This is a genomic window from Cycloclasticus pugetii PS-1 (genome assembly GCF_000384415.1).
In the GTDB taxonomy this organism is placed as follows: Bacteria; Pseudomonadota; Gammaproteobacteria; order Methylococcales; family Cycloclasticaceae; genus Cycloclasticus; species Cycloclasticus pugetii.
In genome coordinates, this window is the sequence record NZ_ARVU01000001.1 from 2,074,090 (window position 1) to 2,131,760 (window position 57,671).

A 57,671-nucleotide genomic window follows, 5' to 3' on the forward strand; every position below is an offset into this window, starting at 1 on the left:
ACGCTAATGGAAATGCTCCGCGTTGGCTTACCAACTCAAGCTTACCAAGCTGCTGCTCAGACGCCTCTACTAACGCTCTACAAAAATCCGAGTCCGACAAGGCTAAGTAACCTTCTGTTGTTTCCACCGACGATGTCCAAACAATAGAGATCAAACCATCGCGTAAAGGCAATAAAGCTAAAGGACCTTCTGGCAAGAACCGCTGCCAAGCAGTATTTTGGTGTGGTTTTTCCGGTTTAATTGTCGCCACCAGCGCTTTTTGCTGATAACTCCAACCATAGTGCTCTATTCCACTTAGTTGCCGTATTTTAGAATTTGATCCATCAGCGCCCACCAATAGCTGGGCGTTGATCTGGGTATTATTTGACAACTGAATCGACACACCATCTTCATTAGTCTCAAAACTCATCAACTGCGTTAATTTAAAAACATCGCAGCTTTTTAACTGCTGTAGTTTTTTCCATAACGCTAAGACAGTAATGCGATTTTCCACCACCGCACCCATTTGCATTTCACCAGCCTCGGCCGAATCGATGGCTAACTCACCACTACCGAAATGATCCCACACATACATTTTTTCAATTGGTTGCTCACCCAATTGAACAATCTCGTCCCAAACCCCTAATGATTTAAACACGTTAATCGAGGCAAGGGTGAGTGCAGAAACACGTAAATCATAACTCTCCTGAGGCCATTCAGCAGATGGATCACCAGCATCCACCAGGGCAACCGAGATGCCTTTTTCAGCCAACAAACAAGCCATTGTTGCTCCCGTTATGCCGCCACCAATAATCGCTACTTGGTATTTTTTTTCGCTCATTAACTGACCTTTAACCTTGCGATTGGAGCGCCTAAGCCCATAGCCTGTCGCGCAAACTCGTTCTTCAACAAGGGGATGTTGTCCAACATTAACAAACCACTATTTCGCATCACACTCAGCGCCGCGTTATCTGTTGAAAATAATTTAATCACACTGTCGGTAAACCCTGTTATTAATGCTTGGTCTGTTTTGCGATGTCGCGCATAGACTTCAAGCACATCATCAAGCTCCTCATCTTGCTGCGCTGAGATGATCACCCCTGCTAACATGGCTGCATCACGCAGGCCAAGATTAAACCCTTGCCCCGCCACTGGATGAAGTTGGTGTGCAGCATTACCAATCAACACTACTCGATTTGAAATATTCTGCGGGACATGCGACAGACTCAATGGAAACATTTGGCAGCTTCCCGCTAGCGACAACTCCCCTAACCACTGCCCAAAGCGTAATTGCAACCTCTGCAGAAAAGCGTCCTCTGATAGGTTTTTCACCTGTTCGGCTATACTAGACGGCATTGTCCAAACTAACGAATAAAGCCCATCAAAATGCGGCAACATCGCAATTGGACCTTCGCTAGTAAACCGCTCATAAGCAACGTCATTTTCATCTGACTCAACATGTATTAAGCCCGTGATCGCTTGCTGATCATAAGGATATTCTTTTAATTCAAAAGGGCCTAGTTGACGAACTTTTGACAGCCCGCCATCCGCACCAACTAATAGTTTGCAAGACAGTGTTTGCTCTTTCCCATTAACACTAACAATCACCTCTACACCGTTGTCATTAACCGTATAATCACTTAGCGTTGCCGGCGATAAAACATCAACCGTGGTAGCTGCCAACCTGGTCGAAACAACCGACTCAATGCACCTAGCCTCTACCACATACCCCAGCGCCTCAACCTGCTGGTTTTGTGCTGACAGTCTCGTTTTACCAAAACGTCCTTTATCGGAAACATGTATATGCCGTATTGGCATCGCTTCATCACTCAGCTCTTGCCAACTATTTAACCGTTCAAGAATTTCCCTACTACCCCAAGACAAGGCTATTGCTCTTTTCCCTACACTATCGGCTTGTTTTTCATCGATGGTCTTTGCCTCTACAATAGCAACACGGCGCGATGTCTGGCTCAGCGCCAAACCTAGACACGCACCGACCATCCCACTGCCAATAATAATAAGATCGTAATCAGTCGTCATTAACCTTGCTCATCAGCGACTCGATGTCTTTAATTTCTTTAGGCACACTATCAGTCAACACTTCATGCCCTTTTTTAGTGACAAGCACATCATCTTCAATGCGTATCCCAATCCCACGCCACTTTTTATCGACGTCGTTAGCATTTGGGTGAATATACAAACCAGGCTCAACGGTCAACACCATGCCGGGCTCCAGCAAGCGCCATTGATCATCTAATTTATAATCCCCAACATCGTGCACATCCATCCCTAACCAATGCCCTGTACGATGCATATAATACGGCTTATAGGCCTCATTTTTAATCAATGTTGACAAGCTACCTTGCAATAAACCAAGCCTAACCAAACCTTTTGTTAACACCTCAACCGCAGCATCATGCGGGTCGTTCCAATGATTACCGGGTTTAACTTGCTCTATAGCTGCGTACTGGGCATCTAACACTAATTGATAGAGCGCTTTTTGCTCTTCATTAAACACACCATTTACGGGGAAAGTTCGGGTAATGTCAGATGCATATTTTTTCCACTCACAACCCGCATCAATCAACAATAAATCACCATCATTTAATACGGCATTATTATCTATGTAATGCAGAACACATCCATTATGCCCACCACCGACAATCGCTGGGTAGGCTTCTTGCTGTGCGCCATGACTCATAAAACAGTGCTTAAGGTTTGCCTCAACTTGATATTCATACATCCCCGGACGACAAGATTGCATAGCCTTAATATGTGCTTTAACTGATATTTTTGCCGCCTTTTTCATCCATTTAATTTCTTGTGCTGACTTTATAAGCCGCATTTCATGCAAAATATGATCTGACGAAATAAATTCTGCGGGTGCTGATACCCCTGCCCTAGAGCGGCCTCTTACTTGCTGAGACCAATCCATCAATTGTTGGTCAAAATCAGGCTGTGCCCCCATTGGGAAATACAACCGATTTTTATTTTCCAATAAGCCAGGCAAAATATCATCGATATCATCAATCGGAAATGCATCATCTACAGCATAATCACGAACCGCGCCTTCTAAGCCCGCACTCGCCCCTACCCATAAAGCGGTTTTCTCATCATATTCTCGGCAAAATAAAACATACTCGCCTTGTTCCCTACCTGGTACAAACACAATCACCGATTCAGGCTCATCAAAACCGCTTAAATAAAAGAAATCACTGTTTTGACGAAAATGAAATTCCACATCGCTATTACGTTGCATAATAGATGCGCTGGCGATCACCGCAATATTCCCTTCACCCACCATGCGTAAAAATTGCTGCCTTCTACGGGCAAATTCTTTTTGCTCTTCTATCACAAAGCCTCCTTTATATCTCGCTAGTGAAGCGTTGGTTGTTCCGTTGATGAATCGCTATCTGGTTGCAGTTCTTGCATTAAAATTTGCACGCCCATCCGCACGTATTCTTGTAACTCCATAAACGCTTGCTCATCTGACTCATCTGAGTTGTCGGCATCTAAACGTGAAATCTCCATTAAATCTCTTAATATGCCTCTACAGTCCTCACTCCAATCTTTATCATCACCGACCCCCATATAAGCCACGCCATATAAAAAACCCTGGCACCATTCACTCATGGCAACTGCCCGCACACCAATCCGTTCTTCCTCATCGGGTAGCAACAAGTCAAAAATAAACTCATCGGTTTTGAGCAATTCCAATGTACCTTGAAACAAACCAATTAAGCCTTGCTTATCCTCATTCGTTAAGGCTTTTAGCTGATCTTCCGTATCAAATATTGCACTTATCCAACGATTAAAGTCTGCATCAAATTGCACACATAGCATGCCTGACGCCAAGCCATGTGCTTCAGACACATTCATACCAGCATCATGCTCATCAAAAATTAACTGCAAATCCTCATAATTACCTAAACGTTTCACTGCCCACTCCAAACAATTTATCAATGTGGCTATGCTATCATTACGTGACCGAGGCACCAAAACTTACCGACTATATTACTAACGGTATTGACCTTCTCAGCAATCACACCTACTATTTATCTTGTGAATAAAGAACAAAACCCAGAAATTGACTTGCAACACCTTGAGCAGAAAATTGACGCACTTGTTCAAGTGTGCCAAAACCTGCATGAAGAAAACCAACAACTCAAGAGCCAGCAAGCCGATCTCATTCAACAACGCAGTGCTTTAATGGATAAAACTGAAAAAGCTAAAACGCGTATTGAGTCAATGATTTCTAGGCTTAAATTAATGGAAATATAAGCATGTCAACTTCCACGACTGTCACCTTACACCTACTAGATAAAGAATACCGAGTCAGCTGCTCTGAAAATGAGCGAGCAGGGCTTGAGTCTTCTGCTCGGTTTTTAGATGAAAAAATGCAAAGCATTAAAAAATCCGGACGAGTAGTAGGCTTAGACCGCATAGCCGTAATGGCTGGCCTCAATATCACACATGATTTTTTAGTTGAAAACCAAAAAAAAAGCGGCGCCTCTTTAAATATTAGTGACAAAATAATCGCCCTTCAAAATAAACTAGACTTTGCCATAGACGCCTTCGGTAAATAGTTTTCCTACTTTAACTTTAATTTGCCCTACTCATTAAATTAGATAGGCTTCATACGATATCAACCGCAATCTGTTTAACCTTAGCTGCAAAACGAAGCGGCTTTACACTCTTTAGAAAACATCTTGATCAGCTGTAAAATAATAAAAATATTTTTTATCTCTCTTTAAATGTAAAAAATATACTGTTAATTTTTTTTCATAGGGTTACACTGTCAGTGCGTTTCCTGCGGTGTTCGAGTTAAGGTGAAATGCCCTTGGACCTAATTACCTACCCGGGAAGACAGATCATTTTGTTGGTGTGCACGCTCTACATAGAGAAGCCTAATGCAAATGTCCGACTCCCACTTGAACCTATCGGTTCAAGGTAGAAACCTGAATACGGCACTGGCGGGAAGCGCCCTATTTTATGACCCAATTAATACCTTCCTTAAGACAATCATTACGACGCAGACGTAACACTATTTCGACCTCTGATAGAGCCCGATTTGATTACAGTATCAACCAACATTTGTTAAAAACAGGGCTTCTTCTTCGCTCCTCAAGTGTTGCGAGTTACCTCGCTAATGATGGTGAACCAACACTCGATTTATTCATACAAGCTTGCTCAAAGACCCGCTGCAAACACTATCTCCCGGCTTTAAATAAGCAAAGACTTAGATTCTCTTCTTATCTATGGGGCGATCCATTGGAAAACAATCGATTCAATATCCCCGAGCCTGCCAAACAGCTCTATTTACCTGCTAAATTATTAACCAGCATACTCATTCCTTTAGTGGGTTTTGACCAGCTAGGCCATCGCATAGGTATGGGTGGCGGCTACTATGACCGTACACTCAATTTTATGTTGAGTCCGGCATGCAAAAAAAAACCGCTCTTAGTGGGTATCGCTTATAGCCTGCAAATGGTTGATACTATTAAGCCTGAAGCCTGGGATGTTCCATTAGATGCCATCGTCACAGAGCTTGGAGTGGTCTGCTTTTCAGCCAAGGCAAAACAACGCCTACTAGGCGACTCATCCGATGCATTATAAAAAATGATGATTAAATAGCTTCTAACTACGCTTAGATGCGATATATCATACGAATACTTCTTAACAACTAACGCCAATCTTTTACTCATGCAAGACGACTTAAAAAAACTAGCCGCACAAGCCGCTATCCCGTACGTAAAGAACTGCCGTATTTTAGGCGTTGGTACCGGCTCAACGGTCAACCACTTTATTGATTTATTGGTTCCTCTTAAGCATCAATTTGAAGGTGCCGTTTCAAGTTCAGAGGCCAGCACAGAAAGATTATTGGCTTTAGGCATCCCGGTTCTTGATTTAAATGCCGTGGGCACTTTAGATATTTATGTTGATGGAGCCGATGAAATTAATACGAATTTAGAACTCATAAAAGGAGGCGGTGGTGCCTTGACCCGTGAAAAGATTATTGCCGCCGCCAGCAAACACTTTATTTGTATTGCCGACCACAGCAAGTTAGTCTCTCGATTGGGCAAATTTCCGCTACCTGTAGAAGTCATTCCGATGGCTAGAAGTTATGTGGCTCGAACCATATCAGCACTTGGTGGTCAGCCCGTCTGGCGAGAAAATTTTATTACTGATAACGGCAACGTCATTTTAGATATTCACCGTTTAGATATTTTAGAGCCAATGAAACTGGAAAACACACTCAATAACATTACCGGTGTTGTAACAACTGGCCTATTCGCTAACCGGTCGGCTGATACTGTTTTGCTTGCCAGTGAACAGGGGACCCAAACCTTAACGCTTTAAACCAAAGCCTCCAGGACATTTATTTCAGGCAAAAAAAAGGGGCTAAAAGCCCCCTAGTTTTTATTTTTATTATTATTTTTTATGCAGCTCTTCTAACTACAAAAGAAACTGTCTTTCCCCTCTCCTTGCTCTTAAAATGAATAATACAGTGTTTTTGCAAAAAAGCAACAATATATATTTTTTAACTGATTGATTTTATTATAATTTTATTGCATTGCAGCAAAAAAAATGATTGAAGTCAATTTTAAACAACAGCTTAATAAAGTTATTATATATTTATGCTAATTTAATATACCTATAAATCCTGTCAAAGAACGTTACCCCTGCATTTAGCTCAGGTGCGTTACGAATGATAAAAATACGGCGCAATAAGGTTTTACATCATGCTTCTACCAAGCTGGATCAAGACGTACCAAACCGCTCAATTAAAGGGGGATTTAATTGCTGGCGTCATTGTTGCTATTGTCCTTATTCCTCAATCTATGGCCTATGGTCTGTTGGCAGGGCTCCCCGCCGAAGTAGCCCTGTATTCATCCGTTCTTCCAATCATTTTATACGCCGCTTTCGGCAGTAGTCGAACATTGGCCATTGGGCCGGTCGGTATTATGTCGTTAATGACAGGCGCCACTATCGCCGAATTAGGCATCAGCAATATTGACGAAGTAATAAACGCAGCAAACACTCTGGCTTTATTAACTGGCATCATATTGCTATTAATGCGAGCAGCTAGGTTAGGTAGTATTATAAATTTTCTAAGTCACCCCGTTGTTTCCGGGTTTATTAGCGCCTCAGCTATCATTATCGCCTTAAGCCAAGTAAAACATATTGTTGGTTTAAACATCACCGAAGGGCTCGCCCCTTACCAGGCTATAACCCATATCGTTACCCAACTTCCCCAAGGACACCTAGTAACAAGCATCCTCGGAGTTTGCAGCTTAATGCTTCTATGGTGGTTTAAAGGCCCTTTAGCAAACCTCTTAAAGAAAAGAGCATTTAACCCTAACAGCATAAAGTTTATATCGAATTCGGGCCCTCTTATTGTTGCCGTTACTGGCACTCTTGTTGTTTATTATTTCCATTTAAATACACGATTTGAGGTATCCGTGGTTGGTTATATTCCACCAGGGCTTCCTCATATTATTCTGCCTAATTACGATGAGCAACTATTTAAACAACTCCTTCCCTCTGCTCTGCTTATCGCTTTAATTGGTTATCTAGAAAGTGTTTCTATTGCAAAATCCATGGCTGGGCAGAAACGACAAAAAATCGATGCGAATAAGGAACTCTTAGGACTCAGTGCTGCCAATGTCTCATCAGCTCTTAGTGGTGGCTATCCAGTAGCTGGAGGTTTTGGTCGTTCGATGGTTAATTTCACCGCCGGCGCTAACTCCCCCTTGGCGTCTATTATTACGGCTTGTTTAGTTGGTTTGACTCTGTCTGTTTTAACACCCTTATTCTTTTTTTTACCAAAGGCTGCACTCAGTGCAGTTATTATATTTGCCGTACTACCTCTCATTGACACACACACCCTTAAACACACATGGCGCTACGACCGTACAGAGGCCACTTTGATGTTAATAACTTTTCTTACTGTGTTATTTATTAATGTAGAAAGCGGCATTCTGGCTGGCATTATTATCTCTATTGGCTTATACCTACATAGAAGCAGCCAACCTCATATTGCTGTAGTTGGGCAAGTGGGAAACTCTGAGCATTATAGAAACATCAAGCGCTATAAAGTAAAAACGGATAAAGAAATTCTTGCCATACGCGTTGACGAAAACCTTTATTTTGCTAACACAAACTACCTTGAAGACAATATTATGGGGTTGGTTGCGGACAACCAGTCGATTAACCATATTGTACTTATTTGTCAGTCGATAAGCTTTATTGACACCAGCGCGCTACAATCCTTAAGTGACATTCTTTACCGACTTGAAAAAGCCAACATTCAGCTACACTTAGCTGAAATAAAAGGTCCGGTTATGGATAAGCTGAAAGATACTGAGTTTCTAAAAAAGATAGGCACGGAAAATATTTTTTTAAGCACTCATCAAGCCATAACGACATTACAAGCGCGCCGCTAACTACGCCAAACATTTAAGGATTATATTGCCCGCTCACTCAAGCATTGGTTCCTTCCTAAACTTTTAGCTTTATACAAGGCCTGATCAGCCCTTCCATAGACATCACTTACCGTATCTCCAGGAGCAAACTCGGCACAACCAACAGACATTGTTATTGTAAGTCGTTTACCTTGATAACCAAACTTACAATCTTCTACACTTTTTCGAAATTGCTCTAACCTTTTTAACCCACTATCAAGGTCACTACCTGTAAAAATAACAGCAAATTCTTCGCCGCCAATTCGACCAAAGAAATCACTTTCTCGTACCTGCTTATTAATTAACTGGCTAATCGTGCATAACACCTTGTCACCTACAGAGTGCCCATACGTATCATTAATTTTTTTAAAACGGTCAATATCTAACACGGCCAACACCAAAGGCTCTGCATTTCGTTTCCAGCGCTCGTACTCGAGCCTAATACGCTCATCAAACGCTCGCCTATTTGCAACCCCCGTCAACACATCAACCAGTGCTTCTTCATGTGCTTGTATTAGCGATAATTTCAGCTCTTGTACTTGTAACTCCATTTTTTTTAATTTATTCGCTACGGAAAATGCATACCCTTCGACTTCATCTACTCGACGCCTTTCTACCTCGGTAAATTCAGAGACTGTTTGACTAAACTCAGCAAGGCGTTTGATCAGCAAGGCCTTTAATAACGCTAAATTATCTGCTTGCAACACCGACTCTTGCAATGTTTTAACCTGACCACCCATCAACTCAGTCAACCGCCATCGATCTTTTAATTCATCTGCTTCTTCAGCTCCTGCTTGCCTAAGATCTGAAGAAAGTTCAGCCAACTTATGAATAACTGTTTCAACAAGCCCAGAGAACTCAACAATGAGCTCATTCTTGTTTACAATGCCGTTTCCTAGCACATCAAAAGTTTCTTTATGAAAAGTACTAAGGTCAGATAAGTTAGCCATCCTCTCAATATCTTTATGCAACCCAGCCACCTTAATCGACTCTGCAAGCCCGGCGTCTAATGCTTCAAGACTTCCTAATTGACGTGCTAGATCACCCTTTAATCCGTTTAAAGAAGCTTTAATTGAAGGACCACTATTATCAAAAAGCGCCCCAACTATTAAATTAACGACTTTTCGGGTAAAAGCTTTTAACTCATTTGGAGTACGAATCTTAGCGGCATCTTTTTGCAAGATTTCAACATCATCACCCAATACATCTGACATTTTTAAATTTTCTAACAGAATATCTAACGTGGTAATTGCTGAACGTAAATCGTCTTTATCAAAATAGCTTATCACTAAGTCTCTTACACGACTTAATGCTTCAACAGGTGCTCCTTCACCATTGGGCGTATTCCTAGGTAACGAGTTAATCGCTTTATCTATTGCCTTATGGTGCCCTTTAACTCCTTTTAATATCGACATTAGTACTTGATACAACGCCTGAATACTATCCGTCGCCTTTTGCTCGGACTCATCCAGCTCTTTTAATGCACGCCTATACTTCTCTTTATAGTCTGCCATCAATCAGTATCTAAATAATCATGTTTGAAGTATAGACCAACCTTTAAAAAGATACCAACACACCGATTTCTTTTCCTTTTGCACAAAAAAAGCCCATTTTAATAATGGGCTTTTTTTAAAACGGTAAGAACTTTCGCTCTTATTTGAATCAATACGATTAACGTTTTGAGTACTGAGGACGTTTTCTCGCTTTGTGAAGACCAACTTTTTTACGCTCAACTTCACGTGAGTCACGTGTTACAAAACCTGCTTTGCGAAGGGCAGGACGTAACTCGCCATCAAACTCCATTAATGCGCGGGTAATCCCCAATCTAATAGCACCGGCTTGACCTGATGTTCCACCACCTTTTACAGTGATAAGAAGGTCAAATTTCTCCATTGCTTCTGCTGTTTCTAGTGGCTGACGAACAATCATACGATCAGTTTCGCGGCCAAAATAAGTATCTAGCGTTGCATTGTTAATTTTAATCTCGCCTTTGCCAGGACGTGCAAAAACACGTGCAACTGAACTTTTACGACGACCAGTTCCATAATATTGGGTTTGTGCCATGATAATAAACTCTTGTTATAGTTCTAATGTTTTAGGTTGTTGGGCTTGATGCGTATGCTCAGCGCCAACAAATACTTTCATTTTCTTGAACATATTTCGACCCAATGTGTTTTTCGGCAACATGCCTCTAACAGCTGATTGGATGATACGCTCTGGGTGTGTTTCACGAAGCTTACCTAAAGAAACAGACTTTAAGTTACCAATGTAACCTGTGTGATGATAATACATCTTGTCTTTTTCTTTATTGCCTGTCACACCAATTTTTTCAGCGTTAATGACAACAATGTAATCGCCCGTATCAACGTGAGGTGTATATTCAGGCTTATGCTTACCGCGTAAACGGCGTGCTATTTCTGTGGCTAAGCGCCCCAGCGCTTTACCTTCGGCATCAACAACATACCAATCGTGTTCTACTTCTTCTGTTTTTGCGCTAAATGTTTTCATTTCTTAATTCCACTCACTCGAGATGCGGGTCTATCAAAGAGCCGCGTATTCTATCTATTTTTTATCTAAATCACAATGTTAAGTTACAAAACTTTATAAAATCGAACTAAAACCGTCTAATGAAGCACATTCGCAATAGCACATTGTGGTTTATAACCAACCACTGCTTCTGATAATACCGCTCTAATTTCAACATCATCATTGTCATTAATCGCTTGCTGCAAACGTCTAATAAGAATATTCAGCTCTTCCCAAGGAATCATACTTTCATTAGCCCGCATGATTTTTTCATGGTCTGTATTTTTCACATCATTACCGATCAATAACTCTTCATACAGCTTTTCACCCGGGCGTAACCCGGTGAACTTTATTTCGATGTCTCCGTGCGGCGTATCATCTTCTTTAACTTCTAGTCCACTTAAATGAATCATTCGCTTTGCCAATTCTAATATTTTAACAGGCTCGCCCATGTCTAAAACGAACACATCGCCACCTTTTGCCATGGCACCCGCTTGTATAACCAATTGGGCTGCCTCAGGGATTGTCATAAAGTAACGAATAATTTTAGGGTCCGTCACAGTCACTGGACCACCTTCTTTTATTTGCTTCTTAAACAGAGGAATGACGGAGCCTGACGAGCCGAGCACATTGCCAAAACGCACCATCGCAAATTGTGTTGCAGATACGCCTCTATGCTTATTACTTAATGCCTGCAAAACCAATTCAGCCATTCTTTTTGAAGCCCCCATCGTATTAGTAGGCCGCACAGCCTTATCTGTTGAGATCAGTATAAAGTCCTTAACCTTCGACTTTAATGCTGCCTCAGCTGTATATAAGGTCCCCAGAATATTGTTTTTAATTGCTTCTCTTGGGTTTTTCTCAACTAATGGCACATGCTTATAGGCTGCAGCATGATATACCGTTTCAACGTGCGCCGCCTGACAAGCTAATAAAACTCGATCTGAATCCGTTACCGACCCCAAGACAGGCTTAATGACCACTTCTTCGCTGATCGGCTGATTTTTTAAATCATGCTCTATCATATAAAGAGCAAACTCGCTATGTTCAAATAAAACAATCTCTTTTGGCTTTTGCTGCAAGATTTGACGACACAGTTCAGCTCCGATTGAGCCACCTGCCCCCGTTACCATCACAACTTTATTATGTATGTTTTTCGCCATCAAAGATTTATTAGGCAATACCTGATCACGGCCTAATAAATCTTCAATTTCAACGTCTCTTATATCATCAACCGTTACTTCACCCTCGGCAATTTCAGCTAATGTTGGTAACGTTTTCACAGTTACTGGGTAAGGCTCCAACAAAGCAATAACTTGGTTACGGCGAGACCGTGACACTGAGGGCATCGCCAATAACACATCCTTCACTCCATGTCGCTCAATAAGTCGGCTCAAATGTGAGAACGGGTGCACACGAACATCACCCATTTGCCGCCGATGAAGTGATGGCTCGTCATCAATAAAGGCCACTACTTTCATACCACTTTTTACATTTAGTTGCCCAAGCACTTGCATACCTGACGAGCCCGCACCATAAATGACCACATTACGAGCTGCATTTACATTCGCAGGAGCCAACCCTGCCAGCCACCAACGCACCACCATTCGACTTCCACCAACCATAAGGAGAGCCACCAACCAATTAATAATGTGAACTGAACGCGGCACAACTTCAATATTCGCCAACACAACAAAAAAAGCAATAAGCAAGCTATAAAGAGAGACCGCCTTAACCACAACCCATAAAGAGTGAAAGCCAATATATCTAATAATCGCTCGATACAAGCCCAATCTAATAAAAATAGGTGTTGCTATAAAAGGCGCAACAGCAAACAACCAAATTACGCTGCCTTCGGGCCAATAAAACTCACCTAGCCGTAGTGAGAAGGATACCCATAAAGCCAACGTAATAACAATAAAATCAAATAGCAGCGTAACCGCACGCTTTATCCGCCTGCTTCGACTAATGAACCAACCTGGAAGTGAAAAAATATCCATATTTAACTCACACCTCTACCGACCTACTCCTAAATAATAAAACCCGTGCTGTTTAACGACCTCTTTATCAAAAACATTCCTCCCATCAATGATCAAACGATCATTCATGCATTTAGCAAGTTGCTCATAATCAGGTGACCAATAAAGCGGCCACTCAGTAACGAGTAATAACGCATCGGCACCAGCTGCTGCATCCATCGGTTCTTTACAATAACGGATCAATGCCTCACCTGCATAATAACTTTTTATATTTGGCATTGCTTCTGGGTCATGAATATTAACTTGAACCCCTTGCGCAACCAGTGCATTAATTATTTTTAAGCTGGGCGCATTATCAATGCTGGCTGTTCCTGACTTAAATGAACACCCCCAAATTGCAACCACTTTATCTTCCAAAGCACCATTATAGTGTTGCCACAATTTTCTGAACAGCAACTCTTTTTGCACTTCATTTTCGTCAACAACTGCTTTTAATAATGATTGCTGTTGCTTCTGCTGTTGAAAAATGCCAGAGAACTTAGAGACATAAGCATGGAAGTTCTGCCCTCCAAAACCACAGCCCGGCGACAAGTAATGCTCACCGATCCTTGTATCAGCCCTCATTCCTTCTTGAACAACGCTAATATCCACACCTAACTGATCTGCCAGATTAGCCAATTCATTAACATAACCTAAACGAATAGCGAGCATGCCTGTAATAGCAAATTTGGTAAATTCAGCTTCACGAGTTGTCATTAACTGCAGTGTATTCAAGCCCTCACTAAACGGCCTTAATAAAGCTCGAGCCTTAACTAATGCCTTATGATGATCTAGCCCCAAAACGATCCCGTTAGGTTGACTAAAACCCTGGATCGCCGAACCTTCTTGTAAATTATCGGGGATATACACCACATAGCCTTTCCCTTTTAATCGAGTTTGCAGGTCACGTGTCGCTCCCACCGCAAAGTTACATTGATTAACGACCAGCATATCATTTTGAGCTGATTGAGAAAGCCGCTCCATCACTTGCTCAGCCTTGTATTGCTGGTCTGGCTGAAAGGCAAGCCAATGAATATTAGCCTCTGGCTGCACTCCTTCGTTACGCCGACTAAGTCGGCCACTACTAATCTGTGCTTCTAACTGTTGCAATAAATTCGGCTCATCACGAACCGTCGGAATCTTTCCTAATTCACCTTGCGACACACCGCAAATAACTACATCGTTTCCTACTTTAGCTAGGCATGTCGCCGCAACCCAGGCAGAAAGCCCCGCACCATACACATTAACTTTCATACTGAGCCTGTTGACGTTGAACACGCTGAATCAATCCCCTAGTAGATGAATCCAGGTCCCCACTCACCTGTGACTGAAACTCTGGTAATAATGATGAAGCTAGCTTTTTGCCTTTTTCCACGCCCCACTGATCAAACGGGTTTATTTCCCAAATCACCGACTGCACAAACACTTTATGCTCATATAAAGCAATCAGTCCGCCAAACGTTTCTGGGGTTAACTCATCCAACATAATCGTGCTACTAGGCTGATTGCCATCGTAATGCTGATAACCTAAATCATTTTCCGATTCGGCGCCCAAGGCCAGAAGCCTAGATTGCGCCAAGCAATTAGCAAGCGATAACTGATGCTGCAGCTGAAGCTCTTCACCTTCGCCTTCATAGCGTACCGCTGTGGTAATAAAGTCGCACATCACCAATTCAGTACCTTGATGTAAAAGCTGATAAAACGCGTGTTGTGCATTCGAGCCGACTTCACCCCATAACACTGGGCAGGTTCGGTAATTAAGCCGCTCTCCCTTGGTATTGACACTTTTCCCGTTACTTTCCATTTCCAACTGTTGTAAATAGGATGGTAAATGTGAAAGACGTCCATCATAAGGCAAAATTGTGTGTGCATGAATATTCAAAAAGTTAATATTCCAAACGCCAACCAAGCCTAATAAAACGGGCAAATTTTTATCAAAGCTCGTCTCTCTAAAATGCCTGTCCATTGCATGAGCACCTTTAAGAATCGCACGAAAATTTTCCATACCAACTTTAAGCGCAATAGGCAACCCTATTACTGACCACAAAGAATATCGCCCACCAACCCAATCCCAAAATAATAATTGGTTTTTCTCGGGAACCCCCCATGATTGTGCCGCACGGATATTCCCAGTTGCTGCAATAAAGTGATGTTGATTAATTAAGTCTACAGACTTCCCACCTGCTTTTAACAACCATTCCCTAGCCGTATTAGCATTTGCCAAGGTGTCAATTGTGCTAAATGTTTTAGAGGCCACAATAAATAATGTTGTCGCGGGCTCTAATAAAGGAAGTAGCTTTTCTAGTTCACTCCCATCCATTGATGATACAAAATGGATATCAAGTTGCTTGCTTTCAGCAGGCGTATATTGCTCTAATGCATCACAAGCCATTAACGGCCCAAGGTTTGAACCTCCAACCCCAATATTTACAATTGACCGAATAGGTCGACCATCAAAACCTCGCCACTGAGCCTGCTGGATCTGCCTAACCAATAACGCCATTTTTTCTAAGGAAGCATGGATATCTTCCGTAATAACCCTGTCGTTAACCTTAAGGGTTTCTTCTTTGGGGAGCCGTAACGCAGTATGCAACGCAGAACGCCCCTCCGATACATTGACTTGCTCTCCAGTAAATAATTTTTCAATCCATTCGCCCAGCGCTTGCTGCTCAGCTAAGGCCGTTAATTTACCCAATGTGTCTTTGGTAATCCGCTGCTTTGAAAGATCTAATAAAAAACTCTCGGTAGAAAAACTAAACTCATCAAACCTATCAGCCTCTAGACGAAATAACTCAGATAGGTGCAATCCCTTCATTTCTTCAGCGTGCGACTGAAGATCAACCCATGCTTTTACCTCACCACTATTCATGCTCATTAGCTAACACGTTGATAAACTGTCTCAAACCGTTGGCCGTGTCACTATGCTGTAAACCATAGGCAAGATTAGCCTTTAAATAACCCAGTTTTTCTCCACAATCATATGTATCACCCATCATTTTATAGGCCTCCACTGGCTCCAATTTTAATAGAGCATCAATAGCATCCGTGAGTTGTATTTCGCCACCCGCACCGGGCTTACCGTCAGCCAGCAAACTCATAATCTTCCCAGGTAGCACATAACGACCAATAACGGCTAAATTTGAAGGCGATTCGTCTTGCTTTGGCTTCTCGACCAGCCCTTTAATAGCTGTTGATTCGCCAAACGCTGGGGCCACACCTCCACAGTCGGCAATACCATATAATTGAACTTTATCGTCTGGCACTTCGCCGACCATAATTTGAGCCGCACCTGTGTTTTCAAACTCAACAACCATTCTCATTAAGTCATTCGTTTTATCACCCCCGTTATTCACCAACACATCAGGTAAAATAACTACAAATGGTTCGCCGCCAACCATGCTCGCAGCACAATGTACTGCATGCCCAAGGCCTTTTGCTTCGGGTTGCCGAATTGAAATAATCGATACTTCTGGGGGGACAATATTTTGAATAGCCGCCAACAACGCCATTTTATTTTTACGTGCTAACTCAGCCTCAAGCTCATAATGCGCATCAAAGTGATCCTCTATTGTTGATTTACCCGCACGCGTCACCAAAATAATTTCCTTTATCCCCGCGGCAACAGCTTCTTCAACCACATATTGAATAACCGGCTTATCCACTACTGGCATCATTTCTTTTGGGATCGCTTTACTAGCGGGTAAAACGCGCGTCCCTAAGCCCGCAACGGGGATTACTGCTTTTCGAACTTTCAACGTCCTTGCTCCTTAAAACTATCGATAATCGCTAAGTCTAGCAAAGAAAAAAGACTACCAGCTTTTTTCCTGACTAAATTCGTAAAAATAGCAACCCAGAATCACGTGCCCATTAAATTAATGGGAAACACCATCTCTTTTAAGCACCTTGAGAAACGTTAACCAAAGGATATAAATATCGAAGAAAAATGAGCGCCGATGCTTGTATTCAACATCTAGCTCTACTTTTTTGGATATAGGCAGCTCATCTCGACCATTAACCTGAGCCCAACCTGTTAAACCAGGCAACATTTCATGAACACCATTTTTAGTCCGTAGGGCAATCAAGTCACCCTGATTAAACAACGCTGGACGAGGCCCCACGAAGCTCATGTCTCCTTTTAAAATACACCATAGTTGCGGCAGCTCATCTAGGCTTGATTTGCGCAAAAAACCACCAATTGGCGTTAACAAACTTTTAGGATCCTTTAGCAAATGAGTGGCAACTGCGGGCGTATCTGTTTTCATGCTACGGAATTTAGGCATTTTAAAAACATCATTATTAATGCCTACTCTATCGGACCAATATAAAGCCCCCCCTTTTGACGTTAGTCTAACCAAAATAGTCACAACACAAATGGGAATAAAAAAAATAATAACAGCATTGATAGCCAAAATTAAATCAGCGAGCCTTTTCATTCAAGTACGCCTTCACTGTTTTCTTCAACTGTTCATCCATCGTAATAACTGGCTCCCAGCCAAGTAGTTTCCGAGATTTAGAACTATTCACCTGCAAAGAACCAAATAACCGATTTACCACATCTGTCTTACCCATCACCCTTGCCACAAACCTCATCCAAGTCACAGGAATAGGCAGTAAGAACGCCTTTTTGCCAAAGGCATTTGAGACCTTCTGTATTAGCTCAGTTGTTGACACATCTTCGCCATCTGAAATCAAAAAGATTTCATTTGCAGCTCTTGGGTGATCAATACAATGAATAATAAAATCAACCAAGTTTTCTAAAGCCACTAACGAGCGCTTATTATCAATAGCACCAAAAGGCAAAGGAACTGTGCTTTCAATCCATTTTAGCAGACTAGCAAAATTACCTTTGACGCCAGAACCATACACTAGTGTTGGCCTAATAATAACAACCTCCATATCTGTACTCTTTACTAAAGCCAACAAACCTTGTTCAGCTTCATATTTAGATAATCCGTATGGGTCAGTTGGAACAAATATATCATCAGGGCAGAAAGCCTCTTTTACCGTCAGCTCACCATTAACTTTTATAGAACTTATAAAAACAAATCGTCGAACTCCCACCTCAGCCGCTTGTTTCGCTAAATTTAATGTTGACGCCGTGTTTATCTGTCGAAATTCAGCTAAAGGGTCGGTAACCATCTCATTAATAATATGAGCACGCCCAGCACAATGAATAAGCACATCAACCTTATTTAATTCCTGACGCCAATCAGTTTGTGCCGAAGTATTACCAACCTCTACCACCTTGACACCTAACCCCAGAATACCGGAACTTTGACGAACCGCCGCCACGACAGAGTGTCCGCTTGAGAGCAACCTCTCCGTCACAGCCCGCCCAATAAACCCTGTAGCGCCAGTAACTAAAACCCTACTCATCAGCTAACCCCAAGGGTTAAATAACTGAAAAAACTTTATCGGCAAGCGAAGGAATACAAACCAGAAGTTTGAATACACACCATTTTCATTTAATGAACGGGCTATCTCTTTGGTTGAGACCCAATAGCTTTTAAAGCCTGACGTACTGGCACCTCCTAACCTCATTCTAACTAACGTCTTATCTAATTTTGTGTACTTAAACTTATGCTTCACTAGTACTCGAATAAACATATCAAAGTCAGCAGCAATTTTATACCCTACTTTATACAAACCAACTTCATTGTATACTGCCTTCTTAATAAATGTCGCGGGGTGGGCAGGCATAAACCCAAACCGCATCTTCCAAGGCGAAAAGTTAAAAGAAGAGTACTTTCGAACAGGCTTAATTAAATTACGTTCCGAAACAAAATCGACATTACCAGACAATAAAGCAATACCCTCATTTTGCTTAAATACATTCACTACTTTAGAAATAACATCTGGACTAGAGTAAAAGTCATCGGAATTCAGGACACCAATTATATCACCTGTTGCTAGCTCTATCCCTTTATTCATCGCATCGTAAATCCCCTTATCTGGCTCACTAATTACGTGATGAATTTGATCAGCAAATTGATTTACAATTTTGAGTGTCCCATCGTTGGACCCTCCATCAACAATAATATATTCAATGTCAGTGTAGGACTGAGATAGTACTGAATCAATAGATGACCGTATGACTAAGGAGGAATTATAGCAAACTGTAACAATCGAAACTTTCATCACTATAAAGCCGAACATGTTCTCTTGCCCAAGGGCTTATCGCTTACATTAAAGCAAATCAAGGTCGATTAACTTCGTAAAGATTCCGCTGCATTCACAAACCATTCATATGTCCTTTCTAGGCCGGCCTCTAAACTTGTGCCCGCGCTCCAGCCTAGCCGTTTTAATCGCGTCACCTCCATCAATTTACGAGGCGTACCGTCTGGCTTGCTACCATCAAATATCAACTTCCCTTCAAACCCTACAACCTTAGCCATTGTTTCTGCCAATTCACGAATGGTGCAATCAACCCCTGTACCAACATTAATGTGCGACAACATCGGCTCTGTATGAGCTTGATACATTGCATTATCTAGGTTCATCACAAAAACACTAGCTGCCGCCATATCATCAACATGTAAAAACTCACGCATTGGCTTGCCTGTACCCCAAACGGTTACTTCTTGGTCACCTGCTAATTTTGCTTCATGAAAACGGCGCATCATCGCAGGTATCACATGTGAATTTTCAGGGTGGAAGTTATCATTTTTACCATACAAATTAGTTGGCATCACCGAACGATAATCAACACCATATTGGCGATTATAAGATTCACACAACTTAATGCCTGCAATCTTAGCAATAGCATATGGCTCATTAGTAGACTCTAAGATCCCCGTCAATAACTCGGACTCTTGCATGGGCTGTTTTGCCAACTTAGGGTAAATACAAGATGAACCAAGAAATAGTAGCTTTTTTACACCCCCTACATAGGCCTGGTGAATAATGTTTGTCTCAATCATCAGGTTTTGATAAATAAATTCAGCCGGGTATTCATTATTCGCATATATCCCTCCCACTTTAGCAGCCGCCAAATACACTTGGTCAATCTTTTCTTGTTGAAAAAATGTAGTCACGTCTGCCTGCGACACCAAGTCCAACTCACGACGTGTCCGCGTAACCAGCTCAACGCCTTTTTCCTGCTGTAGTTGACGGACAATTGCTGAACCGACCATACCCTCATGACCTGCTATAAAAATTCGTTTTGCAGCCATCTTAATTCTCTACGGCTATCGCTACATCATGCCCGTGCGATCTCAATAAAGCATGACGTTTTGCAATATCAAGATCATGAGCCACCATTTCAGCGCACATTTGTTCAACCGTAATGTCTGGTACCCAGCCGAGTTTTTCTTTGGCTTTTGCTGGATTGCCCAACAAAGTTTCCACCTCAGTTGGACGGAAATAACGCGGGTCAACTTTGACAATCACATCTCCCACCTTAACACCAGGCAATGACTCATCTGATAGAAATCTAACTATCCCTACTTCATTTAAACCTTCCCCACTAAATTCTAATTCAATGCCCAGCTCAGTAGCTGAGAGTCGCACAAACTCACGCACAGAAATTTGCTTTCCCGTAGCAATTACAAAGTCTTCTGCAGTTTCCTGCTGCAACATCATCCATTGCATACGCACATAATCTTTTGCATGCCCCCAATCACGTAGCGCATCCATATTACCTAGGAACAAGCACTCCTCTAAGCCTTGAGAAATATTACTCAAGGCCCGAGTAATCTTACGAGTAACAAAAGTTTCACCACGACGAGGCGACTCATGATTAAACAAAATACCATTGCACGCATACAGACCATAAGCTTCACGGTAGTTAACTACAATCCAATAGGCGTACATCTTGGCCACAGCATAAGGTGATCGCGGGTAGAAAGGAGTCTTCTCCGTTTGAGGAACCTCTTGAACTTCCCCAAACAATTCTGATGTAGAGGCTTGATAAAAACGCGTTTTCTTTTCTAAACCTAATATACGAATCGCTTCCAATATCCGTAACGTGCCCATCGCATCAACATCTGCCGTATATTCTGGTGACTCAAAAGACACAGCCACATGACTCTGAGCCCCGAGATTATATACCTCATCAGGCTGAACTTGTTGCAAAATACGCGTAAGGTTGGACGTATCAGTTAAATCACCATAGTGCAAAAAAAACTTTGGATTATCAATGTGTTGATCTTGATAAATATGGTCAACTCGTTCAGTATTAAATGAAGATGAGCGGCGCTTAATACCATGAACTTCATACCCTTTATCTAATAACAACTCAGCCAGATAAGACCCATCTTGGCCCGTTACGCCTGTAATTAAAGCTCTCTTATTCATCTTTTTCCCATATTTTTATTTACACGCAATTATTAATAAATTTCTTTTCATACGCTATTTCTGCTCCTATATAATTTATAAAGAGACATCGAAACATTAAGTCTTAACCATTCAAATACTAGGCAGCCTATAAACACTTATATAGGCCACTGTGTTTACGATAAAGTAAATCGCTTTTGATAGCTCAAGTCCACCAAGTTTTCGTTTACCATGACGCTGTAGAATTCTGGCTATTTTAAACAAATATTGAGCTCGAAAAGACTTTTCTCCAAACTTAATTCTTTCGAAAGCCGCTAACTCAAAGACCCTACTCGACCTCACTGTTAGTGACTTATTATTATCATGCAACCTGTACCCAGCAACTATATTTGAGACCTCTAACCAAGAATGCTTCAAAAAAGCATTGTAAAAAAACACCACATCAAACACATAGTTAAACTCTTTGGGCCACACATTTTCATCGTAAACATGTCTTTTCCAAAAGGTTGCCGGTTGTATTACCGCGGTTCGGTAAGGCATCAAATCAAAACTATCTAAAGGGTGGTAACGATAATTTATACGTTTCATCCAATTCCCATCTATATCGATATAAGCCCCACCAAAGCTAATTATTTCGGTCGATCGATTTAGCTTAAAAGCATTAACCACCAAACCAAACACATCATCATCCAGATAGCAGTCATCTGCATTTAAAAAGCACAAGATGTCACCAGATGCAAACTGAAATGCTTTAGAAATAGCATCTGCTTGCCCAGCATCTTTTTTACTTATTAATCGAAATCTTTCGTCTTCACCGCAAAACCTCTCAATAATTTCCAACGATCCATCGACAGAACCGCCATCAGCAATTAATACCTCATAATTAGCGTAATATTGCCTTTTAATACTAGCAAGAGCCTCCTCTAAGAAACAAGCATAGTTATATGACGGCACTGCGATACTAATTTTTAACTCGTCATCCACTCTACATCCACTTTTTAATAAAAAGGCATTCACTCATTCATAAAAACACTTTTGCAATTCAATACAAACAAACCTTCCGGCAAAAGTATTGCGAATAACCAATCAAGTAATTCGCTTCCATTACTGACAGATAAAGCAGTAATACGTTATTATACGATAATTGAAAAAGACCAACAAAAAAGCTACTAAACCTTTGGCCCCACTAAAACCACGTCTTCATAAAAAACGTATCAAAAAAACTAGGCTCGACGTAAACAACATTAAAATTTGCAAAAAAGAAGACCTAAGCTTATTTAATTACTATCGCTTTTTAAATTATAAATCACGGATGTTAACCCATTGCTAACAACAGCCTATAACCATAAAAGCCTTATTTTTGAGTTATTAAAAAGGGACTTCAAATCACGTTACCTTGACTCAATTTTTGGGCTCGCTTGGGCGTTTATAACGCCCTTAATTATGCTTGCAATGTATAGTTTAGTTTTCGGCTTTGGGTTAAGAGGAGCCCGAAATGGCATGCCTATAGATAACGGAGAGTATGTTTTAATGCTCTTTTCCGGCCTAATCATTTATTTTGCAACATCTGAATGTATTACGAAATCTGTCCGAGTTATCTTAAAAAATCAAACACTCGTAAAAAAAGTCATCTTCCCTGTTGAAATTTTACCTGTCATTATTTGCATTTCATCATTACTTCATCTTTTTATTTCGCTGAACATTCTATTAATTGCTTACGCTGTACTAGTCGCCCCCCCTCCTATTCAGACTTTCTACATTCCCTTATTGATAGCTATTTGCTTTCCGATGCTCTTAAGCCTCTCCTGGTTAATTGCGGCCTTAGGGACGCTCTCAAGAGACATCGAACAAATAACAGGACTACTTGCCCGTGGAATATTATTTATCTCCCCTGTTCTATATCGATTCGAGAACCCTCCTTATATATTAGATGCATTAATAACCATCAACCCAATATCACTGATAGTAGAGCAAATGAGAACTATTGTTTTCAATCATTCAGCACCAGACTTTTCGGCTTTAGCTATTTATTTTGTTCTTTCATTAATATCCTCTTGTTTGGCATACTTGTTTTTTATGTCCATGAGGAAACACTTTGCTGATTTAATATGAACGACTTAACCTGCATCACCGTTTCCAACTTAAGCAAGTGTTACAACATATCCCACTCCCATTTATCTAAAATACTCTGTATGTTTTTTAGCTCCTATAAAAAAGGGATCAAAGAACTCTGGGCTGTCAAAGACGTGTCTTTCAGTGTTAGCAAAGGAGAGTCCATTGCTATTATTGGAAGAAATGGGGATGGGAAAAGCACTCTATTAGAATTACTAACTGGCACTAGAAAGCCAACTAGTGGCACCATTAAAATTGAAGGAAAAATTGCTGCCCTGCTTCAGCTAGGCAGTGGGTTTAATTTGGATTACACCGGCATCGAAAACATCTATTTCAATGGTCTCCTCTTTGGCTTAACCAGATCACAAATCAAAAATAAACTTGAAGAAATCATAGCCTTCTCTGGCATTGGTAATGCAGTTAACCAACCTATTAAGGAATACTCTAGCGGAATGAAAGCTCGCCTTGCTTTTTCAGTTCAAATCGCTCTAGAGCCAGATATTTTAATTATCGATGAAGCCTTAAGCGTTGGCGACTCCTTCTTTCAAGATAAATGCAAAGAGCATTTAAAGAAATTACAAAAAAATGGAACCACTATTCTCCTAGTTACGCACAACATGAGCTCCATTGACGGTTTTTGTGATCGCGCCATAGTCCTTAACAAAGGCACTTTAGTTTTTGATGGCTCGCCTAAACAAGCCATTGAATTTTATCGATCAAAAACCACAAAACCACAAAAAAACTCAAACCCATGGGAATGATAAAATGAGAGATATTGAAGAATTTTTAAACCAATTAACATTACCACCCTCTACATCTGAAGCCCCCAGCGTTTATGCCTTTTCCCTTCATAAATCTGGCAGCACCCTATTGTTTAATATGTTAAGTGATTTAGCGCCCCATGCTGGCCTTACATACTTTAGCATGCAAGACCAAATGTTTATTAATGGGATAATGCCAAACTCAGAAATCCCCAACTCAAAACTATTTTTTAAACCCAAAGGCTACCTGTATGGTGGGTTCCGTTTTTTTCCACAGGCATACAAATTAGAGAACTTAAATAACCATAAAAAAATATTACTAATAAGAAACCCAATGGACGCTTTAGTTTCCATGTATTTTTCAAGAAAAAAATCACACGCCATACCAAAAAAAGGCCTGCTTCGTGAGGTTTGGTTAAAAAGAAGAGAGAGCGCAGACGCCCAAGACATCGAAGCATTTGTGAAAGAAAAATATAAATCACATATTAAGCGAATCAAAAGCTACAAAGAAATCCTTTCCCAAGACAATTGCGTTATCTATAGGTACGAAGACATCATTTACGACAAACTATCATTCCTTAAAAACATCTGCCAACAGTATGGATGGGTTATTGAAGAAAAAATTCTCACAAAAATTGTTAATAAATATGATGTTTTCCCTGAAACTGAAAAAGAAGAAAGTCATGTAAGACAAGTTCACCCGGGGAATTATAAAAAAAAGCTGTCAGCTGAAACGCAACAATTTCTAGAGCTCGAGTTCCAAGATATATTGGAAGCCTTCGGGTATTCTGTTAGCCCAACATCTGCATTCAGTCGGCTTTCAGCTTAGCATCCTCTTAAATATGCCTCCAGACTTAAAGATCATTATTTGTGGCATGCCACGCTCCATGACGACGTGGATATTCAATGTCGCTGCAGAACTCTTAAGTGATAATGACGTGCAAACACTGTGGATAGCGCCAGATGACCAAGATGCTGAAGGTGCCTTCACAACCTCTAAAGGTATTTGTCTAGCAAAGTGCCATCATTACAGCAAAACACTTGCAGAACATGCTGATTTAACCATCTATTCTTTCAGGGACATTAGAGCAGTGGCAGTTAGTTGCTACAGAAAATTTGACTTACATTACTCTTCTGATGAAATTACTTCTTGGCTAGATGCACACAAGCAATGGACGAGCAGTGCCGACATATCAATACGCTATGAAATTGCGAACAGCAACAAAGAATCAACGTTAGTCGAGATAAAGGAGTTAATTAACAATATAAGTCCGCACCTACAACTGCATGAAGATGAACTTATGTTGCATAAAATTGATAAAAAATTTACATGCAAACAGACCTCAGAATCAAACTCTTATTCTCCCAAAGATATGGTACTCGGGCAACATAGAACGTTTCAGCCCGACCCCGCACACCTCAGCGGTATCGAAAAACAAATATATCAACAAACCCAAGAAGATTTTTCAACTTGGCTACAACAAAATGGATACATCACGATGGATGAATACGGTCAGGAAATAGAATACAATATAGCTAGGGAGTTTTTTTCTCAATTTAAGCAACCCTATGTCGTCGATATCGGTGTCGAACGCGGTAGTTTTATAGACTTAGCCATCAAATCGGGCGCTGGTAAAGTTGACGGTTTTGAACCTTTACCTCGACACCTTGATAACCTCCGCAAAAAATATGAAGCGTCTAATGTCGTTTCAATCAACCCCTACGCTGTTTCAAATGAAACAGGCTCCGCACAATTTCATGTGGCTACTGATAACGATGGAAATGAGCTGGACTACCATCACACATTGAGTGACCTGGGGGACTCTTCCACGGTAAATAGAAGCAACACAATAGTAGAAGTTAAAACATGTACGCTGAAAGATTTTTTTAGTGGCAAGCCCGAGCAAATTGACTTTCTAAAAATAGATACCGACGGTCATGATTTGAATGTTCTACACGGACTAGGTAGTTTACGACCAACCATTATCATGGCTGAGTATTGGAACGACTTACCCGAAACAAGTGGCGCGAATTCTTATACTTTAGAAGACTTAGTGATATGGGCAGAAAGCAATGGTTATCCAGAATCAGTTATTGTGCGTAGAAACGGCTCAATCGAAGTCATTGAAAGAAACATGCCCTGGTCCATAAGCGGTGACTGGGGAAATGTATTCTTTGTTCACCAACGTTTTGATTTCAACAACATAAAAACGTTTATTAATGAACAATCCAAAAAATCATATCAATCAATATGCTCCCATGTTAACCAGCTTATAGCAGGGTTAGAAGAAAAAGAAGCCGTAATACAAGAGCAGTTAAAAGAATTGCAAACAAAAGAAAGTGTTATTCAAGAACAAAAAACTGCATTGCTTGGAAAACAAGCCGTAATACAAGAGCAGTTAAAAGAATTGCAAACAAAAGAAAGTGTTATTCAAGAACAAAAAACTGTATTGCTTGAAAAACAAGCCGTCGCATATGAGCTATCCAAATCAATTTGTAGACAGCTAATACACCGCTGCAAGATTATACCAATCTACTTTAAGTTAAAATTTAACCGCCTCGCCCGTCCGCGTTTAGGTTGGTTGAGGCAATACTCTCCTAGGCCATTAAAAACTCCGCCTAACGATAAAGTAGTACTGACACATTCACCTAAACTCTCTATCGTTACACCATCATATGGACAAGCCAACTTTATAGAAAGAACCATAAACAGTGTATTAAACCAAGAGTACCCTAACCTTGAGTACTTCATACAAGACGGTGGCTCGACCGATGGTACTGTAGAGGTCCTTAAGAAAAATGGACACCTGTTAACAGGCTGGAAATCAGAACCTGATAACGGACAATCTCAAGCTATCAACCGTGGGTTCTTGAACACATCGGGGGAGATTATGGCTTGGCTGAATTCCGATGACTTATTATTACCAGGTGCAATAAACACCGTTATTGAATATTTCAACCAACACCCCCATATTGATGTAGTATATGGCAATCGATTGATGATTGATGATGATGACATGGAAATTGGCAGATGGATTTTACCTGACCACTGCGAAAAGACTTTAGCTTGGGCTGACTATATACCTCAAGAGACCTTATTTTGGAGGCGCTCCATTTGGGAAAAGGCAGGTGGCAAAATAGATGAGTCTTTCCAATTTGCTATGGACTGGGATTTATTGATGCGTTTTTACAATGTAGGCGCTACATTTGGCCATATTCCTCAATTTTTAGGCGCGTTCCGTGTTCACTCTCAACAAAAAACATCTGCCGAAATGGATAAAATAGGCATTGAGGAGATGAACATCATACGAACAAGAGAACTAGGTTATACACCAACAATAAAAAACATTAGGAAATCAATTTTTCCATTCATGCTTAGACACTTTATTGTTGATCTGAAATTTCGTATAAAACAGCGCTACAGCGCAGCAAGGTCATAAAAAACCTATTAGCTCATTACCTAAAAGAGCTTTAGACATTAAATAACAAGCCTTTGGACTGTCTTATTATTTTTTATGTGCTGCTCCAGTATTACATCAATATCTCCTTTGCTCTTAAATTGATACCAGGTTTCTTCGGGATAAATAACCAGCACAGGGCCTTGACCACAGCGATCTAAACACCCTGCATTATTAACCCTTACACCACCTGGTCCTGCAAGGCCTGCTTCTTTTACTTTCTTCTTTAAGTAATCACGCATTTCTTGTGCATTATGGTCTTGGCAAGATGCACGACCATCGCTTCGCTGGTTGGTACAAAAAAAGATATGCTGTTTATAGTAGGCCATATAAGTTTATTTGTTAGCTAATGGATGAAACAATAAAAAAAGGATTCAGTAAATTTTGTTTATTATATACAAGCGGTTTTGAGATCCCACCCTTATTAAACTCACATACCTTCATTCCAGCGCATAAAACAACCGCGTGTGCCGCAGCCGTGTCCCATTCCATTGTTGGCCCTAGTCTTGGATAAATGTCAGCTTCACCTTCTGCAACGAGACAAAGCTTCAAGGAACTACCAATGGATACTAGCTCTTTGACTTTTTCTGTTTTTATCTCATCAATGAATTGTTTTGTTTCATCAGACAGATGCGAACGACTAGCTACTACTTTATAGCTATCGCGCTGCTCAGCTCGTTTTAACGGTAGAGCCTGCCCGTCTTTAAAGGCCCCTTCGCCTTGCTTAGCCCAATACATTTGCCCCAGCGCTGGCGCATACACCACGCCTAAAACAGGCATGCCTTGATTTATTAAGGCAATATTGACGGTGAACTCACCATTTTTTTTGATAAATTCTTTAGTACCATCTACAGGGTCAACCATCCAGAAGTAGTCCCAATCCTTTCTATCCTGATAAGGAATATTTTTGCCTTCTTCTGACATCAAGGGGATTAGCCTATTATTCTTTTGATCCAGCTCTTTTAAGCCTTGTTCTATAATCTTATGCGCCGCCGTATCGGCCTCAGTCAGTGGCGATTGATCAGCCTTAAACTCAACCTCAAAATCTTTTTGATAAATATCCATAATGGCATCACCTGCTTTTTTTGCGAGTGCCACAATGTCTTCTATGTTTATATTATCTAACATTTTTAAATATATGCGTTCTTTTTAAGGTAAGCCACAACTTCCGTAGCCGCCTCTTCAATACTAATGCCGTCGTTAACAACATGCAGCTCAGGGTTTACCGGCACCTCATAAGGTGAGTCGATACCCGTAAAGTCTTTAATCTCTCCTGCACGCGCTTTTTTATATAACCCTTTAGGATCTCTCTGCTCACAAACCTCTAATGGTGCATCAATAAACACCTCCACAAACTGGCCTTGCATGGCCATATCTCGCACCATTTGACGGTCCTTAGCAAACGGGGAAATAAACGCAGTAACGACAACCAAGCCTGCATCACAAAACAAGTTAGCCACCTCACCTACGCGGCGGATATTTTCTATTCGATCTTCTTCACTAAAGCTAAGTCCTTTATTAAGCCCTTGCCTCACGTTATCGCCATCGAGCAAATAGGTGTGCTTCTTCATCGCAAACAGTTGATTTTCTACTGCATTAGCAACCGTTGATTTACCACTACCACTTAAGCCGGTAAACCATAAAATACAAGGTTTTTGTTTTTTTAAAATAGAGCGCTGCTTTTGACTAATATGATGCTCATGCCATACCGTGTTTGTACTCATTTATTTACCCTTATTTGATGTAATGCTTTTTAACGTACTTAACAATTACTTCAACTGACTTGTCAACTGACAAAGCATCCGTATCAACGACTACTTCGGCATGCTCAGGTTCCTCATATACCTCATCGACGCCAGGAAAGTTTTTAAACTCCCCACTTAAGGCTTTTGCGTAAGCACCCTTATGATCACGCTTTTTACACGTTTCGATGTCTGCCTTTACGTAAACAACAATATTATTTCTGACCATTTCACGAATTGCTCTGCGTGATTCTTTATACGGTGAAACAAACGAGGCAACAGTTGACACTGAATTGTTCTGCAAGGTACAAACAAGGTTGCCAATACGGTGCATATGACGATTTCTATCGTCCCTTGTATAACCAATATTCGGGATGAGGTCCCGAATATCTTTTGAATCTATCCGCTCAATGGGGATATCAAGCTTTTCAAGTTGCTCAAAAACTTTATCAGCAATGGTCGTTTTGCCACTCAGTGGTAAGCCGGTAAACCAAAGATTGAAAGGCTCTATTCTTTTTTTCCCCCAGCGCACTTTTAGCCAAGCCTTTTCGTGCAGCCAAAAAAGTCCAATTTTTAAAACACTTTCCAGCAACCCCGTTGCAATAGCAAGATCCAGTCGACCAAAAAACACGTAGACAATCAGCATCGTTGTTGTTGTCGCAACAATACGCCACGTCACCCCTTTGATAAGAGAGCGCTTATTCGTTTCTTTATACATCCGTGTATTCTACGTCCTATCCCTAAGAATTTTCATTAACTATTTTCGTTAACTTATCGACCTTCGCAAGCCGGATTATGAGCCCTGCTTCCATGCAGTGACTAACACCAAGTGATTCTTTACGAGAGCAAATCATCAATCGATCGACAGCCCCATTCGGGAAAGTGCTGTCTAATCAATACATTTAAATCTTTTTCAAAAGCACTGTATTCTTTTGCTGATTGCCCGTTTGCGGCAACAGTAGATTTCTCTTGAATCATACCCGCCGCTAACGTGGCGTGAGTGTACTTATCAATCACAATAAAGCTACCCGTTCCCTTTACATCGGCATATGCGTCAAAAGCAATCGCTTGCTTCAGCGATAAGCGGCAACGAGCAATTTCATTGAGTTGCAATTCACTGGCTTCAATTTTTTCTAATGTATTAACATCGACCTTATGATGAATCTGCTCAAACCTACCTGGCACAACATTACTGGCCCTTTTGATTAGGTAATCCACCCCTGTATTCATCGCCGTTTCATTCATCCACACCAAGGTGACATCTAGCTGGTCAGCGACGTCTGGAAGATCAGTCGTTTTCACAATCATATCGCCACGACTAATATCCACTTCATCTTCAAGCGTCAAGGTGACCGCCATTGGCGCAAATGCTTCGCTAACATTCATTTCGCTTTCACTAACTGCGGGCTGAATTACCTGTTTAACCACTGACGTTTTTTGCGATGGCAGCACGGTAATACTATCACCCACCTGGATACTACCCGCCGCAATGGTGCCGCAAAAGCCTCTAAAGTCCAAGTGTGGACGGTTTACGTACTGTACTGGTAAGCGGAAGTTTTCAAGATTTACCGTATCTTCAAGCGGAATCGTATCGAGCTGCTCCATCAACGGCGCATCGGTATTCCATGGCATATTTTTGCTGGCATTAACAACGTTATCACCAGTCAACGCTGACACGGGAACAAACACAGGCGAGTTGATACCCACCTCTTTTGCAAACGACTGATACTCGTCTTTAATTTCATTAAAACGCTGTTCGCTAAATTCAACCAAATCCATCTTATTGACGGCTACCACAATATGCTTAATACCCAACAAACTTGTAATATAGCTATGACGTCGTGTTTGTGTTTGCACACCATAACGCGCATCAATGAGAATAATCGCTAAATCGGCTGTAGACGCACCGGTTGCCATATTTCGCGTGTACTGCTCATGCCCTGGGGTATCTGCAATGATGAACTTACGTTTGTCCGTGGCGAAAAAACGATATGCCACATCAATTGTAATGCCTTGCTCACGTTCAGATTGCAAGCCATCAACCAGTAAAGCCAGATCAACCGCTTCACCTGTTGTACCGTGCTTTTTAGAGTCATTATTAATTGCCGCCAACTGATCTTCAAAAATCATTTTACTGTCATGCAGTAAACGTCCAATTAACGTACTTTTCCCATCATCTACGCTACCACAGGTAATAAAACGTAATAATTCTTTGTTTTCATGTTGCTTCAAATACCCCTCGATATCAGATGCAATCAAGTTATTTTGCTCAACAGCCATTAGAAATACCCCTCAATCTTTTTCTTCTCCATCGACCCTGATTCATCATGGTCTATCAATCGCCCCTGGCGCTCGGATACTTTGGTTAGCAGCATTTCTTGAATAATTTCAGGCAATGTTTCCGCTGTAGACTCCACTGCCCCTGTTAGCGGGTAACAACCCAGCGTCCTGAAACGCACCTTCTCCATCACCGCCTTGTCACGTAACTCTTCAGGCATGCGCTCGTCATCGACCATTATTTTGGTTCCACCGTACTCAACCACTGGGCGTTCTTTTGCAAAATACAAATCAGGAATAGGTATCCCTTCAAGGTAGATATATTGCCAAATATCGAGCTCAGTCCAATTAGATAACGGAAATACCCGAATCGACTCCCCTTTTTGATGGCGCCCATTATAGGTATCCCATAATTCTGGGCGTTGCGCCTTTGGGTCCCAACGGTGATTTTTATCGCGGAATGAATAAATTCGTTCTTTAGCACGTGACTTTTCTTCGTCACGACGAGCGCCGCCAAACACCGCATCATATTGATAACTATCTAACATCTGGCGCAGGCCTTCTGTTTTCATGATATCGGTATGCATCGATGAGCCATGTTCAAATGGAGATATGTTTAGCTCCTTACCCTTTGGGTTAATATAGACAATCAAGTCCATACCCACTTCTTTGGCCCGCTTATCTCGAAACTCGATCATTTCTTTGAACTTCCAAGTGGTATCGACATGCACCAAAGGAAACGGCGGTTTGGCAGGAAAGAACGCTTTTTGTGCCAGATGCAACATCACCGAAGAATCCTTACCTACACTATAAAGCATTGCCGGGTTATCAAATTCAGCAATCACTTCACGTATAATATGCACAGACTCCGCTTCTAAGCGCTTCAAATGCGTCAGTTGTTTTTTACTTATAACCATAATGTTTATTTAAATAAAATTATATAATGTTTAATTATAACGAATTATCCGCACTCTTGCCTATTTTATTATTTTGACAAACCAAATCAACTATACCGATACAGACCTTTGCGTTAAGTGTGGATTATGCCTACCACAGTGCCCCACGTACAATTTAACTAAAAATGAAAACGAATCACCCCGTGGCCGCCTAGCCCTCATTCAAGGTTGGTCAGAAGGCCATCTCGAACTAACAAACACGCTTAGCGAGCACATTGATAATTGCTTAACCTGTAGAGCCTGCGAACAAATGTGCCCCGCCAAAGTACCATATGCTAGGCTCATCAACGACTTTCGTGGCGACACAAACACCACCGAGCATAATAAATTAAGCCTGTTAGAACGTTCATTCATTAGTCGCCTCAAAGGACAATACAGGAAAAGCCTAAACTTTTTTCTGCGTTTTTATCAGAAAGTTGGTTTAAGTAAACTCCCTTTACAACTAAATACTTATTTGCCCGCCAAAATTTCCTCTAATCAGTTTAACGAAACATACCCGACATTGGTTGCAGAAAGGCGAGGGCACGTTGCGCTCTTTACTGGTTGCGCCACAGAGGTGCTTGATTCTAAAACACTAGAAGATACTGTCTTCCTTCTTCAACATTGTGGCTTTGACGTTTCCATTCCCCCAAACCAACATTGTTGTGGCGCGATAGATTTACACGCTGGCAATCATCAGCAAGCAATAAAGCTCGCCCAAAACAACCAAAACACGTTTGATAATACACACTACGATGCCGTCATTACGGTCGCCAGTGGTTGCGGTTCTACCTTAGCCGAATATGACCATGCTCTATCAAAAAAAGTCGTTGATATCAGTGATTTTATTGCGCCTTATTTAAGCACACTCTCATTCAAACCACTGAAAGCATCGGCTTGGCTTCACACCCCTTGCACCTTAAAAAATGCTCACCCCTCAACCACCGATATTACTGAACTACTTGCTAATATCAATGAATTAAACATCCGCTCTTTCAAACCCAATCAAATGTGTTGCGGCGCGGCTGGTAGCTACATGCTCACCCACAAAGAAACCGCAACCACCCTACGCGATCAAACCATTGCTCCTTTAAAAGATCACACAATAGATTATTTACTAACCAGTAATGTAGGCTGCGCACTGCATATCCGCTCTGGTTTAAAACAAGCAGGGCTTAACACCACCACCTTGCATCCGGTATCATTACTAGCACAACAACTAAAGGTATAACCATGCAAAGAGCTTACTCCACCGCTGACAACCTCATTGCTCATGCCGACCGTGTGTTACGAACCTTAGCGGGGCATGCTAAAACAACAGGGCGAGAAAACCCGTCTGACGCCGTCGAAGATAACGACCTTAATGAAGACGAAGCTAAATTATCAGCGCAACTGATGCGTGTAAACCATGCTGGCGAAGTCGCTGCCCAAGCCTTATATCAGGGTCAGTCATTAACTGCTCGCAACAAGGCCGTGCAAGAAAAACTGACCCAAGCTGCCGAAGAAGAAAATGATCATCTTGTTTGGTGTCGCAAACGTCTTGACCAGCTTGGCGAAAAAACCAGCATTCTAGACCCTGCTTGGTATTTGGGCTCTTTAGCCATTGGCGCCACCGCCGGTTTAGCCGGCGACAAATGGAGTCTCGGCTTTTTAGCCGAAACCGAGAAACAGGTCGTTCAACATATTGAGAGCCATCTCGAAAAACTGCCCGATACCGATCACAAAACACGCGCCATCCTTAATCAGATGCACGAAGATGAAAGCCAACACGCTACCAGCGCCATCGAGCAAGGCGGGGCTGAGTTACCTGCCCCCATTAAACAAGGCATGCGGCTTGTTTCAAAAATCATGACAAAAACATCTTTTTGGGTTTAGTCTTAAATGAGCAATAACTGGGAAGACCTTGTCAATTTTGACAAGCAACACATTTGGCATCCTTATACCAGCCTAAGCCACCCAACACCTGTTTTCCCCGTAAAATCAGCTTCTGGCATTCGATTAACGCTTGAAGATGGCCGTGAATTGATTGATGGCATGTCATCTTGGTGGGCGGCCATTCATGGCTACAATCACCCCACTTTAAATGCCGCTATTGAAAACCAACTCAAATCTATGTCACATGTGATGTTTGGCGGCTTAACGCACAAACCTGCTGTTGATTTAGCAAAAAAACTCATCGACATCAGCCACGATGATTTACAACATGTATTCTTTGCCGATTCTGGTTCAGTCGCCGTTGAAGTTGCAATCAAAATGGCCCTTCAGTATTGCTCATCACTAGGCCAACCGCAAAAACAACGCTTATTAACCATTAAAAATGGTTATCATGGTGATACTTTTGGTGCGATGGCCGTTTGCGATCCCGATAATGGCATGCATCATCTATTTAGTGACGTTCTCGCTCAACACCTTTTTGCAAAAAGCCCTGATTGCCGAGACCAAACTACATACGATCAAGCCGCCATTGATGATTTTGAGCATTTATTAAAAGACAATATAGGTACTATTGCAGCCGTGATTATAGAACCGCTGGTGCAGGGCGCAGGCGGCATGCGGTTTTATAGCTCCGCCTATCTTAAAAAAGTACGTGAGCTGTGTGATGAGCACGATGTACTACTGATTCTGGATGAAATAGCCACTGGGTTTGGCCGTACTGGAACCTTATTCGCCTACGAGCAAGCGCAAATTGCACCTGATATTTTATGCGTCGGAAAAGCGCTAACCGGCGGTTATGTAAGCCTCGCTGCCACACTCTGCTCCAGCAAAGTAGCCGATGGTATTGGCGGAGGCCAACACCCAACCTTAATGCACGGCCCAACGTTTATGGCTAACCCTTTAGCCTGTGCAGTAGCTAATGCCAGTTTAGAGGTTTTATTGGCTTCGCCCTGGCAAACCTCGGTACAGAGGATTGAAAAACAATTACAATCTGAACTAGCGCCTTGTTCACAACTGAGCGCTGTAAAAGAGGTTCGTGTTAAAGGCGCGATTGGTGTCATTGAGCTGCATCAGCCCGTTGATATCCATTGGATACAACCCCGGTTTGTAGAACTCGGTGTATGGGTTCGTCCTTTTTCAACCCTCATCTACGTGATGCCCCCCTATATTATGACGACAGCTGATTTGTCAACACTAACATCAGCTATGCATCAAGTGGTCTGCGACATCGATACAATTAATGACCAACCAAAGGCGGGTGGCAAATAATTTGCACCGTTACGCCGCTAGGATCATAACAATAAAAACTTTTTGCTCCATCACGGTGTTTGCGTGGTTGAGTTTTCATTTTAACGCCATGATGTTTTAAAAACTCAAACCAATCATCTACATCGTCTTCTCGGTCCAGAAAAAAGCCAATATGGTCTAACGCTGGAACCCCTGCCTCTTCTCCTGTAACAACATGCAGGGCCAAGTTATCATTCCCTGAGGTTAAATAAACGTTCTGTTCATCTGGTCGCCATTCAACAGACATTCCCATTAACTCAACATAAAAATGCTCAGCGGCTACTAAGTCTTGTACATTTAACGCAACATGCCGTAAGCCAGTTGTTGGATTAGGCCGCTTCATTAGGCAACATCCACAATTTCATAATCATGGGTTATCTCAACAGCCTTACTCAACATAATAGAGGCCGAGCAGTACTTTTCAGCTGATAAATTAACAGCACGTGCAACAGCTTTGTCGGTTAAGCCCTTACCAGACACGATAAAATGAACGTGAATTTTAGTAAACACCGCAGGGACCTCATCAGCACGCTCAGCATGAATTTCTGCCACACAATCGGTCACCTGTTGACGGGCTTTATCCAAAATCATTTTTACATCAAACGCTGTACAACCGCCCATACCAGTTAACAACATTTCCATTGGCCGAGGCCCTAAATTTCTACCGCCATTTGCTGGCGCACCATCCATTACAACGGTATGCCCACTGCCTGATTCGCCAAGAAACATCGCGCCTTCAACCCACTTTATTCTTACATCCATTTTCAAACCCTTGTTTTAATTTTAGGCGCAAAGAATATCATAAAACCAGCCAGCAACATGACGTTTGCTAAACCGACCATCAAAAGGCTTACGACGTAGGTTATTTCAAATAATCTCTGTTACACTTTGGGGAATGAGCACAAAAAAAAACCTTCTTAATTTTTCTGGTATGTCGGATGAAACCTTTGCTAGGTTTATCCGCTTTTGCCACCGACACGAATACCCGAATAAAACAGATATTATTCAGCCCGGCGATGAGATAAACACTTTATATTATTTTATTGAAGGGTCCGCCTACGTACGCATCGATGAAGTCGATGGTCACGAATTTATTCTCGCCAATTTAAGTCGCGGAGACTTCCTTGGCGAAGCGAGTTTTTTTGAACCGACCCTGACACGTGACAAACAAAACGTTTACGTTCAAACCTCTTCTTCCTGTCAGCTTGCGGGCATTAGTTATAACCGCTTAAACTCTTTACTTAAGAATGAGCTCCAAGCAGATAGCAAAGAAATTATTACCGTACTAGGCCGCCAATTGGCCAAGCGTCTATTGCAAACCAGTCGCAAAGCTGGGCGTTTAGCATTCTTAGACGTCAGTGGCCGTGTTGCTCGAACATTAATCGACTTAACCGCTGCCCCTGAAGCGATGACTCACCCCGATGGCATGCAAATTAAAATTACGCGACAAGACCTAGGTCGAATGGTCGGCTGCTCACGTGAAATGGCTGGTCGGGTTCTAAAAACAATGGGCGAAGATGGATTGATTGAAGTCAGCGGCAAAACAATCTTGGTAAAAAAGGCTCGCTAAGCAATTAGCCTTTTTAAGGCCTCGCCAGGATCATCGCAACGCATAAAGGCCTCACCTATCAAAAAGGTATGCACCTGATGCTCTTTTAGCATGCTAATGTCTTCAGGTTTGTGCAAGCCGCTTTCACTGACAACAATAATGCCATCAGGAATATGCTCCAATAAGTCCACCGTGGTTTTTAATGACGTATCAAAGGTTCTTAAATCCCTGTTATTTATGCCAATCAAGGCTAAATCCAATCGTAACGCACGCTCTAACTCATCCGCATCATGAACTTCTACCAGCACATCTAAACCTAACTCGCCAGCTAATTGATACAAGCCCTGTAATGTCTCATCATCAAGCGCAGCAACAATCAATAAAATACAGTCTGCGCCGATCGCACGAGCCTCATACACTTGATAAGGGTCTACAATAAAGTCTTTACGAATAACCGGCAGCTTGCACGCTGTTCTTGCTTGTTTTAAATACGCTTCTGAGCCTTGAAAAAAATCCTTATCGGTCAGTACCGACAAGCAAGCAGCACCACCTGCTTCATAGCTGGCTGCTATCTCAGCTGGGTTAAAATTCTCGCGCAACAAGCCTTTACTCGGTGATGCTTTTTTTACTTCAGCAATCACCGCGGTTTCACCGTTACTCAGTTTTTTCTTAATCGATTTAACAAAACCACGAACCGGCGAAGCCTGTGCAATTTGCTGCTTTAAATCATCAATAGAAAAACGCTCAAGCCTCTCGGCAACCTCTTGGTGCTTACGCGCTACTATTTTTTTTAGAACGTCGGGGGTATCACTCATCTTTAAAGCCTTGTGTTTTCTCTTTTAGTTCAGCCATTTTTTGCAAAGCTTTACCGTTGTTTATGGTCTCAAGCGCCAATGCAACACCAGACTTAATGCTGTCTGACTTACCACAAACATATAATGCGGCACCCGCATTAAGCGCAAGCATGTCCGCCGCCTTTTTACCTTCTGTTGTTTTTTGTAAGCCCAGGGCATCGTTTATTAAAGCCAGTGACTCACTAGCACTGTTGACCGTTAAGCCAATTAAGCTTTGACTCGCAACCCCCATTTCTTCAGGCGTTATTTTGTATTCAACAACATGTCCATTTTTTAATTCTGCGACGTGTGTTGGAGTGGCTAAACTAATTTCGTCCAACCCATCTTGCGCATGCACCACAAGCACACGCTCACTGCCTAATCGCTGCAAAACATTCGCGATAGGTTGGCATAAAGCTTCGTTAAACACCCCTATCACCTGCGACTTTACGCCAGCTGGGTTTGTCATTGGCCCCAACATATTAAAAATGGTTCGTTGAGATAATTCTGTACGCGGCCCAATAGTATGCTTCATCGCACTATGGTGCGCGGGGGCAAACATAAAGCCGATACCCACCTGTTGAATACACTGAGCCACCTGCTCTGGCGTTAAACTTAGGTTGATGCCGGCTGCTTCTAGCACATCCGCACTACCTGTTGAACTGGATACCGAGCGATTACCATGCTTGGCCACTTTCGCGCCGGCTGCTGACACAACAAAAGCACTTGCCGTTGAAACATTGAATAAATCTGAACCGTCACCGCCTGTTCCACAGGTATCAACTAGAAAATCACCACTCACTGGCACAGTTGCTGCTAACTCACGCATCACAATAGCGGCACCTTCAATTTCGTCGAGCGACTCCCCTTTCATTCTCAATGCGACTAGAAAACCGCCAATTTGCGCCTCTGTTGCTGCACCTGACATAATCTGGCGCATAACATCGATCATCTCATCGGTAGCAAGATCTTGATGGTTAATAGCTGTTTCAAGCCCTTGTTTAATATCCATTGTTCAGACCTTGTATAAAAAGTTGTTTAATAAATCATGCCCGTGTTCAGTCAAAATGGACTCTGGGTGAAACTGTACACCTTCAACCTCTAACTCTCGGTGCTTAAAGCCCATAATTTCATCCATTTTACCTGTCTCCGTTTCCGTCCATGCTGTTATTTCCAAACAGTCTGGTAAGGAGTCTTTTTCCACCACCAATGAATGGTAACGCGTGGCTTTAAATGGATTACTTAAACCAGTAAAAACGCCGCTATTATTGTGGTGCATATCCGATGTTTTACCATGCATAATTTTCTTTGCGTGAACAACCTTTCCACCAAAAACTTCACCAATACTCTGGTGCCCTAAACAAACGCCTAAAATCGGCACAGAACCAGCCATTTGCTTAATAAGTTCAACAGAAATACCCGCTTGGGTTGGGGTACAAGGCCCAGGTGAAATCACTAACCGGTCGGCCTGCATCGCAATTACTTCATCAATAGTCGCTTGGTCGTTGCGCACAACATGCACATCGGCCCCTAGCTCAGCAAAATATTGCACCAAGTTATAGGTAAAGGAATCATAGTTATCAATCATCACTAATTTACATGTGGCCATTAACCTTCACCTTCTTCTAAACCATGTTTTGCCATCGCCACTGCTTTAAAAATAGCCCGTCCTTTATTCATTGTTTCAGCCCACTCGTTCTCTGGCACAGAATCATGCACGATGCCTGCGCCCGCCTGAATATTCAACTGCCCATCCTTTATCACTGCTGTTCGAATAGCAATGGCTGTATCTAAATTCCCCGACCACGACAGGTAACCAACAGCACCCGAATAAATGCCGCGCTTAACCGGCTCCAACTCGTCAATAATTTGCATTGCCCTCACCTTTGGCGCACCACTAACGGTACCCGCAGGAAAGGTCGCTTCCAAGACATCAATAGCATTAAGGCCAGCCTCTAGTTGCCCTGTCACATTCGATACAATGTGCATAACATGAGAATAACGCTCAATCACCATTTTATCGGTTAATTCTACGGTACCTGTTTTGCAGACACGCCCCGCATCATTACGGCCCAAGTCAATCAACATTAAATGTTCGGCGCATTCTTTAGGGTCTGCCAGCAACTCTTTCTCCAAGGCCTCATCTTCTTCACGTGTCGCACCTCTCGGGCGGGTACCGGCAATGGGTCGAACCGTTACCTGCTCATCTTCCAAGCGCGTTAAAATTTCTGGCGATGAGCCAACAACATATGTATCGTCTAAGTTTAAATGGTACATGTATGGAGATGGGTTCAAGCACCGTAGTGCACGATACAAGTCTATTGGCGGCTCTTCATAAGGGATGCTCATCCTTTGCGATAAGACCACCTGCATCACATCGCCTTCAACGATATAGTCTTTTACCGTTTTAACCGCTTCTTGAAAGCCTTCTTGGGTGAACCCCGAAACGAACCCAGACTCATCAATCGCTGGTGATTGGCTTTGCCCAAACGTAGAACGTATTTCAGTAGTATTTAATTGAAGGCTAAGCTCTTCAAGACGACTCAAACCATCTTGGTAGGCAGTCTCCAGCGTTGGATCAACGTGAGTCACAATCATTATTTGATTGTTAACGTTATCAAAAATCAACACTTCTTCAGAAATCATTAATAAGATATCTGGGGAGCCTATTGGGTCTTCTTTTTTATTTTGTTGGCTGTTTTCTGCGACTTTTGGCTCGATATAATGAATAGTCTCATAACCAAAGTAGCCAACCAAGCCGCCACTAAATCGTGGCAGGCCATCAATATCCGGTATATTAAATGTCGATGCGTACTGTCTCACCCAATCTAAAGGGGCATCACTACTGAGGCTGTTTGTTAGTCGACCATTCGATTCCAAGCGAATGTTGTTACCTGTTATTTTAATCACTTCGTTACACGGTAGGCCAATAATCGAGTAACGCCCCCAATTCTCGCCACCTTGTACAGATTCAAAAAGATAACTATAAGGCCCATTAGCCAGTTTCATATAGGCGCTTAATGGGGTTTCTAGGTCGGCCAAAATCGTTTTCATCAGGGGAATTTTGCTATAGCCCTGATCGGCATATTGTTTAAATTTTTCGGGTGTCATCACACGGTCTCTTAATTACTTCATCAATGGTTTTAATGCTTCTGCTAAATCATTCAGCCGAACCGCCATCGTTTTTTCATTAGTTTTACATCACCCATATTTGGCACCTTCTCTTATGCGGCTTTTTCCAGCAACTGCGCTATTTCTGAAAAGTGTTGTATGACAACATCAGCACCTAATTGATGCACATCATCCTCACCGTGATAACCGTAACTGACACAGATGGAATAAAAACCAGCTGCTTGGGCCGCCATAATATCATTGACCGAATCACCCACCATAATAGACTGCTCAGGTAATACGTTAAAAAACTTCGCCGTCTCTAATAGTGGCATCGGGTGTGGTTTTCGATGCTCAAAGCTATCACCGCAGACAACTTTATCAAAAAATTGGCTCAGCCCTATTTCCTTTAATAAAGGCAGCGTAAATTGTTCTGGCTTATTAGTAATACAGGCCATAGCTATTCCTGCCTGTTTGAAAGCAGCTAATGTGTCTTCCACCCCATTATATAGCTCACTGTCGGTATTTAGGTTATCTGCGTAGTGCTTTAGGAATATTGGATAGGCTTTATCAAACAAGTCTTTCGGTATATCGCCATTAATATCCCCCGACAAGGCACGTTTTACTAATACGCGTGCGCCATTACCAATCCAGCCACGCACGCTGTCTTGTTGTTGCGTTGGTAAGTTTAACTCCGCCAATGTAAGTTGCACTGCTTTTGCTAAGTCAGGCACGCTATCCAATAATGTGCCATCTAAATCAAAGGCCACTAACTTTGTTTTGCAATTGTCACGCAATGTTTTCAAGCAACTGCCTTTGCTATTTTCTCACGCATAGCTGCAATAGTTTTTGCATAATCATCGGTGTTAAAGATGGCCGAACCAGCGACAAACATATCTGCACCGGCAGCGGCAATTTCACCGATATTATCAATCTTTACACCACCATCTACTTCAAGCCGAATATCAGCCCCACTCACATCAATACGTTGACGAACTTGACGTAATTTCTCCAACGTAGAAGGAATAAAGCTTTGCCCGCCAAAGCCTGGGTTTACCGACATCAATAAAATCACATCGAGCTTATCCATCACGTGATCTAGATAACTTAATGGCGTTGCTGGATTAAAAACTAACCCTGCCTTGCAACCTAATTCTTTAATCAGGCCTAAACTGCGGTCTATATGTTCAGATGCCTCAGGGTGGAAGGTAATATAGCTAGCCCCTGCTTTTGCAAAATCAGAAATAATTCGGTCTACTGGCTTGACCATTAAATGGACATCAATCGGTGCAGTTACGCCATGATTGCGCAGCGCCTCACACACTAATGGCCCAATGGTTAAATTCGGCACATAATGGTTGTCCATCACATCGAAATGCACGACATCTGCGCCTGCAAATAGCACATTGTCGACCTCTTCGCCCAAACGAGCAAAATCAGCCGATAAAATAGACGGTGCAATTAAGGGTGTTTTCATTTCTTAAGCAACTTTTTAATAAAGGAAGAAGGGTACCCGAATTTGCATTTTATTTCATCTCCATTAACCCTATAGGCCTTACATCGCGGCTTATCTTAACCGCCTAATAGATAAAAACTTTTGTTCTGCAGTAATGTGCATTTCAAACTCACCATAAATTCCATCATGCGTTAAAAACTGTCGCACATTATCTGCCGAAAACTCTATTCGTCTTCCGTCGCTAGCGATGGTTGAGATTTTGTTCGCATGGCCTTTATAAACAGATAAATATTTTTCTGCTGAAATAGCCAATTTAAAGATTAACCGTTGATCTTGCATGCCCGTATTTTACCCATGTAAAAACTGTTTTCATATCTGACAAAAAACCATTGTATGAATTAGCAGTGCTAATACCTGCTTTAGTCTAGATTTTTTACGTACACTAATGCACCATGAGCACTTCAATTCATTCACATAATACTTCTCAACCATGCCTAAAAAACTGTTACCTTTTTTAGCATTCAGTTTTGGTCTACTTGCTAGCGGTTTTGCATTTTGCGCAGACTTAGACAGAGAAAAGCGCATCGCAGAAAGCGTCAAAGACAGTATTATCATTGGCGACATACTGACTTTAAAAACCGACAGTGTCGAGTTTTTGGGGCTACTTAATAATGAAGAGCCTGAACAGTTGCGCGGTAGTATTATTATTTTGCATGGCATGGGCTCAAACCCAAATGCACCACAAATCATTCGACCATTGCGTAGTCAACTGGCACAAATGGGCTGGGTCACCGCATCCATTCAACTCCCAATGGCTTCTGATGATGCCTCTATTAACGATCATTTAGCTTTAATTAAAGAAAACGGCCCTAGAATCGAGTCGACCTTAAACTACATGCGTGAAAACTTTGACAACCACCCTTGCGTATTAATAGCACATAGCTTGGGTGGCATTATGGCAACAAATTTTCTAGCCCAACAAGACAAAAAAGCCTGTGATGCTCTTGTACTAATTGGCTTACCCACCTTGGCCTCTGACTTACCAGAAGCTCAAGCAACTGAACATTTAAGGGACTTATCCATCCCTGTTCTCGACATCTTTGGCAGCCAAGACCTTGATAATGTAAAAAAAACCGCTCCTATGCGAAAATTAGCGCTGGTTAAGAGCAACCCTCTTAACCGTCAAGTTGAAATCTCAGGTGCCGACCATCTCTTTACTGGTTTAAATGACACCTTGGTTTTATCGATACATAATTGGCTTATACACGTTTTTAAACACCCTCTTCAATCACAATAAAAAAGGAATACTCATGATCTCTCTAGCAATTAGTCTGCACGCTTTATCTTCTGTTATTTGGGTAGGCGGAATGTTTTTCGCTTACCTTGTTTTACGCCCCAGTATTGCCACCCAACTTGATTCGCCTCAACAACTCAGCTTGTGGTCCACTGTGTTTGCCAAATTCTTCCCTTGGGTCTGGGTTTGCGCTGTACTACTACTTGGCACAGGTTTTTGGCTTATTTTTAATAAATTTGGCGGCATGAAATATGTTGCACCCTATGTTCACCTCATGATGAGCATGGGTATCATTATGGTGCTTATTTTTATGCATATCTTCTTTGCACCTACACGTAAATTAAAACGCGCCGTTACTGAACAGAACTGGGAAGGCGCGGCTAAAAGCCTAGGACAAATTCGTCTGTTAATTGCCATCAACCTTATCATTGGGCTGAGTGTTATCGTTATTGCTACCGCTGGCCGATACATGGTTGGTTAACGCGGACCTTTTGAGCAAAACCCTATCAATTAAAAAAACAGCCTGTCTTATGAACAAAAGTTTAGTCACCAATTTATTGGCAGTTGGCATTATTATCGCTAGTTTTTTTACCCCGCTATACACTGAGAATATTAGAGCCATTGGTGTCTTCGCGCTTTCTGGCGCAGTTACCAATTGGATTGCGGTTCATATGCTTTTCGAAAAAGTACCTTTTCTATATGGCTCTGGCATTATTCCTGCTCATTTCGAAGAGTTCAAACGCGGCATTCAAGACCTGATCATGCGGCAATTTTTTACGCAGGAAAATATACAACGTTTTCTACAGCGTGAAGAAGATGCCGCCCAACAGCTGTTTAATGTTGAACCACTTCTTGATCGGCTTGATTATGACCAACTCTTTCAAGGACTGGTTGATGCGATTGCCGAGTCATCCTTTGGCAGCATGCTAGCCATGGTTGGTGGCGTTGCTGCGCTCGACCCTTTGAAAGAACCTGTGTGTAAAAAGATTCGCTTAACACTTGCACAGATGACCCAAAGCCCAGCATTTATCGACGCCATACATGAAGGCATTAATGCTCAGCAAATCAGCGGTGATTTAATCGATGACATTGAGGCTATTGTCGAAAAAAGACTAGATGAATTGACACCCGATATGGTCAAAATCATTATCCAGCAAATGATTAAAGAACATTTGGGTTGGTTAGTGGTATGGGGCGGCGTTTTTGGCGCGATGATCGGTTTTGTGTTTAGCCTTTTATAACAAACCGGTCACACCAATAATAGGTTACTCAGCAACCCGTAATACTAACGCTACGCGCCTATTTTTACTGCGCCCCTCGTCCTTTATATTGCTAGCTATCGGCCGAGTATCTGCATAACCAATAGCGCTTAATCGTTGTGGAGCAATACCACGACCGATTAAATACCGCGTGACACTCGTCGCTCTTGCAGATGATAACTCCCAATTTGATAAGAACCTTGGCGTAGAAATCGGCTGATTATCTGTATGACCTTCCACCAGAATATGCCAAGGGCGCTGCTTTAACATCAGCGCTATTTCATCTAGCACCCGCTCACCAGAGCGGCTTAACGTAGCATCTGCAGGGAAAAATAAAATACTATCGCTCATCGCCAGCTTAATAATATTTTGCTCTTCTACCACGCTCACCCGGTCTTTTAAATGACTAAGGTAAACCTGATCTAAAAAGGCACCGTTATCAACAGAGGGAGATATTTGCATGGCTTTAGCTGCCCGAGACTTTTCCTCTGCCGACTGAATGCCTTGTTGTTGATACCCGAGCAGCAAAACAAACAGTGTCACCATTAATAGCAATAGATCAATATAACTTACCGCCCACGACTCATTGTCCTCTACTGGAAGCAGCGTTTCACTAGACTGTGACCTTCGTTCAATCGACATGAGAGGCCATTAAAGGTAATAATTTAGACAGTCTACTTTTAGTGGTGGCTCTTTTTGTTTCAGGTTTTGTGTCTGCTGGTATTCCGTGTGCTTCTAACATGTCACGAATCACAAAAGGGTGTTTCTTTTGATACACCATCACCAAGCCTTCTAACAATACATTAAGGTGCGCGGCATGCTCTGCCGTAACTTTTTCCAATTTAATCGCCAGTGGCTTACATACCAAATTAGCAACAACCAAACCATATAATGTTGTCAGCAGAGCAAACCCCATTGTGACACCGACTTCATCCAAGCCTACATCGCCCAAACCATAAAGCATATGTATCATACCCAGTAAGGTTCCTAGCATCCCAAACGCAGGGGCATAACTCGACATTAAACGTAAAATCTGTGACTTTTCCTGATTGACTACTAGCAAACGAGCTCGCTCTTTTCGCAGGATAGTATCAATATCTTCTAACGAGGTTCTATCAAGAATAAGCTGGACGCCTTTCCTTAATAACGGCTGTTGCGCCAATTTAATTTCTTGCTCTAGCACTCGCAGTTGAGAGGAGCGATACAACTGCGCACAACGGAGCAATTGTTTAAACTCCGCACGCCCTTGAAACGCTTTTTCTTTCCCTTGAATAATATCAGGCAATTCGCGTAACAACTGCACTACTTTATGTTTCGGTTTGCTAAGCATCACAGCACATAAAGTACCACCTAACACTACCAGCAACCCAGGGACATTGATCAACGCAAACAAATGGCTAGGGGAAATCAACACAACTACCGAACCTAACAACATCAACAGCGTTACATTAAAAACCGACAAAAATCGCATCATCTAACCCTTTATTTATTAATCTTAATAAAAACAAAGCAATTGATATGCCTATTTATTTATTACATTAAAAAACAACTAGTTAGGAATTTTATTTACTTAAATAACTTATTTTATCTAGAGCAAAGAATATAGTCGCGGCAGCCGTTTGCCGGCCAGGCAATACTAATCGCGGAAATTCTTAAACTGTAATGGAATACCTAAGTCTTCCGCTTTTAATAAAGCCATTACCGCTTGTAACTCATCGCGCTTCTTACCCGTTACACGAACTTGTTCCTTTTGAATTTGCGCTTGGACTTTTAATTTTTTTTCTTTAATTAACTTGGTTATTTTCTTAGCCGATTCGCTATCCAAGCCTTCTTTGATAATCACTTTTTGGCGCACCCTTAAGCCTGATTCTTCGGCCTTCTGTACGTCCATACAGTCAACATCAACACCCCGACGAGATAATTTTATGCGAAAAATATCCAGCATCTGACCCAATTGAAATGTTGATTCACCACTTAGAACAACCTCATGTTGAGCTAATTCAAAAGAGGCATCAGTCCCTTTAAAATCAAAACGCGTACTCACTTCTTTGTTTGCCTGATCAACCGCATTGGTTAATTCGTGTGTATCGACTTCTGAAACCACATCAAATGATGGCATAGCACCTCCTGTTCATTGGATTAAAATACATTTAATTTTAACGAGTAGAGTCGTAGAACAACAGTTTTTTATCGCCCCACAAAGGCGCTAGCTTGAAAACACCTTTAATTGCAGTTCATCCAATATCGACAGCAATTCATCTTTGATCTCACGAAGTTCTGCACACTTTTCTTTTGCTTCTTGCTTATAATGCGCTTTATACAATTGTATAACTTGGTCGCCTACGCTGTGTAAACGCCGATGCAGCTTGTCTATAACTCCAAAGTTAGCTAAGTGACCATACTGCTTTAACCCATCTGAATGATACCAAGCCCCAAAACGGCACCTATTTTCATCACTTAGTCGCGCTTTTTCAGCAGCTAATGTTTCGTCTTCAATTGGGTTCAGTACATTATTAACCCATTCACGAATGTCGTACTGCGCTACCAATAACGGAAACACCTTGAGATCCCATTCCGTTTCTGACCAAACGTTCCATCTCGCATCGGGTGTGAATTTTTCTGACCAAGCCATTACCGCTTCTGCCGGCATTGCCTTTGCGATCCCATCCCCTTGCGCAACATCACAGCCTAAACGCATCAAGAGCCCTCCCTGCTCAGCGGTTTCGACACCCTCTGCTAGCACCTCTCGTTCAAATGTCGTCGCTAAGCTTATAATCGCCTGCACAAGCGCCAGATCTTCTTTATCATCCAAAATATCACTTACAAATGATTGGTCTATTTTTAGCCTATCGGCAGGTAATCGCTTTAAGTAACCTAACGATGAGTACCCTGTACCGAAATCATCCAACGCAAAACGCACACCTAAGCCTTTACAGTTGTTAATAGCTGCCTGTACGTGTTGAATATCCCCCAGCGCTGCCGACTCTAGTATTTCTATTTCAAACTTATTTGGCTCCACATTGGCGTATTGTTTTAAGCTATCTCTCAATCGTCTATAAAAACTAGGCAAATGAAAATGTTTTGCTGCAATATTGACGCTCACCGTCCACTGCTTACCCTGCTTTTGCCAAACCGATAGTTGCTCTAATGCTGATGCTATCACCCATTCGCCCAAGCTGATGATTAACTCATGCTGCTCGATGATTGGCAAAAATTCCATTGGTAGTATCAGGCCTTTTTCAGGGTGTCGCCATCGTAGCAAACCCTCCATACCAACAACCTCAGCGGTTCTCATATTTACTTGGGGTTGATAATGCAGCTCAAACTCACCAGCCGCTAGTGCGCGCTCAATTCGCTTAATAACTTTTTCAGAATCATGCGCTTTTTGGTTCTGCTCCACATCAAACCAATGAATTCTATTTCGGCCTGATTGTTTAGCGTCATACATCGCCTGATCAGCTTGTCGCAATAACGTATCAGCATTTACTTTTTCACCCGAATAGTTTGCCACGCCAATACTGCAAGAGATTTCTATGGTTTTATTATCAATCCGATAAGGCGCAGACACCGCAGCTTTTAAACGATACAAGGCTTGCACTAACGCTGGTTTTTGACTTACCTCACCGATCAAAATAACAAATTCATCACCACCTAACCGGGCAACAGTATCCTCCTGGCGAAGTTGTTTTTTCAGACGGCTTGCCACTTCAATTAATAGTTTATCCCCTACTTCATGGCCATAGGTATCATTGACCGGCTTAAACTCATCTAGATCCATCATACAAACAGCCAAATTAGTACCATGTCTCGATGCCAAATGAAGCGCCTGCTCAAAACGGTCTGTTAACAGGGCCCTATTAGGCAAACGCGTCAACATATCGTGCGTTGCATGCCATATCATTTCTTCACTGTAAGCTGAATGCTCGGTTGTATCGACGAGTGTAATGACACACCCCGTAGTAAACTCACCTGCCCCCTCTAGAGTAGACATCTTCCCATGCACAGGGACCCGTTGACCGCCTTTCGTCACAAGCATGACATGACGAGGGAGCTGTTCAACACTATTAAACGATCTATCTTCATCGCTAGAGTAATAACTCAGCAACGTATTCGAGGCTTTTTTTACTAAACAAACCACACGTTTAACCGGCACGCCTATCGCTTCTGAGTAATTCCAACCGGTCAATTGACAGGCCGCCTCATTTATATACGTCACCAGACCATTTTGTGATGCCGTTATGACTGCGTTATCGACGTGCTTCAACGTTAATTCGACGTGTTCTTTTTCAACCTGAAGCGCATTTTGCCAGCGCTGCTGGTGTGATAAGTCAACCAGCGTCACCTGATACAAGGTTTGGTCGGACAAATCTAACAAGCTCATCACCATTTCCACAGGGAACTCGTCATCGCTATCAAATCTTTTACAGATGCATTGAATATTTGCACTACCTTTTGAACTAGCCTCTTGCAGTAAATGGCTAAAAAGTTCTTTTGAAGCAACCCCATTCGGTTGACAGTCTGGCGCCAGCGAAAACAAATGAAGACCCAGTAACACATCTCGAGAAGCTGCATTAAACATCTGCAGCGTGGCCTTATTTAATTCAATCAAGCCGTCATCCCCGTACACCATCATGGGGTTAAGGTTTAAATCAAACAATTGCTGATAATGACGAACATCATCGCTAAAGTATTGCGCCCCTCTCGTTGGTATTGATTGCAGATTGATATTTTGTTCATCCATAAACGTTAAACCCTTAGCCATTCCATGGCGAAGCCTTATATATTTAGTGTATTGTCAATTGAATATAGCTCAAACATTAAAAAGCTCAAGCTGCCTTTCGAAGGTCTCTGATGGTATCGTAAGCTTCTGTGATTTGCTGCGTCTTTTCTTTTGCTATCTTCATCATCTCATCAGGTAAGCCTTTTGATACCAATTTATCGGGATGATGTTGGCTAATTAAGCGTCGATACGCTTTTTTTACTTCCGCATCGCTTGCAGACTCACTCACTCCCAGAATAGCGTAGGCCTCTTCTGGTGTTGATCGGCTTTGTTGATGCGCGCCCCGTCGTTGACTCGCTCCCAACATACGCTTTAGCTGCTCATATGCAAACTGAGGAATACCTAAACGTCCACAAATATGCGCTAATATTTGATCTTCCGCATCATCTAGCTCTCCGTCTGCATAAGCTGCTTGAAGCTGCACTTCAATAAACATGCGAATTAAGTTCTTTTGCCGCTGGCATGCCTGTTTAAATTCATCCAGCTCGGCATCTAAATTAAACTCAGGGGCTTTTCCGCGATTAAATTCATTAACAGCCTCTTTTTTCATCGCCGCGGATAGCTCCATTTGAGCCATTACCTGCTGAGCCATTTGAATTTCTTCTTTGGACACCTGCCCATCCGCTTTAGCAAGGTGCCCCATGATCGCGAATGTAGATTTAAAAAATATCTTTTTTGTTCGTTGCTGGCGCTCTGGATCAAATGGATTCTGTGCCATACCTGTATCAAATTTATGACCAATATAGACGCCCAGTAGCGCACCTAAAGCACCAAACGTCATATAACCAAAAACAGCGCCTAATAATTTACCCGTCCATCTCATCGTTTCACACCTTTTACTTGCAAAATTCTTAATAAAATTAGATCATTAGCAGCTTTTTTACTAAGCATACTAAATCAAATGACTATTCCAGCTTCCTTACTCGATGCCAACCTAAACAGCCTGCCACTTATCCATAAAGGAAAAGTTCGCGACATTTATGATATTGATGATAAGCACATGTTAATTGTTACCACCGATCGTTTATCTGCGTTTGACGTTATTCTACCCGATCCTATTCCTGGCAAGGGGATTGTGCTAAACGAAGTCTCCAATTTTTGGTTTGAAAAATTAGCCCACCTAATCCCTAATCAATTATCTAAATTAACACTTAATCAAGTATTAGATGATGAGAAAGACTGCCAGCGCCTTGAAAAACGTGGGATCATCGTAAAGAAACTAAAACCACTACCTATTGAAGCTATCGTTCGTGGCTACCTAATAGGTTCTGGTTGGAAAGACTATCAAAAGTCAGGACAGGTATGCGGTATTCAATTACCTGAAAATTTACAACAAGCCTCACAACTCTCTGAGCCGCTTTACACACCTTCAACTAAAGCAGCAGTTGGCGATCACGATGAAAACATTTCTTACGCAGAGACTATTCAACTATTAGGTGAAGATTTAGCGAAGCAAGTGCGTGATATCAGCTTAACCTTATATAAAACGGCTGCTCAATACGCCTTAGAACGTAATATTATTATCGCTGATACTAAATTTGAATTTGGTTTAGATAACAATGGCGTGCTACACCTTATTGATGAAGTGTTAACACCTGACTCATCACGTTTTTGGGATGCAAAAGAATATAAAGTGGGCACAAGTCCTGCTAGCTTTGACAAGCAGATCGTTCGTGACTACCTAGAAACCTTAGATTGGGATAAAACAAACCCAGGGCCTACCTTACCAGCGGAAATCGCAAATAAAACAGCGGCTAAATACCGCGAAGCACAAACACTATTAACTGAGTAAGGTTTCTTTCAAATACAAAAAAGGGCGCTTAAGCGCCCTTTTTTGTACCACTTAAATATGTCGTTTATTTATTAGTAAACTCTGGATATGCTTCCATACCACATTCACTAAGGTCAACACCTTCATATTCTTCTTCAGCTGAAACACGAATACCCATTACAGCTTTCAACACACCCCAAACCACAAGGCTTGCAACAAACACCCAAACAAAAATAGTTGCCGCACCGATCAACTGACCAGAAAAGCTTGAACCATCGTTTGTTAACGGCACCAATAATAGTCCTAATAGGCCACAAGTACCGTGTACTGAGATAGCACCTACAGGATCATCTATTTTTAATCGATCAAGTGTCACAATTGATAAGACAACCAAAACACCGCCAGCTGCACCAAATAAAGTAGCTTGCAACGCAGTCGGTGTTGAAGGCTCAGCAGTAATCGCAACAAGTCCTGCTAATGCACCGTTTAATAACATCGTTAAATCAGCTTTACCAAACATTATTCTGGCCATGATTAATGACGCCATCGCACCACCAGCGGCCGCAGCATTCGTGTTTAAAAACACCATCGCTACGGAATTAGCACTCGCGATATCACCTAGCTTCAACACAGAACCACCGTTAAAGCCAAACCAGCCCATCCATAAAATAAATGTACCTAATGTAGCTAGGGGTAAGTTTGCTCCGGGAATAGGGTGAATTTCACCATTAGCTCCATATTTTCCTTTACGAGCACCCAGCAATAAAACACCTGCTAACGCTGCAGCTGCACCAGCCATATGTACAATGCCTGATCCTGCAAAATCTGAAAAGCCAAGGTCGCCTAGGTTATACATGCCAAAGACATCTGCACCGTTCCATGTCCATGAACCTTCCATAGGATAAATCACGCCTGTCATCACGACAGCAAAGGCCAAGAATGCCCATAACTTCATACGTTCAGCAACCGCACCTGAAACGATCGACATTGCTGTAGCAACGAACACCACTTGGAAGAAAAAGTCTGAGGCATTTGAATATACAGAACCGCCATCAAACCCGGCTTCTTTTGATTCTGCTAAAACAGTAGCTGTCAAAGCATCGGCAGTTGCAGCGCCGTCTAGCTCAATACCACTTAACATGGCACCGCCACCATACATAATTTCATAGCCATACACTAAATACATAATGCATGAAACAGCAAATAACGCTACGTTCTTAGTTAAAATTTCTGCTGTATTTTTTGAACGAACAAGACCTGCCTCTAACATTGAAAAGCCAGCTGCCATCCACATAACAAGCGCACCACACATTAAGAAATAAAACGTATCTAGCGCATATTGTAACTCTAGTATTTGATCCACGTTGAGATCCTCCAATTATTTAAATTAAAGCGCTTCAGCGCCAGTTTCACCAGTACGGATACGAACAACTTTTTCAAGCTCAGTTATGAAAATTTTGCCGTCTCCAATTTTTCCAGTGTTTGCCGCTTTAATAATTGAATCGACTGCTTCCTCAACTTGCTCATCTGACAAGGCAATCTCAACTTTTACTTTAGGCAAAAAGTCCACAACATACTCAGAACCACGATAGAGTTCCGTATGACCCTTTTGGCGACCGAAACCTTTAACTTCAGTGACGGTAATGCCGGAAACCCCAATATCAGATAACGCTTCGCGAACATCATCTAATTTAAAAGGCTTTAATACAGCTGTTACTAGTTTCATTATTGTTCCTCTTTTCTTTGATGTCTTATTGACGGGGATAATAATGCATAGGGCATGCCATATTTAAAAAAACGTTAATATTCAAATAGTTAAATGATAAAAAGCCGAGCGAGGAAAACTCTAAAATCAAATATTGCCCCATATTAGTGCAGCCAATGAACCAGCTATAACCAGTTTATTATTTACGTTGGGCATAAAAAAACACCCCTCAAGGAGGGGTGTTTTTAAACTGCTTAACTCATTACCCGTTAGGGTAAAACAAGTTAAATAAGCAGAGAAGCTCTGCTTGAACTCAGTCTTATAGAGACTTAGAAACAGTTAATACATATGCAGCATCGTCAGATGCACCACGTGCATCACTTACGTTGTCTGAGTTAGTATCAACATCTGTGTAAGCAACTTCTACATCAACACCCATGTAAGTAGTAGATGCAGCTAATTTCCAATCCCAGTAGTCACTTGAGTCAGCTTGTAAATCATAGTAGCCAACATGAGCAGCAAAAGCGATACCGTTGTACTCGCCAAGATCAAGACCTAGGTCTGTGTAGTTACCTAAACGGTAATCACCAAGGTCATCGCTGCCTAAATCAACACCAAAATACTGAGTCAAAGAAGCAGGACCCATTGAAAGACCTACATAAACTTCCGTGAAATCTGTCTCTGTTCCTGATGTTGGGTATGCGTAATGGATAGCACCAATATCAACACCAACGCCATTGAACTCACCAGCCCAACCAGCATAAACATCAAATTCCATGCTTTCGTCAGAATCAAAATCAACATTTGAACCCCAAACACCAGCATATACGCCATTACCTAAGTCCGCATCAAATCCACCTTGAATCGCTGGTGAACCGTCAGTTTGAGACATACCACGCCAGATATAGTCTGTTGTTAAAGCAACGTTGCCGCTGATTTCGATAGCACTTGCTGCACTTGAAGCAACCAATAAGCCAGCAACTGCAGTTGTTTTTAATAATTTCATTTTCATTCCTTGTTGTTGATAAATTATGATACCGTCCAAGCTTTAAAGTGTTTTTTGCATAAACGGTATTTGTTGTTATTGTAGCACAAATGGCCAAAATCAAGCTTTTTTACTAAAAAAAAAACAACAAAACCGCACTAATTACGGCCTTTTTTGTTTTTCACGCACCTAACCGGTGCATTAACTAAATTTCATATACCCTATATAGCTATGATTAACCCAACTATAATTGAAAGCATTACCCAGTCGCTGATCGACCACTTACCCAACGACCTTGCAAGCATTAAAAGTGAAACCGAAAAAAACTTTAGATCAATTTTGCAACAACAGTTTGCTAAGTTAGACTTAGTTACGCGTGAAGAGTTTGATGTACAAAGTGCTGTGCTTGCGAGAACACGTGAGAAGTTAGATGCGCTTGAACAAACTCTTAATGAATTGACGAAAAACAATAACACCTAAAGCTTCCTCATTAAATCATGCTGTTAAGGAAAGGATTCCACCATGTCACTAGCTACTACTCTAACGCGCAGCTCCACTGGCATTAATGCGCCATTAGTAACCGTTGAAGCGCACCTAGCAAACGGTTTACCCAGCCTAAATATTGTTGGCTTACCTGAGGCGGCTGTTAAAGAAAGTAAAGATCGCGTACGCAGCGCTATTCTCAATTGTCAATTTGAGTTTCCTGCTAAGCGCATCACCATTAACTTAGCACCTGCTGATTTACCCAAAGAAGGCGGGCGATTCGATTTACCCATAGCGCTTTGTATTCTTGCAGCCTCGGGCCAAATACCCAACGACAAACTGCTTGATTATGAGTTTCTTGGCGAATTATCGTTAAGCGGTGAATTAAGAGCCATTAAAGGCGCATTACCCACAGCTATAGCCTGCCAAACAAGCCATCGAACACTCTGCTTACCCACCCATAATCAACACGAAGCAGCGCTCATCTCAAGTGTTGATATTATTGGCGCTCCTCATCTGCTAGCTGTTTGCTCGCACCTTCATGGACAGCAAGAACTACCTCTTTTTAAACCTAAAAATGATGTAACCTCTCCCTCAATAAATAATCTCGACTTTTCAGACGTTCACGGGCAGCAACACACCAAACGCGCACTAGAAATTGCCGCTGCTGGACGCCACAGCCTATTAATGCTTGGTCCCCCAGGAACCGGCAAGTCAATGCTTGCAGCTCGATTACCAAGCATCTTACCGCTACTAAGCGAAGAAGAGGCCATTGAGACCGCCTCAATTTACTCTATTAGTCAGCACAACCTTGATACTCACCAGTGGCGGACGCCTCCTTTTAGATCTCCTCACCATAGCGCTTCATCTGTTGCTTTGGTCGGTGGTGGCAGTTCGCCAAAACCCGGCGAAGTATCGCTCGCGCATCACGGCGTTTTATTTTTAGACGAACTCCCCGAATTTGACCGTAAAGTCTTAGAGGTATTACGCGAACCTATTGAAAATGGAAAAATATCCATCTCCCGCGCTAACCACCAAACAGAATTTCCTGCTCGCTTCCAACTTATCGCCGCGATGAATCCATGCCCTTGCGGTTACCTTGGTGATACTTCTCAACGATGCCAATGTAACCCTGTTCAAATCAGCCGTTATCGAAACAAAATATCCGGCCCCTTGCTCGACAGAATTGATATGCATATTGAGGTACCCCGTATTTCCAGTGAAATGCTACGTAAAGGCACTAACGGAGGTGAGCAAAGTAGTGCACAAATTGCTTTACGGGTGCATCACTCGCAAATAAAAGCACTAAAACGACAAGGTCAACTCAACGAATTATTATCCACTGCACAAATCAAACAACATTGCCAAATAAGCGATGAAGATCATCAGCTACTAGAGCAAGCAATTGAAAAACTGGGTTTATCGCACCGTGCCTATCATCGCATTTTACGTGTCTCGCGAACCATCGCCGATATGGACCATCAAACTAATATTCAACGCCACCACTTAACTGAAGCCTTAAGCTATCGCCGCATGGATAAACGCGTCACATAAAGCGCTGAAAATATCATAAAGAACGAGTAAAATTTGCTCCCAAACTCATCTTTTAAGTCGCCGTGCCCAAACTAAACCCAGAACAACACAAAGCTGTTATCACAACGGACACCCCCTTACTTGTTATTGCAGGTGCTGGCAGCGGAAAAACCCGCGTCATTACCGAAAAAATATCACACCTTATTAGTAACGGTGTTGAAGCCAAACATATTACCGCCGTTACCTTTACCAATAAGGCTGCAAGAGAAATGCGTTCACGTGTTGACAAACTCTGTTCGTCAAAAAAAACAAAAGGCATTCGCATATCAACATTTCACTCCCTAGGTCTTGATATTATTCGCAAGGAGTATCAAACACTTGGCTTTAAAAAGAACATTAGCATTTTAGATGAACAGGATAAATTTAAGGTCCTACAAGATATTTTAGATAATAGCCAACATCAGTTAGATAAAGCTCAAATATCCCCCCTTTCGTGGCAAATATCCGACTGGAAAAACCAAGCGGTCTTGCCCGCACAAGCCATGTCTTTAGCTGAAGACGCTCAACAGCAGTTTGCTGCTGCATTATATGAACAATATCAGCAATATAACCGCGTATGCAATGCGGTCGATTTTGATGATTTAATCTTAACGCCGTTAGTCCTTTTTAACGAACACCCGTCAGTATTAGAAAAGTGGCAAAACAGTACTCGTTACCTTTTACTCGATGAGTATCAAGATACAAACACCACGCAATATGAGTTTTTTAAGCATTTAGTTGGCGCCATAGGACAATTCACCGTCGTTGGTGACGACGATCAATCCATTTACGCGTGGCGAGGGGCTAACCCAGAAAACCTCTTCACACTAAAAAAGGATTTCCCTAGATTAGAGATCATTAAACTCGAACAAAACTATCGCTCTAATCAACGTATTTTAAAAGCAGCTAACCAACTCATTAGCAACAACCCGCATTTATATGAAAAGAACCTTTGGAGCGACATCAAAAGTGATGAGAAAATTAACGTCATCAGATGTAAAGATGAGTTTTCGGAGTCACAACAAATCGCGGCCGAAATTTCTCGTATAAAATTTAAACACCGGGCCAGCAATGCTGACTTTGCTATCCTCTACCGAAGCAACC

Annotated in this window: 60 protein-coding genes and 1 other RNA gene (2 of these 61 only partly in view); 21 read left to right on the plus strand and 40 right to left on the minus strand. The window is 41.9% G+C overall.

The features are described 5' to 3' along the window. The 4 genes in view from CYCPU_RS0110130 to CYCPU_RS0110145 are tightly spaced (at most 20 nt apart) and all read right to left on the minus strand, a layout consistent with a single transcriptional unit that may run on beyond the window. Nucleotides 1-820 carry the 5' portion of a UbiH/UbiF/VisC/COQ6 family ubiquinone biosynthesis hydroxylase gene (locus tag CYCPU_RS0110130; protein ID WP_020162637.1) on the minus strand. Its footprint begins 362 nt before the window's first position, so only the first 820 of its 1,182 coding nucleotides appear in the window; it begins with the start codon at nt 818-820; its stop codon lies off the left edge, out of view. Then, nucleotides 820-2,019, minus strand: a complete 1,200-nt coding sequence (gene ubiH / locus CYCPU_RS0110135; protein WP_015006762.1) for a 2-octaprenyl-6-methoxyphenyl hydroxylase — start codon at nt 2,017-2,019, stop codon at nt 820-822. Before ubiH ends, CYCPU_RS0110130 begins: the two co-directional genes overlap by 1 nt. Beyond that, the gene (gene pepP, locus CYCPU_RS0110140) at nt 2,009-3,334 is read right to left on the minus strand and encodes a Xaa-Pro aminopeptidase (RefSeq protein WP_020162638.1); all 1,326 of its coding nucleotides are present in this window, start codon (nt 3,332-3,334) and stop codon (nt 2,009-2,011) included. The genes ubiH and pepP overlap by 11 nt, the downstream gene beginning before the upstream one ends. 20 nt (nt 3,335-3,354) lie before the next feature. After that, complete coding sequence (locus CYCPU_RS0110145) at nt 3,355-3,918, minus strand: UPF0149 family protein (protein WP_015006764.1); 564 nt, start codon at nt 3,916-3,918, stop codon at nt 3,355-3,357. Between the two features lie 123 nt (nt 3,919-4,041). Here CYCPU_RS0110145 and CYCPU_RS0110150 point away from each other — a divergent pair, with 123 nt between their 5' ends. From CYCPU_RS0110150 to CYCPU_RS0110170, 6 genes are all read left to right on the plus strand, one after another. Next, the gene (locus CYCPU_RS0110150; RefSeq protein WP_015006765.1) at nt 4,042-4,260 is read left to right on the plus strand and encodes a TIGR02449 family protein; all 219 of its coding nucleotides are present in this window, start codon (nt 4,042-4,044) and stop codon (nt 4,258-4,260) included. A 2-nt stretch (nt 4,261-4,262) separates the two neighbouring features. After that, nucleotides 4,263-4,565 carry a cell division protein ZapA gene (locus CYCPU_RS0110155; RefSeq protein ID WP_015006766.1) on the plus strand — a complete coding sequence of 101 codons (303 nt, stop codon included), beginning with the start codon at nt 4,263-4,265 and terminating at the stop codon, nt 4,563-4,565. Between the two features lie 218 nt (nt 4,566-4,783). After that, nucleotides 4,784-4,963, plus strand: a non-coding RNA gene (ssrS, locus tag CYCPU_RS11960) — 6S RNA. A gap of 8 nt (nt 4,964-4,971) precedes the next feature. Continuing rightward, on the plus strand, nt 4,972-5,595 hold the full coding sequence (locus tag CYCPU_RS11965) for a 5-formyltetrahydrofolate cyclo-ligase (protein ID WP_083856997.1): 624 nt from the start codon (nt 4,972-4,974) through the stop codon (nt 5,593-5,595). 87 nt (nt 5,596-5,682) lie between these two features. Then, on the plus strand, nt 5,683-6,339 hold the full coding sequence (rpiA, locus tag CYCPU_RS0110165; protein WP_020162639.1) for a ribose-5-phosphate isomerase RpiA: 657 nt from the start codon (nt 5,683-5,685) through the stop codon (nt 6,337-6,339). Nucleotides 6,340-6,722: 383 nt separating this feature from the next. Further along, entirely contained in the window at nt 6,723-8,426 is a 1,704-nt protein-coding gene (locus CYCPU_RS0110170) for a SulP family inorganic anion transporter (protein ID WP_020162640.1), read from the plus strand. A 20-nt stretch (nt 8,427-8,446) separates the two neighbouring features. Here CYCPU_RS0110170 and CYCPU_RS0110175 read toward each other — a convergent pair whose 3' ends face one another. From CYCPU_RS0110175 to CYCPU_RS0110235, 13 genes are all read right to left on the minus strand, one after another. Next, the gene (locus CYCPU_RS0110175; protein WP_020162641.1) at nt 8,447-9,958 is read right to left on the minus strand and encodes a GGDEF domain-containing protein; all 1,512 of its coding nucleotides are present in this window, start codon (nt 9,956-9,958) and stop codon (nt 8,447-8,449) included. Between the two features lie 157 nt (nt 9,959-10,115). Then, nucleotides 10,116-10,508 carry a 30S ribosomal protein S9 gene (rpsI, locus tag CYCPU_RS0110180; protein WP_015006771.1) on the minus strand — a complete coding sequence of 131 codons (393 nt, stop codon included), beginning with the start codon at nt 10,506-10,508 and terminating at the stop codon, nt 10,116-10,118. Nucleotides 10,509-10,523: 15 nt separating this feature from the next. Then, complete coding sequence (rplM, locus tag CYCPU_RS0110185; protein ID WP_015006772.1) at nt 10,524-10,952, minus strand: 50S ribosomal protein L13; 429 nt, start codon at nt 10,950-10,952, stop codon at nt 10,524-10,526. Between the two features lie 116 nt (nt 10,953-11,068). Further along, on the minus strand, nt 11,069-12,970 hold the full coding sequence (locus CYCPU_RS0110190) for a polysaccharide biosynthesis protein (RefSeq protein WP_020162642.1): 1,902 nt from the start codon (nt 12,968-12,970) through the stop codon (nt 11,069-11,071). Nucleotides 12,971-12,985: 15 nt separating this feature from the next. Then, a complete protein-coding gene (locus CYCPU_RS0110195; protein ID WP_020162643.1) occupies nt 12,986-14,242 on the minus strand; it encodes a nucleotide sugar dehydrogenase in 1,257 nt (418 codons plus the stop codon). After that, complete coding sequence (gene pgi, locus CYCPU_RS0110200) at nt 14,232-15,857, minus strand: glucose-6-phosphate isomerase (protein WP_020162644.1); 1,626 nt, start codon at nt 15,855-15,857, stop codon at nt 14,232-14,234. The genes CYCPU_RS0110195 and pgi overlap by 11 nt, the downstream gene beginning before the upstream one ends. Beyond that, on the minus strand, nt 15,850-16,743 hold the full coding sequence (galU, locus tag CYCPU_RS0110205) for a UTP--glucose-1-phosphate uridylyltransferase GalU (protein ID WP_020162645.1): 894 nt from the start codon (nt 16,741-16,743) through the stop codon (nt 15,850-15,852). Before galU ends, pgi begins: the two co-directional genes overlap by 8 nt. A gap of 117 nt (nt 16,744-16,860) precedes the next feature. Further along, nucleotides 16,861-17,421 carry a sugar transferase gene (locus CYCPU_RS0110210; protein WP_016390483.1) on the minus strand — a complete coding sequence of 187 codons (561 nt, stop codon included), beginning with the start codon at nt 17,419-17,421 and terminating at the stop codon, nt 16,861-16,863. After that, nucleotides 17,405-18,364 (minus strand): UDP-glucose 4-epimerase family protein, encoded by a 960-nt coding sequence (locus tag CYCPU_RS0110215; protein WP_020162646.1) that lies wholly within the window; start codon nt 18,362-18,364, stop codon nt 17,405-17,407. Before CYCPU_RS0110215 ends, CYCPU_RS0110210 begins: the two co-directional genes overlap by 17 nt. A 3-nt stretch (nt 18,365-18,367) precedes the next feature. After that, nucleotides 18,368-19,126, minus strand: a complete 759-nt coding sequence (locus tag CYCPU_RS0110220) for a glycosyltransferase family 2 protein (RefSeq protein ID WP_033422368.1) — start codon at nt 19,124-19,126, stop codon at nt 18,368-18,370. 68 nt (nt 19,127-19,194) lie between these two features. Then, nucleotides 19,195-20,160, minus strand: coding sequence for a GDP-L-fucose synthase (gene fcl / locus CYCPU_RS0110225; RefSeq protein WP_020162647.1), 966 nt, complete (start codon nt 20,158-20,160; stop codon nt 19,195-19,197). Nucleotide 20,161: 1 nt separating this feature from the next. After that, nucleotides 20,162-21,283: a GDP-mannose 4,6-dehydratase gene (gene gmd / locus CYCPU_RS0110230; protein WP_020162648.1), complete on the minus strand. Its 1,122-nt coding sequence runs from the start codon at nt 21,281-21,283 to the stop codon at nt 20,162-20,164. A gap of 111 nt (nt 21,284-21,394) precedes the next feature. Further along, a complete protein-coding gene (locus CYCPU_RS0110235; RefSeq protein WP_198003974.1) occupies nt 21,395-22,279 on the minus strand; it encodes a glycosyltransferase in 885 nt (294 codons plus the stop codon). A 306-nt stretch (nt 22,280-22,585) separates the two neighbouring features. Here CYCPU_RS0110235 and CYCPU_RS0110240 point away from each other — a divergent pair, with 306 nt between their 5' ends. The 4 genes from CYCPU_RS0110240 to CYCPU_RS11860 all read left to right on the plus strand — a co-directional run bounded on the left by CYCPU_RS0110240 (nt 22,586) and on the right by CYCPU_RS11860 (nt 27,575). Continuing rightward, nucleotides 22,586-23,374 carry an ABC transporter permease gene (locus CYCPU_RS0110240; RefSeq protein WP_016390477.1) on the plus strand — a complete coding sequence of 263 codons (789 nt, stop codon included), beginning with the start codon at nt 22,586-22,588 and terminating at the stop codon, nt 23,372-23,374. An 80-nt stretch (nt 23,375-23,454) separates the two neighbouring features. Then, the gene (locus CYCPU_RS11775) at nt 23,455-24,135 is read left to right on the plus strand and encodes an ABC transporter ATP-binding protein (RefSeq protein ID WP_016390476.1); all 681 of its coding nucleotides are present in this window, start codon (nt 23,455-23,457) and stop codon (nt 24,133-24,135) included. Between the two features lie 4 nt (nt 24,136-24,139). Next, on the plus strand, nt 24,140-24,964 hold the full coding sequence (locus CYCPU_RS0110250) for a sulfotransferase domain-containing protein (protein ID WP_016390475.1): 825 nt from the start codon (nt 24,140-24,142) through the stop codon (nt 24,962-24,964). Between the two features lie 13 nt (nt 24,965-24,977). Then, nucleotides 24,978-27,575 (plus strand): FkbM family methyltransferase, encoded by a 2,598-nt coding sequence (locus CYCPU_RS11860; RefSeq protein ID WP_020162649.1) that lies wholly within the window; start codon nt 24,978-24,980, stop codon nt 27,573-27,575. 38 nt (nt 27,576-27,613) lie between these two features. Here CYCPU_RS11860 and CYCPU_RS0110260 read toward each other — a convergent pair whose 3' ends face one another. The 6 genes from CYCPU_RS0110260 to cysD all read right to left on the minus strand — a co-directional run bounded on the left by CYCPU_RS0110260 (nt 27,614) and on the right by cysD (nt 32,529). Next, nucleotides 27,614-27,922: a (2Fe-2S) ferredoxin domain-containing protein gene (locus CYCPU_RS0110260; RefSeq protein WP_016390473.1), complete on the minus strand. Its 309-nt coding sequence runs from the start codon at nt 27,920-27,922 to the stop codon at nt 27,614-27,616. A gap of 13 nt (nt 27,923-27,935) precedes the next feature. Beyond that, on the minus strand, nt 27,936-28,721 hold the full coding sequence (gene cysQ / locus CYCPU_RS0110265) for a 3'(2'),5'-bisphosphate nucleotidase CysQ (protein WP_015006789.1): 786 nt from the start codon (nt 28,719-28,721) through the stop codon (nt 27,936-27,938). 2 nt (nt 28,722-28,723) lie between these two features. Beyond that, nucleotides 28,724-29,317, minus strand: a complete 594-nt coding sequence (gene cysC, locus CYCPU_RS0110270) for an adenylyl-sulfate kinase (RefSeq protein WP_015006790.1) — start codon at nt 29,315-29,317, stop codon at nt 28,724-28,726. A 10-nt stretch (nt 29,318-29,327) separates the two neighbouring features. Then, nucleotides 29,328-30,053, minus strand: coding sequence for an adenylyl-sulfate kinase (cysC, locus tag CYCPU_RS0110275; protein WP_016390471.1), 726 nt, complete (start codon nt 30,051-30,053; stop codon nt 29,328-29,330). Nucleotides 30,054-30,172: 119 nt separating this feature from the next. Beyond that, nucleotides 30,173-31,615 (minus strand): sulfate adenylyltransferase subunit CysN, encoded by a 1,443-nt coding sequence (gene cysN / locus CYCPU_RS0110280; RefSeq protein WP_015006792.1) that lies wholly within the window; start codon nt 31,613-31,615, stop codon nt 30,173-30,175. Beyond that, entirely contained in the window at nt 31,615-32,529 is a 915-nt protein-coding gene (cysD, locus tag CYCPU_RS0110285; RefSeq protein ID WP_015006793.1) for a sulfate adenylyltransferase subunit CysD, read from the minus strand. Before cysD ends, cysN begins: the two co-directional genes overlap by 1 nt. A gap of 73 nt (nt 32,530-32,602) precedes the next feature. Here cysD and CYCPU_RS0110290 point away from each other — a divergent pair, with 73 nt between their 5' ends. Genes CYCPU_RS0110290 through bioA form a run of 3 tightly spaced genes read left to right on the plus strand, consistent with a single transcriptional unit; the run spans nt 32,603 to nt 35,751 of the window. Further along, a complete protein-coding gene (locus CYCPU_RS0110290; RefSeq protein WP_198003975.1) occupies nt 32,603-33,778 on the plus strand; it encodes a (Fe-S)-binding protein in 1,176 nt (391 codons plus the stop codon). A 2-nt stretch (nt 33,779-33,780) separates the two neighbouring features. Then, nucleotides 33,781-34,422: a 2-polyprenyl-3-methyl-6-methoxy-1,4-benzoquinone monooxygenase gene (coq7, locus tag CYCPU_RS0110295; RefSeq protein WP_020162651.1), complete on the plus strand. Its 642-nt coding sequence runs from the start codon at nt 33,781-33,783 to the stop codon at nt 34,420-34,422. Between the two features lie 6 nt (nt 34,423-34,428). Next, nucleotides 34,429-35,751 (plus strand): adenosylmethionine--8-amino-7-oxononanoate transaminase, encoded by a 1,323-nt coding sequence (bioA, locus tag CYCPU_RS0110300; RefSeq protein ID WP_020162652.1) that lies wholly within the window; start codon nt 34,429-34,431, stop codon nt 35,749-35,751. Here bioA and CYCPU_RS0110305 read toward each other — a convergent pair. Both CYCPU_RS0110305 and CYCPU_RS0110310 read right to left on the minus strand, forming a co-directional pair. Continuing rightward, complete coding sequence (locus tag CYCPU_RS0110305; RefSeq protein WP_015006797.1) at nt 35,720-36,112, minus strand: VOC family protein; 393 nt, start codon at nt 36,110-36,112, stop codon at nt 35,720-35,722. The two genes, bioA and CYCPU_RS0110305, sit on opposite strands and share 32 nt — an antisense overlap. Further along, nucleotides 36,112-36,531: an OsmC family protein gene (locus CYCPU_RS0110310; protein ID WP_015006798.1), complete on the minus strand. Its 420-nt coding sequence runs from the start codon at nt 36,529-36,531 to the stop codon at nt 36,112-36,114. Before CYCPU_RS0110310 ends, CYCPU_RS0110305 begins: the two co-directional genes overlap by 1 nt. Nucleotides 36,532-36,664: 133 nt before the next feature. On the opposite strand from CYCPU_RS0110310, the gene CYCPU_RS0110315 reads away from it, so the two are divergent. Then, nucleotides 36,665-37,339, plus strand: coding sequence for a helix-turn-helix domain-containing protein (locus CYCPU_RS0110315; RefSeq protein ID WP_020162653.1), 675 nt, complete (start codon nt 36,665-36,667; stop codon nt 37,337-37,339). On the opposite strand, the gene trpC is transcribed toward CYCPU_RS0110315, so the two are convergent. From trpC to CYCPU_RS0110350, 7 genes are all read right to left on the minus strand, one after another. Beyond that, complete coding sequence (gene trpC, locus CYCPU_RS0110320; RefSeq protein WP_020162654.1) at nt 37,336-38,133, minus strand: indole-3-glycerol phosphate synthase TrpC; 798 nt, start codon at nt 38,131-38,133, stop codon at nt 37,336-37,338. The two genes, CYCPU_RS0110315 and trpC, sit on opposite strands and share 4 nt — an antisense overlap. Then, nucleotides 38,126-39,163, minus strand: coding sequence for an anthranilate phosphoribosyltransferase (gene trpD / locus CYCPU_RS0110325; RefSeq protein ID WP_020162655.1), 1,038 nt, complete (start codon nt 39,161-39,163; stop codon nt 38,126-38,128). Before trpD ends, trpC begins: the two co-directional genes overlap by 8 nt. 3 nt (nt 39,164-39,166) lie before the next feature. Beyond that, nucleotides 39,167-39,760 (minus strand): anthranilate synthase component II, encoded by a 594-nt coding sequence (locus tag CYCPU_RS0110330; protein ID WP_015006802.1) that lies wholly within the window; start codon nt 39,758-39,760, stop codon nt 39,167-39,169. Then, nucleotides 39,760-41,262 carry an anthranilate synthase component I gene (gene trpE, locus CYCPU_RS0110335; RefSeq protein ID WP_015006803.1) on the minus strand — a complete coding sequence of 501 codons (1,503 nt, stop codon included), beginning with the start codon at nt 41,260-41,262 and terminating at the stop codon, nt 39,760-39,762. The genes CYCPU_RS0110330 and trpE overlap by 1 nt, the downstream gene beginning before the upstream one ends. A gap of 113 nt (nt 41,263-41,375) precedes the next feature. After that, nucleotides 41,376-42,068 carry a phosphoglycolate phosphatase gene (locus CYCPU_RS0110340; protein WP_020162656.1) on the minus strand — a complete coding sequence of 231 codons (693 nt, stop codon included), beginning with the start codon at nt 42,066-42,068 and terminating at the stop codon, nt 41,376-41,378. Next, on the minus strand, nt 42,065-42,739 hold the full coding sequence (gene rpe, locus CYCPU_RS0110345; protein WP_020162657.1) for a ribulose-phosphate 3-epimerase: 675 nt from the start codon (nt 42,737-42,739) through the stop codon (nt 42,065-42,067). Before rpe ends, CYCPU_RS0110340 begins: the two co-directional genes overlap by 4 nt. A gap of 90 nt (nt 42,740-42,829) precedes the next feature. Further along, on the minus strand, nt 42,830-43,057 hold the full coding sequence (locus CYCPU_RS0110350) for a DUF2835 domain-containing protein (RefSeq protein ID WP_020162658.1): 228 nt from the start codon (nt 43,055-43,057) through the stop codon (nt 42,830-42,832). 151 nt (nt 43,058-43,208) lie between these two features. On the opposite strand from CYCPU_RS0110350, the gene CYCPU_RS0110355 reads away from it, so the two are divergent. From CYCPU_RS0110355 to CYCPU_RS0110365, 3 genes are read left to right on the plus strand one after another with little or no spacing between them, the layout of a single operon-like run. Beyond that, nucleotides 43,209-44,015, plus strand: a complete 807-nt coding sequence (locus tag CYCPU_RS0110355) for an alpha/beta hydrolase family protein (protein ID WP_020162659.1) — start codon at nt 43,209-43,211, stop codon at nt 44,013-44,015. A 13-nt stretch (nt 44,016-44,028) separates the two neighbouring features. Beyond that, nucleotides 44,029-44,493: a CopD family protein gene (locus CYCPU_RS0110360; protein ID WP_016390459.1), complete on the plus strand. Its 465-nt coding sequence runs from the start codon at nt 44,029-44,031 to the stop codon at nt 44,491-44,493. 49 nt (nt 44,494-44,542) lie between these two features. After that, nucleotides 44,543-45,253: a DUF445 family protein gene (locus CYCPU_RS0110365; protein WP_016390458.1), complete on the plus strand. Its 711-nt coding sequence runs from the start codon at nt 44,543-44,545 to the stop codon at nt 45,251-45,253. 24 nt (nt 45,254-45,277) lie between these two features. Here CYCPU_RS0110365 and CYCPU_RS0110370 read toward each other — a convergent pair whose 3' ends face one another. From CYCPU_RS0110370 to djlA, 5 genes are all read right to left on the minus strand, one after another. Next, the gene (locus tag CYCPU_RS0110370) at nt 45,278-45,913 is read right to left on the minus strand and encodes an OmpA/MotB family protein (protein ID WP_015006810.1); all 636 of its coding nucleotides are present in this window, start codon (nt 45,911-45,913) and stop codon (nt 45,278-45,280) included. Then, the gene (locus CYCPU_RS0110375) at nt 45,903-46,745 is read right to left on the minus strand and encodes a motility protein A (RefSeq protein WP_223253213.1); all 843 of its coding nucleotides are present in this window, start codon (nt 46,743-46,745) and stop codon (nt 45,903-45,905) included. Before CYCPU_RS0110375 ends, CYCPU_RS0110370 begins: the two co-directional genes overlap by 11 nt. Before the next feature lie 162 nt (nt 46,746-46,907). Continuing rightward, nucleotides 46,908-47,390: a YajQ family cyclic di-GMP-binding protein gene (locus CYCPU_RS0110380; protein WP_015006812.1), complete on the minus strand. Its 483-nt coding sequence runs from the start codon at nt 47,388-47,390 to the stop codon at nt 46,908-46,910. A gap of 87 nt (nt 47,391-47,477) precedes the next feature. Next, entirely contained in the window at nt 47,478-50,033 is a 2,556-nt protein-coding gene (locus CYCPU_RS0110385; RefSeq protein ID WP_020162661.1) for an EAL domain-containing protein, read from the minus strand. Between the two features lie 64 nt (nt 50,034-50,097). Beyond that, on the minus strand, nt 50,098-50,874 hold the full coding sequence (gene djlA / locus CYCPU_RS0110390; RefSeq protein ID WP_015006814.1) for a co-chaperone DjlA: 777 nt from the start codon (nt 50,872-50,874) through the stop codon (nt 50,098-50,100). Between the two features lie 78 nt (nt 50,875-50,952). Here djlA and CYCPU_RS0110395 point away from each other — a divergent pair, with 78 nt between their 5' ends. Further along, nucleotides 50,953-51,843, plus strand: coding sequence for a phosphoribosylaminoimidazolesuccinocarboxamide synthase (locus CYCPU_RS0110395; protein WP_020162662.1), 891 nt, complete (start codon nt 50,953-50,955; stop codon nt 51,841-51,843). 64 nt (nt 51,844-51,907) lie between these two features. Here CYCPU_RS0110395 and CYCPU_RS0110400 read toward each other — a convergent pair whose 3' ends face one another. The 3 genes from CYCPU_RS0110400 to CYCPU_RS0110410 form a co-directional block, all read right to left on the minus strand. Next, the gene (locus CYCPU_RS0110400; protein ID WP_015006816.1) at nt 51,908-53,185 is read right to left on the minus strand and encodes an ammonium transporter AmtB; all 1,278 of its coding nucleotides are present in this window, start codon (nt 53,183-53,185) and stop codon (nt 51,908-51,910) included. Nucleotides 53,186-53,209: 24 nt separating this feature from the next. Beyond that, complete coding sequence (gene glnK, locus CYCPU_RS0110405; protein ID WP_015006817.1) at nt 53,210-53,548, minus strand: P-II family nitrogen regulator; 339 nt, start codon at nt 53,546-53,548, stop codon at nt 53,210-53,212. A 298-nt stretch (nt 53,549-53,846) separates the two neighbouring features. Next, nucleotides 53,847-54,533 (minus strand): TorF family putative porin, encoded by a 687-nt coding sequence (locus CYCPU_RS0110410; protein WP_015006818.1) that lies wholly within the window; start codon nt 54,531-54,533, stop codon nt 53,847-53,849. A 210-nt stretch (nt 54,534-54,743) separates the two neighbouring features. Between CYCPU_RS0110410 and CYCPU_RS0110415 the strand changes: the two genes are divergently transcribed. The 3 genes from CYCPU_RS0110415 to CYCPU_RS0110425 all read left to right on the plus strand — a co-directional run. Then, nucleotides 54,744-54,992, plus strand: coding sequence for an accessory factor UbiK family protein (locus CYCPU_RS0110415; RefSeq protein WP_020162663.1), 249 nt, complete (start codon nt 54,744-54,746; stop codon nt 54,990-54,992). A gap of 42 nt (nt 54,993-55,034) precedes the next feature. Next, complete coding sequence (locus CYCPU_RS0110420) at nt 55,035-56,549, plus strand: YifB family Mg chelatase-like AAA ATPase (RefSeq protein ID WP_020162664.1); 1,515 nt, start codon at nt 55,035-55,037, stop codon at nt 56,547-56,549. Between the two features lie 62 nt (nt 56,550-56,611). After that, nucleotides 56,612-57,671, plus strand: the 5' portion of a protein-coding gene (locus CYCPU_RS0110425; RefSeq protein WP_020162665.1) for a UvrD-helicase domain-containing protein. The gene runs 944 nt beyond the window's last position; only the first 1,060 of its 2,004 coding nucleotides appear in the window; the start codon lies at nt 56,612-56,614; the stop codon falls past the right edge of the window.

Excerpts from the sequence above, each read along its gene's own strand:
- CYCPU_RS0110155 (WP_015006766.1), top strand. The coding sequence starts at position 4,263 with ATGTCAACTTCCACGACTGTCACCTTACACCTACTAGATAAAGAATAC.
- CYCPU_RS0110215 (WP_020162646.1), bottom strand. The coding sequence starts at position 18,364 with ATGAGTAGGGTTTTAGTTACTGGCGCTACAGGGTTTATTGGGCGGGCT.
- CYCPU_RS11965 (WP_083856997.1), top strand. The coding sequence starts at position 4,972 with ATGACCCAATTAATACCTTCCTTAAGACAATCATTACGACGCAGACGT.
- rpe (WP_020162657.1), bottom strand. The coding sequence starts at position 42,739 with ATGAAAACACCCTTAATTGCACCGTCTATTTTATCGGCTGATTTTGCT.
- coq7 (WP_020162651.1), top strand. The coding sequence starts at position 33,781 with ATGCAAAGAGCTTACTCCACCGCTGACAACCTCATTGCTCATGCCGAC.
- CYCPU_RS0110360 (WP_016390459.1), top strand. The coding sequence starts at position 44,029 with ATGATCTCTCTAGCAATTAGTCTGCACGCTTTATCTTCTGTTATTTGG.
- bioA (WP_020162652.1), top strand. The coding sequence starts at position 34,429 with ATGAGCAATAACTGGGAAGACCTTGTCAATTTTGACAAGCAACACATT.
- CYCPU_RS0110315 (WP_020162653.1), top strand. The coding sequence starts at position 36,665 with ATGAGCACAAAAAAAAACCTTCTTAATTTTTCTGGTATGTCGGATGAA.
- CYCPU_RS0110370 (WP_015006810.1), bottom strand. The coding sequence starts at position 45,913 with ATGTCGATTGAACGAAGGTCACAGTCTAGTGAAACGCTGCTTCCAGTA.
- CYCPU_RS0110260 (WP_016390473.1), bottom strand. The coding sequence starts at position 27,922 with ATGGCCTACTATAAACAGCATATCTTTTTTTGTACCAACCAGCGAAGC.
- djlA (WP_015006814.1), bottom strand. The coding sequence starts at position 50,874 with ATGAGATGGACGGGTAAATTATTAGGCGCTGTTTTTGGTTATATGACG.
- CYCPU_RS0110395 (WP_020162662.1), top strand. The coding sequence starts at position 50,953 with ATGACTATTCCAGCTTCCTTACTCGATGCCAACCTAAACAGCCTGCCA.
- cysC (WP_015006790.1), bottom strand. The coding sequence starts at position 29,317 with ATGAGTACAAACACGGTATGGCATGAGCATCATATTAGTCAAAAGCAG.
- CYCPU_RS0110415 (WP_020162663.1), top strand. The coding sequence starts at position 54,744 with ATGATTAACCCAACTATAATTGAAAGCATTACCCAGTCGCTGATCGAC.
- CYCPU_RS0110190 (WP_020162642.1), bottom strand. The coding sequence starts at position 12,970 with ATGGATATTTTTTCACTTCCAGGTTGGTTCATTAGTCGAAGCAGGCGG.
- CYCPU_RS0110175 (WP_020162641.1), bottom strand. The coding sequence starts at position 9,958 with ATGGCAGACTATAAAGAGAAGTATAGGCGTGCATTAAAAGAGCTGGAT.
- rpsI (WP_015006771.1), bottom strand. The coding sequence starts at position 10,508 with ATGGCACAAACCCAATATTATGGAACTGGTCGTCGTAAAAGTTCAGTT.
- CYCPU_RS0110380 (WP_015006812.1), bottom strand. The coding sequence starts at position 47,390 with ATGCCATCATTTGATGTGGTTTCAGAAGTCGATACACACGAATTAACC.
- CYCPU_RS0110420 (WP_020162664.1), top strand. The coding sequence starts at position 55,035 with ATGTCACTAGCTACTACTCTAACGCGCAGCTCCACTGGCATTAATGCG.
- rpiA (WP_020162639.1), top strand. The coding sequence starts at position 5,683 with ATGCAAGACGACTTAAAAAAACTAGCCGCACAAGCCGCTATCCCGTAC.
- CYCPU_RS0110305 (WP_015006797.1), bottom strand. The coding sequence starts at position 36,112 with ATGAAGCGGCCTAATCCAACAACTGGCTTACGGCATGTTGCGTTAAAT.
- CYCPU_RS0110385 (WP_020162661.1), bottom strand. The coding sequence starts at position 50,033 with ATGGCTAAGGGTTTAACGTTTATGGATGAACAAAATATCAATCTGCAA.
- cysN (WP_015006792.1), bottom strand. The coding sequence starts at position 31,615 with ATGGCTGTTGAGCAAAATAACTTGATTGCATCTGATATCGAGGGGTAT.
- CYCPU_RS0110250 (WP_016390475.1), top strand. The coding sequence starts at position 24,140 with ATGAGAGATATTGAAGAATTTTTAAACCAATTAACATTACCACCCTCT.
- CYCPU_RS11860 (WP_020162649.1), top strand. The coding sequence starts at position 24,978 with ATGCCTCCAGACTTAAAGATCATTATTTGTGGCATGCCACGCTCCATG.
- pgi (WP_020162644.1), bottom strand. The coding sequence starts at position 15,857 with ATGAATAGTGGTGAGGTAAAAGCATGGGTTGATCTTCAGTCGCACGCT.
- trpC (WP_020162654.1), bottom strand. The coding sequence starts at position 38,133 with ATGAGTGATACCCCCGACGTTCTAAAAAAAATAGTAGCGCGTAAGCAC.
- cysD (WP_015006793.1), bottom strand. The coding sequence starts at position 32,529 with ATGGTTATAAGTAAAAAACAACTGACGCATTTGAAGCGCTTAGAAGCG.
- CYCPU_RS0110350 (WP_020162658.1), bottom strand. The coding sequence starts at position 43,057 with ATGCAAGATCAACGGTTAATCTTTAAATTGGCTATTTCAGCAGAAAAA.
- CYCPU_RS0110210 (WP_016390483.1), bottom strand. The coding sequence starts at position 17,421 with ATGAAAAGGCTCGCTGATTTAATTTTGGCTATCAATGCTGTTATTATT.
- CYCPU_RS0110355 (WP_020162659.1), top strand. The coding sequence starts at position 43,209 with ATGCCTAAAAAACTGTTACCTTTTTTAGCATTCAGTTTTGGTCTACTT.
- trpE (WP_015006803.1), bottom strand. The coding sequence starts at position 41,262 with ATGACACCCGAAAAATTTAAACAATATGCCGATCAGGGCTATAGCAAA.
- CYCPU_RS0110220 (WP_033422368.1), bottom strand. The coding sequence starts at position 19,126 with ATGAAAGTTTCGATTGTTACAGTTTGCTATAATTCCTCCTTAGTCATA.
- trpD (WP_020162655.1), bottom strand. The coding sequence starts at position 39,163 with ATGGATATTAAACAAGGGCTTGAAACAGCTATTAACCATCAAGATCTT.
- CYCPU_RS0110170 (WP_020162640.1), top strand. The coding sequence starts at position 6,723 with ATGCTTCTACCAAGCTGGATCAAGACGTACCAAACCGCTCAATTAAAG.
- fcl (WP_020162647.1), bottom strand. The coding sequence starts at position 20,160 with ATGGCTGCAAAACGAATTTTTATAGCAGGTCATGAGGGTATGGTCGGT.
- CYCPU_RS11775 (WP_016390476.1), top strand. The coding sequence starts at position 23,455 with ATGTTTTTTAGCTCCTATAAAAAAGGGATCAAAGAACTCTGGGCTGTC.
- ubiH (WP_015006762.1), bottom strand. The coding sequence starts at position 2,019 with ATGACGACTGATTACGATCTTATTATTATTGGCAGTGGGATGGTCGGT.
- glnK (WP_015006817.1), bottom strand. The coding sequence starts at position 53,548 with ATGAAACTAGTAACAGCTGTATTAAAGCCTTTTAAATTAGATGATGTT.
- gmd (WP_020162648.1), bottom strand. The coding sequence starts at position 21,283 with ATGAATAAGAGAGCTTTAATTACAGGCGTAACGGGCCAAGATGGGTCT.
- CYCPU_RS0110330 (WP_015006802.1), bottom strand. The coding sequence starts at position 39,760 with ATGGCCACATGTAAATTAGTGATGATTGATAACTATGATTCCTTTACC.
- CYCPU_RS0110375 (WP_223253213.1), bottom strand. The coding sequence starts at position 46,745 with ATGATGCGATTTTTGTCGGTTTTTAATGTAACGCTGTTGATGTTGTTA.
- rplM (WP_015006772.1), bottom strand. The coding sequence starts at position 10,952 with ATGAAAACATTTAGCGCAAAAACAGAAGAAGTAGAACACGATTGGTAT.
- CYCPU_RS0110410 (WP_015006818.1), bottom strand. The coding sequence starts at position 54,533 with ATGAAATTATTAAAAACAACTGCAGTTGCTGGCTTATTGGTTGCTTCA.
- cysC (WP_016390471.1), bottom strand. The coding sequence starts at position 30,053 with ATGTATAAAGAAACGAATAAGCGCTCTCTTATCAAAGGGGTGACGTGG.
- CYCPU_RS0110365 (WP_016390458.1), top strand. The coding sequence starts at position 44,543 with ATGAACAAAAGTTTAGTCACCAATTTATTGGCAGTTGGCATTATTATC.
- CYCPU_RS0110195 (WP_020162643.1), bottom strand. The coding sequence starts at position 14,242 with ATGAAAGTTAATGTGTATGGTGCGGGGCTTTCTGCCTGGGTTGCGGCG.
- cysQ (WP_015006789.1), bottom strand. The coding sequence starts at position 28,721 with ATGTTAGATAATATAAACATAGAAGACATTGTGGCACTCGCAAAAAAA.
- CYCPU_RS0110310 (WP_015006798.1), bottom strand. The coding sequence starts at position 36,531 with ATGGATGTAAGAATAAAGTGGGTTGAAGGCGCGATGTTTCTTGGCGAA.